Annotated in this window: 51 protein-coding genes and 4 pseudogenes (2 of these 55 cut by a window edge); 32 read left to right on the forward strand and 23 right to left on the reverse strand. The window is 47.5% G+C overall.

The genetic code is table 11. The features are described 5' to 3' along the window. Positions 1 to 806 carry the 5' portion of a transporter substrate-binding domain-containing protein gene (locus HUN05_03290; protein ID WDP84301.1) on the reverse strand. 16 nt of this gene lie to the left of the window's left edge, so only the first 806 of its 822 coding nucleotides appear in the window; the start codon lies at positions 804 to 806; its stop codon lies off the left edge, out of view. Between the two features lie 478 nt (positions 807 to 1,284). Here HUN05_03290 and HUN05_03295 point away from each other — a divergent pair, with 478 nt between their 5' ends. Continuing rightward, entirely contained in the window at positions 1,285 to 1,995 is a 711-nt protein-coding gene (locus HUN05_03295; protein WDP84302.1) for an IS6 family transposase, read from the forward strand. 59 nt (positions 1,996 to 2,054) lie between these two features. After that, positions 2,055 to 2,393: pseudogene (locus tag HUN05_03300) on the forward strand (TRAP transporter large permease subunit). Between the two features lie 4 nt (positions 2,394 to 2,397). Here the strand turns inward: HUN05_03300 and HUN05_03305 are convergent. The 7 genes and pseudogenes from HUN05_03305 to HUN05_03335 form a co-directional block, all read right to left on the reverse strand. Beyond that, positions 2,398 to 2,817 (reverse strand): hypothetical protein, encoded by a 420-nt coding sequence (locus HUN05_03305; GenBank protein ID WDP84303.1) that lies wholly within the window; start codon positions 2,815 to 2,817, stop codon positions 2,398 to 2,400. Between the two features lie 52 nt (positions 2,818 to 2,869). Further along, on the reverse strand, positions 2,870 to 5,776 hold the full coding sequence (glnE, locus tag HUN05_03310; protein WDP84304.1) for a bifunctional [glutamate--ammonia ligase]-adenylyl-L-tyrosine phosphorylase/[glutamate--ammonia-ligase] adenylyltransferase: 2,907 nt from the start codon (positions 5,774 to 5,776) through the stop codon (positions 2,870 to 2,872). Positions 5,777 to 5,855: 79 nt separating this feature from the next. Next, on the reverse strand, positions 5,856 to 6,068 hold the full coding sequence (locus HUN05_03315; GenBank protein ID WDP84305.1) for a hypothetical protein: 213 nt from the start codon (positions 6,066 to 6,068) through the stop codon (positions 5,856 to 5,858). 54 nt (positions 6,069 to 6,122) lie between these two features. Continuing rightward, positions 6,123 to 6,776 carry a DUF3089 domain-containing protein gene (locus tag HUN05_03320; GenBank protein ID WDP84306.1) on the reverse strand — a complete coding sequence of 218 codons (654 nt, stop codon included), beginning with the start codon at positions 6,774 to 6,776 and terminating at the stop codon, positions 6,123 to 6,125. Positions 6,777 to 7,182: 406 nt separating this feature from the next. Beyond that, positions 7,183 to 7,575 (reverse strand): annotated as a pseudogene (locus HUN05_03325) (transposase). Between the two features lie 14 nt (positions 7,576 to 7,589). Then, complete coding sequence (locus HUN05_03330) at positions 7,590 to 8,759, reverse strand: IS4 family transposase (GenBank protein WDP87902.1); 1,170 nt, start codon at positions 8,757 to 8,759, stop codon at positions 7,590 to 7,592. Between the two features lie 97 nt (positions 8,760 to 8,856). Further along, the gene (locus HUN05_03335) at positions 8,857 to 9,714 is read right to left on the reverse strand and encodes an IS256 family transposase (protein WDP84307.1); all 858 of its coding nucleotides are present in this window, start codon (positions 9,712 to 9,714) and stop codon (positions 8,857 to 8,859) included. Positions 9,715 to 9,926: 212 nt separating this feature from the next. Between HUN05_03335 and carA the strand changes: the two genes are divergently transcribed. The 9 genes and pseudogenes from carA to HUN05_03380 all read left to right on the forward strand — a co-directional run bounded on the left by carA (position 9,927) and on the right by HUN05_03380 (position 22,322). Continuing rightward, a complete protein-coding gene (gene carA, locus HUN05_03340) occupies positions 9,927 to 11,063 on the forward strand; it encodes a glutamine-hydrolyzing carbamoyl-phosphate synthase small subunit (protein ID WDP84308.1) in 1,137 nt (378 codons plus the stop codon). Next, the gene (gene carB, locus HUN05_03345) at positions 11,050 to 14,277 is read left to right on the forward strand and encodes a carbamoyl-phosphate synthase large subunit (protein ID WDP84309.1); all 3,228 of its coding nucleotides are present in this window, start codon (positions 11,050 to 11,052) and stop codon (positions 14,275 to 14,277) included. The genes carA and carB overlap by 14 nt, the downstream gene beginning before the upstream one ends. Next, on the forward strand, positions 14,277 to 15,707 hold the full coding sequence (locus HUN05_03350; GenBank protein WDP84310.1) for an amidophosphoribosyltransferase: 1,431 nt from the start codon (positions 14,277 to 14,279) through the stop codon (positions 15,705 to 15,707). Before carB ends, HUN05_03350 begins: the two co-directional genes overlap by 1 nt. Position 15,708: 1 nt before the next feature. Next, positions 15,709 to 16,725: a radical SAM protein gene (locus tag HUN05_03355; protein ID WDP84311.1), complete on the forward strand. Its 1,017-nt coding sequence runs from the start codon at positions 15,709 to 15,711 to the stop codon at positions 16,723 to 16,725. 35 nt (positions 16,726 to 16,760) lie between these two features. Then, complete coding sequence (locus tag HUN05_03360) at positions 16,761 to 18,872, forward strand: acetate--CoA ligase family protein (protein ID WDP84312.1); 2,112 nt, start codon at positions 16,761 to 16,763, stop codon at positions 18,870 to 18,872. Positions 18,873 to 19,042: 170 nt separating this feature from the next. Further along, positions 19,043 to 19,420, forward strand: a complete 378-nt coding sequence (locus HUN05_03365; GenBank protein ID WDP84313.1) for a response regulator — start codon at positions 19,043 to 19,045, stop codon at positions 19,418 to 19,420. Between the two features lie 35 nt (positions 19,421 to 19,455). Further along, positions 19,456 to 20,666, forward strand: a pseudogene (locus HUN05_03370) (IS256 family transposase). A gap of 270 nt (positions 20,667 to 20,936) precedes the next feature. Next, positions 20,937 to 21,353 (forward strand): transposase, encoded by a 417-nt coding sequence (locus tag HUN05_03375; protein WDP84314.1) that lies wholly within the window; start codon positions 20,937 to 20,939, stop codon positions 21,351 to 21,353. Between the two features lie 60 nt (positions 21,354 to 21,413). Further along, on the forward strand, positions 21,414 to 22,322 hold the full coding sequence (locus HUN05_03380) for a response regulator (GenBank protein ID WDP84315.1): 909 nt from the start codon (positions 21,414 to 21,416) through the stop codon (positions 22,320 to 22,322). 3 nt (positions 22,323 to 22,325) lie between these two features. Here the strand turns inward: HUN05_03380 and HUN05_03385 are convergent, their stop codons facing one another. Then, positions 22,326 to 23,036 carry an IS6 family transposase gene (locus HUN05_03385; protein WDP84316.1) on the reverse strand — a complete coding sequence of 237 codons (711 nt, stop codon included), beginning with the start codon at positions 23,034 to 23,036 and terminating at the stop codon, positions 22,326 to 22,328. Positions 23,037 to 23,245: 209 nt separating this feature from the next. Here HUN05_03385 and HUN05_03390 point away from each other — a divergent pair, with 209 nt between their 5' ends. The 8 genes from HUN05_03390 (at position 23,246) to HUN05_03425 (ending at position 34,875) form a co-directional block, all read left to right on the forward strand. Further along, positions 23,246 to 24,451: an ISL3 family transposase gene (locus HUN05_03390; protein WDP84317.1), complete on the forward strand. Its 1,206-nt coding sequence runs from the start codon at positions 23,246 to 23,248 to the stop codon at positions 24,449 to 24,451. Positions 24,452 to 25,903: 1,452 nt separating this feature from the next. Further along, positions 25,904 to 26,095 carry a hypothetical protein gene (locus tag HUN05_03395; GenBank protein WDP84318.1) on the forward strand — a complete coding sequence of 64 codons (192 nt, stop codon included), beginning with the start codon at positions 25,904 to 25,906 and terminating at the stop codon, positions 26,093 to 26,095. Between the two features lie 20 nt (positions 26,096 to 26,115). Then, a complete protein-coding gene (locus HUN05_03400) occupies positions 26,116 to 26,676 on the forward strand; it encodes an IS6 family transposase (GenBank protein WDP84319.1) in 561 nt (186 codons plus the stop codon). Positions 26,677 to 26,761: 85 nt separating this feature from the next. Next, positions 26,762 to 27,976, forward strand: a complete 1,215-nt coding sequence (locus HUN05_03405) for an ISL3 family transposase (GenBank protein WDP84320.1) — start codon at positions 26,762 to 26,764, stop codon at positions 27,974 to 27,976. Between the two features lie 6 nt (positions 27,977 to 27,982). Next, entirely contained in the window at positions 27,983 to 28,183 is a 201-nt protein-coding gene (locus HUN05_03410; GenBank protein WDP87903.1) for a DDE-type integrase/transposase/recombinase, read from the forward strand. 281 nt (positions 28,184 to 28,464) lie between these two features. After that, the gene (locus HUN05_03415) at positions 28,465 to 32,661 is read left to right on the forward strand and encodes a pyruvate, phosphate dikinase (protein ID WDP84321.1); all 4,197 of its coding nucleotides are present in this window, start codon (positions 28,465 to 28,467) and stop codon (positions 32,659 to 32,661) included. A gap of 173 nt (positions 32,662 to 32,834) precedes the next feature. Then, on the forward strand, positions 32,835 to 34,085 hold the full coding sequence (locus HUN05_03420) for a glyceraldehyde-3-phosphate dehydrogenase (GenBank protein WDP84322.1): 1,251 nt from the start codon (positions 32,835 to 32,837) through the stop codon (positions 34,083 to 34,085). After that, positions 34,066 to 34,875, forward strand: a complete 810-nt coding sequence (locus HUN05_03425; protein WDP84323.1) for a DUF3108 domain-containing protein — start codon at positions 34,066 to 34,068, stop codon at positions 34,873 to 34,875. Before HUN05_03420 ends, HUN05_03425 begins: the two co-directional genes overlap by 20 nt. A 143-nt stretch (positions 34,876 to 35,018) precedes the next feature. Here HUN05_03425 and HUN05_03430 read toward each other — a convergent pair whose 3' ends face one another. The 4 genes from HUN05_03430 to HUN05_03445 all read right to left on the reverse strand — a co-directional run bounded on the left by HUN05_03430 (position 35,019) and on the right by HUN05_03445 (position 36,728). Then, on the reverse strand, positions 35,019 to 35,204 hold the full coding sequence (locus tag HUN05_03430; GenBank protein ID WDP84324.1) for a hypothetical protein: 186 nt from the start codon (positions 35,202 to 35,204) through the stop codon (positions 35,019 to 35,021). Between the two features lie 352 nt (positions 35,205 to 35,556). Next, the gene (locus HUN05_03435; GenBank protein WDP87904.1) at positions 35,557 to 36,249 is read right to left on the reverse strand and encodes a M20/M25/M40 family metallo-hydrolase; all 693 of its coding nucleotides are present in this window, start codon (positions 36,247 to 36,249) and stop codon (positions 35,557 to 35,559) included. Between the two features lie 54 nt (positions 36,250 to 36,303). Continuing rightward, positions 36,304 to 36,477, reverse strand: a complete 174-nt coding sequence (locus HUN05_03440; GenBank protein ID WDP87905.1) for a M20/M25/M40 family metallo-hydrolase — start codon at positions 36,475 to 36,477, stop codon at positions 36,304 to 36,306. Next, positions 36,474 to 36,728, reverse strand: a complete 255-nt coding sequence (locus tag HUN05_03445) for a hypothetical protein (GenBank protein ID WDP84325.1) — start codon at positions 36,726 to 36,728, stop codon at positions 36,474 to 36,476. Before HUN05_03445 ends, HUN05_03440 begins: the two co-directional genes overlap by 4 nt. Before the next feature lie 37 nt (positions 36,729 to 36,765). On the opposite strand from HUN05_03445, the pseudogene HUN05_03450 reads away from it, so the two are divergent. The 7 genes and pseudogenes from HUN05_03450 (at position 36,766) to HUN05_03480 (ending at position 41,904) form a co-directional block, all read left to right on the forward strand. Then, positions 36,766 to 36,966 (forward strand): annotated as a pseudogene (locus HUN05_03450) (IS6 family transposase). A 140-nt stretch (positions 36,967 to 37,106) separates the two neighbouring features. After that, complete coding sequence (locus HUN05_03455; protein WDP84326.1) at positions 37,107 to 38,318, forward strand: IS256 family transposase; 1,212 nt, start codon at positions 37,107 to 37,109, stop codon at positions 38,316 to 38,318. A 146-nt stretch (positions 38,319 to 38,464) separates the two neighbouring features. Beyond that, positions 38,465 to 38,773, forward strand: coding sequence for a PAS domain S-box protein (locus tag HUN05_03460; protein WDP84327.1), 309 nt, complete (start codon positions 38,465 to 38,467; stop codon positions 38,771 to 38,773). Continuing rightward, positions 38,745 to 39,596: a GGDEF domain-containing protein gene (locus HUN05_03465; protein WDP84328.1), complete on the forward strand. Its 852-nt coding sequence runs from the start codon at positions 38,745 to 38,747 to the stop codon at positions 39,594 to 39,596. Before HUN05_03460 ends, HUN05_03465 begins: the two co-directional genes overlap by 29 nt. Further along, positions 39,556 to 40,290 (forward strand): EAL domain-containing protein, encoded by a 735-nt coding sequence (locus tag HUN05_03470; GenBank protein WDP84329.1) that lies wholly within the window; start codon positions 39,556 to 39,558, stop codon positions 40,288 to 40,290. The genes HUN05_03465 and HUN05_03470 overlap by 41 nt, the downstream gene beginning before the upstream one ends. A gap of 214 nt (positions 40,291 to 40,504) precedes the next feature. Further along, positions 40,505 to 40,687 carry a hypothetical protein gene (locus tag HUN05_03475; protein ID WDP84330.1) on the forward strand — a complete coding sequence of 61 codons (183 nt, stop codon included), beginning with the start codon at positions 40,505 to 40,507 and terminating at the stop codon, positions 40,685 to 40,687. Positions 40,688 to 40,743: 56 nt separating this feature from the next. Then, positions 40,744 to 41,904, forward strand: coding sequence for a hypothetical protein (locus HUN05_03480; protein ID WDP84331.1), 1,161 nt, complete (start codon positions 40,744 to 40,746; stop codon positions 41,902 to 41,904). Here HUN05_03480 and HUN05_03485 read toward each other — a convergent pair. Next, the gene (locus HUN05_03485; GenBank protein ID WDP84332.1) at positions 41,835 to 42,554 is read right to left on the reverse strand and encodes an Hpt domain-containing protein; all 720 of its coding nucleotides are present in this window, start codon (positions 42,552 to 42,554) and stop codon (positions 41,835 to 41,837) included. The two genes, HUN05_03480 and HUN05_03485, sit on opposite strands and share 70 nt — an antisense overlap. A gap of 60 nt (positions 42,555 to 42,614) precedes the next feature. Here HUN05_03485 and HUN05_03490 point away from each other — a divergent pair, with 60 nt between their 5' ends. Together HUN05_03490 and HUN05_03495 are read left to right on the forward strand one after the other, a co-directional pair. Continuing rightward, the gene (locus HUN05_03490; GenBank protein WDP84333.1) at positions 42,615 to 43,325 is read left to right on the forward strand and encodes an IS6 family transposase; all 711 of its coding nucleotides are present in this window, start codon (positions 42,615 to 42,617) and stop codon (positions 43,323 to 43,325) included. 75 nt (positions 43,326 to 43,400) lie between these two features. Then, entirely contained in the window at positions 43,401 to 43,583 is a 183-nt protein-coding gene (locus tag HUN05_03495) for a 4Fe-4S binding protein (GenBank protein WDP84334.1), read from the forward strand. Between the two features lie 266 nt (positions 43,584 to 43,849). Here HUN05_03495 and HUN05_03500 read toward each other — a convergent pair whose 3' ends face one another. The 9 genes from HUN05_03500 to HUN05_03540 all read right to left on the reverse strand — a co-directional run bounded on the left by HUN05_03500 (position 43,850) and on the right by HUN05_03540 (position 53,317). Further along, on the reverse strand, positions 43,850 to 44,365 hold the full coding sequence (locus HUN05_03500) for a hypothetical protein (GenBank protein ID WDP84335.1): 516 nt from the start codon (positions 44,363 to 44,365) through the stop codon (positions 43,850 to 43,852). Between the two features lie 41 nt (positions 44,366 to 44,406). Next, positions 44,407 to 45,543 (reverse strand): hypothetical protein, encoded by a 1,137-nt coding sequence (locus tag HUN05_03505; GenBank protein ID WDP84336.1) that lies wholly within the window; start codon positions 45,541 to 45,543, stop codon positions 44,407 to 44,409. Positions 45,544 to 45,630: 87 nt separating this feature from the next. Further along, the gene (locus tag HUN05_03510) at positions 45,631 to 47,214 is read right to left on the reverse strand and encodes a sigma 54-interacting transcriptional regulator (GenBank protein ID WDP84337.1); all 1,584 of its coding nucleotides are present in this window, start codon (positions 47,212 to 47,214) and stop codon (positions 45,631 to 45,633) included. Further along, the gene (locus HUN05_03515) at positions 47,144 to 48,292 is read right to left on the reverse strand and encodes a hypothetical protein (GenBank protein WDP84338.1); all 1,149 of its coding nucleotides are present in this window, start codon (positions 48,290 to 48,292) and stop codon (positions 47,144 to 47,146) included. The genes HUN05_03510 and HUN05_03515 overlap by 71 nt, the downstream gene beginning before the upstream one ends. 60 nt (positions 48,293 to 48,352) lie before the next feature. Then, a complete protein-coding gene (locus HUN05_03520) occupies positions 48,353 to 49,462 on the reverse strand; it encodes an acyl-CoA dehydrogenase family protein (GenBank protein WDP84339.1) in 1,110 nt (369 codons plus the stop codon). 238 nt (positions 49,463 to 49,700) lie between these two features. Beyond that, positions 49,701 to 50,120, reverse strand: a complete 420-nt coding sequence (locus HUN05_03525) for an SCP2 sterol-binding domain-containing protein (protein ID WDP84340.1) — start codon at positions 50,118 to 50,120, stop codon at positions 49,701 to 49,703. Positions 50,121 to 50,136: 16 nt separating this feature from the next. Further along, the gene (locus tag HUN05_03530) at positions 50,137 to 51,111 is read right to left on the reverse strand and encodes an iron-containing alcohol dehydrogenase (protein WDP84341.1); all 975 of its coding nucleotides are present in this window, start codon (positions 51,109 to 51,111) and stop codon (positions 50,137 to 50,139) included. Next, positions 51,108 to 52,709 (reverse strand): GMC family oxidoreductase, encoded by a 1,602-nt coding sequence (locus tag HUN05_03535; protein ID WDP87906.1) that lies wholly within the window; start codon positions 52,707 to 52,709, stop codon positions 51,108 to 51,110. Before HUN05_03535 ends, HUN05_03530 begins: the two co-directional genes overlap by 4 nt. A 155-nt stretch (positions 52,710 to 52,864) precedes the next feature. Further along, a complete protein-coding gene (locus tag HUN05_03540) occupies positions 52,865 to 53,317 on the reverse strand; it encodes a MarR family transcriptional regulator (GenBank protein ID WDP84342.1) in 453 nt (150 codons plus the stop codon). A 255-nt stretch (positions 53,318 to 53,572) separates the two neighbouring features. Between HUN05_03540 and HUN05_03545 the strand changes: the two genes are divergently transcribed. The 4 genes in view from HUN05_03545 to HUN05_03560 are tightly spaced (at most 14 nt apart) and all read left to right on the forward strand, a layout consistent with a single transcriptional unit that may run on beyond the window. Then, on the forward strand, positions 53,573 to 54,190 hold the full coding sequence (locus HUN05_03545; GenBank protein ID WDP84343.1) for a precorrin-8X methylmutase: 618 nt from the start codon (positions 53,573 to 53,575) through the stop codon (positions 54,188 to 54,190). A gap of 14 nt (positions 54,191 to 54,204) precedes the next feature. Next, positions 54,205 to 55,674, forward strand: a complete 1,470-nt coding sequence (locus tag HUN05_03550) for a cobyrinate a,c-diamide synthase (GenBank protein WDP87907.1) — start codon at positions 54,205 to 54,207, stop codon at positions 55,672 to 55,674. 2 nt (positions 55,675 to 55,676) lie between these two features. After that, complete coding sequence (locus HUN05_03555) at positions 55,677 to 56,810, forward strand: cobalt-precorrin-5B (C(1))-methyltransferase (protein ID WDP84344.1); 1,134 nt, start codon at positions 55,677 to 55,679, stop codon at positions 56,808 to 56,810. Beyond that, positions 56,807 to 57,671, forward strand: partial view of a GGDEF domain-containing protein gene (locus HUN05_03560; GenBank protein ID WDP84345.1) — the 5' portion only. It continues 227 nt past the right edge of the window; only the first 865 of its 1,092 coding nucleotides appear in the window; its start codon is at positions 56,807 to 56,809; the stop codon falls past the right edge of the window. Before HUN05_03555 ends, HUN05_03560 begins: the two co-directional genes overlap by 4 nt.

Raw genomic sequence — 57,671 nt, forward strand, 5'->3', positions numbered from 1 at the left:
TCATACCACCATTTGGGGTCAATCAGGTTAAAAGCCTGGGTTGTGAATGGGTTGTCGATGCTGACAATGGCCCGTTGGGACAAGCGACATCTGTTTAACCCCTGCTGAGTGAATGGGTGGTGGAAAATAAATTGTTGGAAACTGCCATCGGCCCAGGCAGCTTCCAGTCCCCTGGCGATATCTTCGTGGAGAGCGGCATTTCCTTTTTTGACATAGAAAAAGCGGCCTAGGGGATAGACAAGGGTCAGACTTTTTTCCACCATGAGTTTGGGCAAATCCTTGCCGTATTGTTCCAGGAATCCGTAGACTTCACTGACTCCTAAAGGGATAAAATCAAACCGGCCTGCGTGGACCATGCGGAACAAATTATCGATTTTGGGTGATGCAATGACTTTGATGCCGGACTGTTCAAGTATCTTAATGTCCACCCATTTAATGCCCTGTCCAGCTACCTTGACCTGAAGCTGATCCAGGTGTGATATCTGCGAAAATTCTTTTTCCTGATCCTGGTGGATGATAAAGACCCGCCACCCCAAAAGTCCCCTGTCGATAGGGATATAAACAGCCCAGGCCTTTTCTTCCAGGGCTCTTCCGGCACAGCCGTCCACCACCGAAAAAAGACCTTTTTTCAGATAGTTAAAGGCCCTTTCCTGGTTCACGGGATCATGTCGGAATATCAGTTTATAGGGTTTCCCGGTTTTTTTCAGGACCAGCTTCATCAACTGGTAGCCGTATCCCTTTTCTCCGGTGCCGTCAATGTTCGGAAAGACAATGGTCATGTTCGCATCACATATAACCGGTGCCATGAGAAGCATGATCACGTACAACAAATTTTTTATGGGAACAGGGGTATATTTTTTCATCCCTTTAAATGTAAGTAAAAACCAGAACAATTACAAGAAAAAACCGGAAAGCTTATCTGCCAGGGCGTTGGGCAGGAATTCTTGAACAGGCTCAGGGATCTCGCACCTGTCCCAGCCTGTCCAGGTGAACCTCCCAAAGAAGCGGTATCATCGGCTTTATTGGGCTTGTTGAATTATGGGTTCAAGGGGATTTCCCTGGTCTAAGAAACGTTTAAATTCCTTTGAAATCCTTTCATCTTTTGCAACATTTTTTCAAAAAGTATGCGCCAATCTTTTTAACCTTTCAAGTTCGTCCCGGCTTAAATTTGCATCCGGGATATCTGATGCATCAAAAAGGAAGGATTGGACGGTTTTGTTGCAAAAAATTATTAATGTCTGATACAAGTCCGTTTTGGCACTAATTTGTTTGCAGAGAGATAGTATGAAAAATGAAAACCCTTTCAAGTGGCGTCATTATGAAAAAGAAATCATCCTGTTGAATGTTCGCTGGTATCTGAGATATCAACTGAGTTACAGGAATCTGGAAGAGATGATGCAAGAACGGGGCTTGTCTGTGGATCACAGTACCATTTACCGATGGGTTCAGCGCTATGCTCCTGAAATGGAAAAGCGAAGCAGGAAGTATCTGCGGCAATCAAATGATTCTTACCGTATTGATGAAACATATATCAAGGTGCGGGGGAAAATGAAGTATCTTTACCGAGCGGTCGATTCCCGTGGAAATACCATCGATTTTCTTCTTCGCAGCAGACGTAATATGGAATCTGCCAAACGATTTTTTAAAAAGATGCTGCGAGCTTCCAATAGCTCCAGACCTCGGGTTCTGAGTGTTGACGGAAATCCTGCATATCCTCCGGCAGTAAAGGCTTTGAAAGAAAAAAAGCTTCTGAATAAGGACTGTATCCTAAGACAGAATAAATATCTGAACAATATTATTGAGCAAGACCACCGGTTTATCAAAAAGCTTGTCAGAGCTGGTATGGGGTTCAAGACATTTCATTCTGCCTGGCGGACGCTAAAAGGCTATGAAATTATGAACATGATCAGAAAAGGACAAGTTAAAAATATTAGGAAGGGAGAAATTTTAAAGCAGAAAGAATTCGTCGAAAATCTGTTTTCTTATGCTGCGTAAATTTTACGCCTGAACGATCTCTTTGTCCTGGAAATATTTTTTGCAACAGAACCGTTTCCAGTAAACTTATCTTTCTCATTCTCCTCAACATCTTTTTGCTGATTCTCGGAGCCATGCTGGACATATTTTCCGCCATCATCATCATGGTGCCCCTGATGCTCCCTGTGGCCCTGGAATACGGGGTAGATCCCGTCCATCTGGGCATCATCTTTCTGGCCAATATGCAGATCGGTTATTTTACCCCGCCCGTGGGTATGAACCTGTTCATTGCAGGATATCGGTTCAACAAACCCATTGTGGAAATTTACAGGGCCACCATCCCCTTTATGCTGGTCCTGCTCTTGTCCATTCTCATTATCACCTATTGGCCGGCCTTGAGTCTGTTTTTAATTTCCTGACCCATCATTGGTCAGATTTGGACATCTGCTCACCCATCTGCTGCATGGCGGCCTGGACCTTGGGGTCCATCATATAGGCGGTTATTTTCATCATGGCCTGGGGAATTTTTTCCGATGCCTCTTTTAATCGATCCATCTCTTCTTCCATCCCTTTGGGCATTTTGCCCTGCTGATATTCTGGAAATTTTTCCTGGAACTCCCGAAGCTGGGGAATCAATTTTTTCATGCCCTGGGTGTAATCCTCAATGGTCTCGATCACCTCGTCTGCGTTTTTGGCATCCAAAAGCCCGTTTACGTAGTCTTCTGTCACACTGGCCTGGGTTTTAATAATCGATTTTGCCTGGCTGCTACCGTCTGAACCGCACCCACACACAAGCACTGCGCTCAAGCACACGGCTGCCATAATCTGATAAATCTGTTTCATCTGGTCTTTCTCCTCTTATGATTATAATTTTGCTTTTTTAACCTCTGGTTCTCTATTCATCACGCCCCAGGTAATCATCGTAAATCCCGGCCACAGCATCGGCCTTTTCAATGAGTATGGCCTCTGCCACGGTCTGGGGTTTTTCCTGAAGGGTGAGCCTGTGCATGGACTGGCGCATGGCCACATATGTTTCCTGAAGGATCTGGCTCTCCTCTCCGGAAATCAGCCCTTCCACGCTCAGTCCCTCCATAAGGCGGATATTATCCGTCCACACCAATACATCGGGGAACCTGGCACCATGGCAAAGCACCAAAAACTGAACCAGAAACTCAATGTCCACAATGCCGCCCCGGACCTGTTTCAAATCAAAACGGCCGGGTTCAGGAACAAGGCGCTGTTTTCTCATTTTTTCCCGCATTTCACGGACTTCAGTTTTAAGAATTTCAGGATCTCGGTCCTTTGAAAGCACTTTTTCACGAATCCTGTCAAACCGTTCAAACAGGGCGGGATCCCCTGCCACGCATCTTGCCCGGATCAGGGCCTGGTGCTCCCAGGTCCATGCCTGATTTTCCAGGTAGTCTTCAAAGGATTCCATATGGGAGACAATCATGCCGGAATCCCCCCCCGGCCTTAGCCGCATATCCGCCCCGTAAAGGGTGCCGGCAGAGGTATGCATGGTCAGGGCGTGGATAATGCGCTGGCCCAGGTTGGAATAAAACCGGACAGTATCAATGGACCTTTCCCCCCCCAGGGTCTGCCCGGGATCTGCCTGATATAAAAAAACCAGATCCAGATCAGACTTGTATCCCATTTCAAGGCCCCCGACTTTTCCATAGGCTGCAATGGCAAATCCGCACCCTTTAATTTCCGAACCTGAAAGCCCCTGCGGCTGGCCGTATTTTGAGGTCACAATCTCCCAAGACGATTCCAAAACCTGGGTTAAAATGGTTTCCGCAATATAGGTGAGATGATCACTGACCTTCATCAAGGGATAGTTCCCGCTCACATCCGCGGCCGCCACCCTCAGGGTATTGACCTGGCGAAAAATATTGAGTTCTTCGAGCAAAAATTCCAGATCCCCCCTGGGGGTTCTGGCCATGCGGGTTTCCATCTCCTTTTCCAGGGCCGTCCGTTTGGGCGGTGCATATAGGGTGGCCGGGTGCATGAGTTCATCCAAAAGCACGGGATGCTGGCTTAGAAACGAAATGATCCAGGGACTTTTCCTGGCCAGGACAATGAGGGTGGACAACGCTCCCTTGTTTTCAATGAGCAAAGAAAGATAGCAGGTCCTCCGTTCAATGGTGATAATCAAATCAATGAGTTTGTTGAGCACCGTTTCCGCCTCAGAGGTCCGGCCGGCTTCTTTGACCAGCCGGGGCACCAGCCGGGCCAGTTTTTTCCGGCCGACAGGGGTGAGGCGCTGGGTATTGGGGTGGTCGGCCAGGATCCTGAGCATGGACAGGACCTGGTCAGGATCACGAAACCCCGACACCGCAATGGTTTCCGTTATGAACTGGGGATCATTGAGGTTGGTCCATATCTGTTCAAGATCATGGGTCTTACTCTCCTTGTCCTCCTGGTCGCCTCCCACCAGCAACTGGGAAAAATGACCGTGGACATTATCCAGCACCTTGGACAATACCTGGAAAAAATCAGCATGGGATTCAAACCCCATTGAAAGGGCTAAAATCTCTCTTTGCAAAGGATCCTGTGGAATATCGTGGACCTGGCGGTCCTGGTATTCCTGGAGCCTGTTTTCCACCTTCCGAAGAAAACAATAGGCGTGTTTAAGTTGTTCACAGGTTTTTTCATTGATACATGAAAAATCCAGGAGAAGGTCAAGCACCCTTAGAATGGGCCGGACCTGAAGATCCGGCTCCACCCCTCCCCGGATCAGCTGAAACAGCTGGCCGAAAAACTCAACTTCCCTGATCCCCCCGGCCCCGAGCTTGATGTTGTCTTTCAGCTTTGCGCTTTTAACCTGAAGGGAAATCCGCTGCTTCATCTCCCTGAAAGAATCAAAGGATCCATAATCAAAATACCGTCGGTAAATAAAGGGTTTGAGAATGTTCAACAATTCATTGCCGCTCTCAATGTCCCCTGCCACCGGCCTTGCCTTGATCATGGCGTACCGCTCCCACTCCCGTCCCTGGGACTGGTAATACTGCTCAAAGGCAGCTGAATTCATAACCAGAGGGCCGTTCTCTCCAAAGGGACGAAGTCTTGTATCCACCCGGTAAAAATGGGTGCCGCTGCCCATGGCAAAAAGCTTTAAAAATTCCCGACAGAGCTTGGTAAAAAACTCATCATTGGAAATGGATGATTCCCCTGTGGTATACCCCTGTTCAGGATAGGCAAAAATCAGATCAATATCCGAAGAAAAGTTAAGCTCCCCGGCCCCGAGTTTTCCCATCCCCAGGACAATGAGCTGCTGGAAGTTGCCGTTGGCATCGGTGGGCGTTCCCCATCGGTCGCAAAAGAGCGGGTAAAGGCGGTTAATCCCATAAGAGAGACAGGCGCAGGCAAGGTGTGACAGTTCAGCCATGGTCTCTTCAAGGGAGGCGATTCCCGCAAGGTCCCGCCAGGCAATCCTCACGGCTTCATATGTTTTAAACCGGATCAGCCCCTCTTTAACAGATCCCAAGTCTGCATCCTTAGGAATGAGTGGGTCCAGTTTTGTTTCAAATGTATGTGAAGAATAGCTGCGGATCAAATCCCGGCTTTGCCCCATCTGTTCCAAAAATTGGGGATGGGTGGAAACCTGGGAGGCAATGAACTCACTATAAAGCATCACCTTTAAAAAATCATCTGACCCTAAAATCGCCTCATCCACCCGGGATTCGCTCTTTTCCAGGCGGTCATAAAACCGTGCAAGCCGTTGGGTTAGAACTGCGGCAATATCCAAAGAAAGCCCCGGAAAAACAGCCTCTATTTTCAAAGATACGGACTTTGGAATCATGATAAAAACCCCGGTATTAGGATCAATGGTTTCACACCTCACGAACAGGTGATATTATTACCCCGCTGTCATGGTAAAATCAATTCTTAAACCAGGCACCGCACCTTGATGCCACATTTTTTTTTAAATTTTCATAGAAAAAATCATAGTCATATCCATGGTAAACCCCCGGCCCCATCTTATGGTTCAGCAGGGGATAAATCTCAGGTTCCGGTATGACCAGCCCGGATTGTGCCATATCAATTTTTGCGCCGGTAAACTGAAATATTTTTTTAATAGACCCGTCAGGCATCTGAATCACCGCACCCAGGTTCTCTTTGGCCGAGACAAAGGCGGGGGTGTCTGACTAGGTCAGGGGATTGACAACCAATGCCCCTTTGACAATCACAGGAGATTTTGCCTTGTCTCCAATGGTATTCCAGGAAATAATGCACCCGGTCTGATCCGGTTTAACGGCCAAAGGCATGTCCAGAGCATCAAGATCCGTCCGGGTAACAGACCAGCCGATAATATAGGCGGCAATCACATTTTCCAAGGGAATCGCCCCCTCTTTCATGGCCCAGAGGGTGAGGTTGGACCCCTGACTGTGGCCGGCCAGAATACGCCCCTGGTTATAATATTTCAGATAATACGCAAATGCAGCCTTGTAATCTTTGAGCCCGAGTTTAAGATAAGCATCCCTTTCCTGTTCCGGCTTTTCAAGCACCGCCATGGATGCCTGGCGGTAATATGGAGCAAAGATATTGCAGTGATCGGCAAAAAACCCTGACTGATGTGAGGCAACGGCTTTTGAAGCTGCGCTGACCTCTTTGTTTGCAAGGGACACATTATAGCCGTCTGTTGTATCAAAATAGGTGGTGGGATGCATAAAAAACAGATCCACGGGCTTGTCCATAATCTGGGGCAAAGAAATCCATGCACTTTGCCCGGCATAATCAGGGGAATCGTTTTTAGGGGGCGTGCCTGCAAAAGCAGAACAGGAAAAAATCAGAAAACCCATTAGGCCGTATGCCAAATACCTGCAAACAAAAAATCTCATCATCTCTCCTTAAACATTTACCTGGGAACTGCAAAAGCGATACACAGATATATTCTTTGTTAGGAATAACCCGATTAATTTTATGCAGTGCCGGGGGGATGAACAGTTAAAATCTTGGGAACCGATTCTATGACTTAAATCTGCGGGGCGCAAGCCTTTATTCAAAGAATACGGCCCGGATACGGGTAAATTTGTGGGGAATGTTCAGAATTCTGTGTCACGGTTTCGGTTCCCGGATCTGCCTCAGCGCCAGCGGAAGTAAAAGTCAGGTCCGAGAATGGGCCTTCAATCAGCCACGTCGGAGGAGTTGACTTTTGCTGGAGTGGAGTTCCTGGAACCATCTTTTCCATCTGTAAATAAATCCCTATCAAATTCCCAGCTCTTTATCCAGCCGGCCTTCAAAGAAAATGGCCAACTGGGAAATTGTCAGTGACCAATTTTGAATCGGCATTGTCCATTTTTTACTGGCGTTCTGGATCCCCATGTAAAGCAGCTTTAACAGGCTGTCCTGGTTCGGGAATGATCCCTTTGTTTTGGTCAGTTTTCGAAACTGTCGATGCACAGCCTCAATGGTATTTGTGGTGTATATTATCCGTCGAATCTCTTCTGGATATTTAAAGAAATGACTGAGGCGTTCCCAGTTGTTCCGCCAGGATTTTATCACAATCGGGTATTTGTCATTCCATTTATTTTCCAAGATATCCAGTTCTTCTTCGGCCAGATCCTTATTGACCGCTTTATAAACACGTTTTAGATCTGCCCAGTGATGTCCGGTTAGGTTTTTGCTTGCTCAATAATTTTTTGATCTTTGACAATATTGTCCCTGTTTGAACTATGAGAGCCCTGCTCCTCGCAGCCAAACAGGTCATTTAGAATGGCGGTTCGCAGCTGCCGAACTCTTTTGATCGTGACCTTTTCATTAAACTGTTTTTGGCAATGGATTGCCAGTAACAGGTAAGTGATAAGGCCGCCAAGAATCTGAACCATAAGGCCGTATTCACTGCGGGCAATGAGATGATATACCTTCAGATGTTCTTTCCACCATTTGAAAAAATCCTCAATGGTCCACCGGAGTTTATAAATTGTTGCTATTTGTTCCGCTGTTAAATCATGCCTGTCAGTTGCCACATAGTATTTGACGCCAGCAATTTTATAGCCAACAACCCGAACAGGCCTTTTCGTCTGGTTTTGATTCGGAGTACCAAGTTTAACCAGTGCATCATAAAAAATGTAGCTGTCGGAAGGGGTCTCGTGGTTATCAATAATTGTTCTTGTTGTCCTGGTTTTTATACGGCAGACAAAATGTTTGCCTTGCTCCTGAAGCAGGTCAAATTCTTTATGGGATTGATATCCACGATCCATAACACCTGTTTGCCCCTTGGAAAGTATTTTGGGAACAAAAGTGCGTTCAGCGCCGTTGCCTTCAGTCAAAAAGATTTTGTTTGGGATTCCGTGATTAATGTCAAATCCGCAATGTACTTTGGCTTTTTTACTTCCTTTTCTGTAGTTCGCCCAGTGCATTGAAAGGACTGCATTTATGAGACTACCGTCAATGGAAACCAACTCTCCTAACTCGGCGTGTTCACCCGGATGACACTCAAGAGCCTGTTTATAAAGATCCTCAAAGATAAATTGCAGTTGTTCGAGTCCCCTGTGATTGATGGCTTCACAGAAACTACTACGGCTGATACCACCGTCTGGCGCAATATTTTCTTTAGCAAAAACATTCTCCTTGAGATCCTGAATTAAATGTCGGGCAGACTTGTGCTCCTGAAGATGGAAATAAACCAAAGCATTTATCTGGTCTTCGAATGTCATTTTTAAAGGGCGGTCTCCTCGAGATTGTAATTCCGGTGCTTTTGAAAGTGACTTTATCAGAGGGCACCTGAAATTGTCAAAGTTCAGGGACCGTAGTTGTTTTTTAGGGACTGAGATGTGCGTCATTTGAGCTCCTTGAGTTAAATTTTCAAGGAGCTCAAAAATTTTTACGCACATTTGTCAACACAAAACAGACTGTTTTTTCAATGATTTTAGATGCTTTTTATATGCAACAACCTAACCGGACACTACTGAGATCTGCCATAAATTCCTTTTTATTTTTGGAACCAACGTATTTCAATGAATTTCGGATCTGGTGGACTACGCAGACTTGAACTTCTGTGTCCGGGAATATGGTCTCAATGGCCTCGGGAAAACCTTTTAGACCATCAACACAGGCAATCAGGATATCTTTTACCCCTCGGTTTGAAAGGTCTGTTAACACCTGCAGCCAGAAGTTCGCACCCTCATTCTCGGATATGTACAGCCCAAGAACCTCTTTGCGGCCCTCGATATTCACCCCAAGAATTGTGTAAACGGCTTTGCTGCCGACCTTTCCGTTTTCTCGTACTTTATAATGTATGGCATCAAGCCATACGATTGGGTACACATTTTCCAACGGCCTGGCCTGCCATTCTTTGACGGTATGGATGATTTTATCGGTAATGGTGCTCAGAGTGGCATTTGAAATCTCAAGTCCATAGATTTCCTGTAAATGGGAAGCCATATCATTATAACTCATGCCCAGGCCGTAAAGGGCTATTATCTTTCTTTCAATTTCATCGCTGAGCGTTGTCTGATGTTTTTTGACGATCTGTGGAGAGAAGGTTCCGGCCCTGTCACGCGGGGTTTCCAGCTCAAATTTACCATCCAGGGATTTAATGGTCTTTTTGCTTTTTCCATTACGGCGGTTGGCAGAAACTTCCTGCCCGAGATGGGACTCCAACTCTCCTTCAAGAGCAGCTTCAGCAAGATTTTTGATTAATGATGTAAGGACGCCGCCCTTACCTGTGAAGGGTTTACCTTCCTGGATGCCTTTAAGGGCTTTTTGAAAATCAAATTCGGTGTTTTCTTCGGTCATGTCAGTTCTCCTTATTTAGCTGAGTATATCAGCTTTCATTCAACTGACACAGAATTTTGAACGCCCTCAATTTGTGAGGGTATCCTGCTGGATTAACGGGATTTGAGCATCCATCAGGACTTGCCAATTGGGCTCTGTTTATGGTATCTAAATAGGTTCGTTTTGTATGAATGGGTATTTTAAGCCAATAACGCACGGACAGGTAAATCCATATGAAAGCACTATTAGCCTTGGAAGACGGCAGAACATTTCCCTGCAGGAGTTTTACAGGACAGGGGGAGGCCGCAGGAGAAGCAGTCTTTAATACAAGCATGACCGGATACCAGGAGATTTTGACAGATCCGTCCTATTTCGGTCAGATGGTCACCATGACCTATCCTTTGATTGGAAATTACGGGGTCTGCCCCGAAGACATCGAGTCAGACAGGGTTCAGGTGGCCGCGTTTATCGTCAAGGAATACCAGGAGTTTCCCAGCAATTTCCGATCCAAGGGCAGCCTGGCCGATTATTTGATCAAAAGCCATGTATTGGGCATCGAAGACCTGGACACCAGGGCTTTAACCCGACATATCCGAAAATCAGGGGCCATGCGGGCCGTAATTTCCACCTCAGACCTGGATCCTGATTCCCTGGTGGCCAAGGCAAAACAAATTGCCCCCATGGAAGGCAGTGACCTTGTGGGCCATGTGACCACCAAAAAGCCCTACTTTTGGAAGTACAATCAGCCGAAATATGTGGAGAACATAGATGATCCTTTGATCTGGCGGTACAAGGGAAAAAAGCATTCTGTGGTGGCCCTGGATTTCGGCATTAAATACAATATTATCCGCTGCCTTGAAGCGGCCGGATGCGAGGTCCTGGTGGTACCGGCCGCCACCCCAGCCGACACCATCTCAGCCCTCAAACCCGAGGGTATATTTTTGTCCAACGGCCCGGGAGACCCAGAACCCCTGACCTATGCCGTTGAAACCATAAAAGCCCTGCTGGGCCAGGCGCCTATTTTTGGCATCTGCCTGGGCATGCAATTGCTCGGCCTTGCCATGGGCGGTAAAACAATGAAGATCAAATTCGGCCACAGGGGTGGTAACCAGCCCGTTAAAAACATGGATACCGGAAAGGTGGAAATCACCTCCCAGAATCATGGATTTGCCGTGGATCTCAACAGCCTGGACAAAAAAAATTCATTGCTCACCCATATCAATTTGAATGAAGATTCCCTTGAAGGCCTGAAAAACGATTCCATTCAAGCCTTTGCCGTCCAATATCACCCGGAAGCATCCCCCGGCCCCCATGATGCTGCCTATCTTTTTACCCAGTTTGCAAAAGTGATGGAAAATGCCAAAGCGTAATGACATAAAAAAGATCCTGATCATTGGAGCAGGTCCGATCATCATATCCCAGGCCTGCGAGTTTGACTATTCCGGCACCCAGGCCTGCAAAGCCCTGAAGGAAGAAGGGTTTGAAGTGGTTCTCATCAATTCAAATCCCGCCACCATCATGACGGATCCTGAAACGGCGGACCGGGTCTATATCGAGCCTGTGACCCCGGAAACCCTGTGCAAGATCATTGAAAAGGAACGGCCAGACGCCATTTTGCCCACCCTGGGCGGCCAGACCGCATTGAACACCACCATTGATGCCGCCAAAACAGGGATATTTGAAAAGTACAATATCGAACTGATCGGGGCCTCCATTGACGCCATTAACAAGGCCGAAGACCGGGAACTGTTCCGGGATACCATGAACAAAATCGGATTGAGGATTCCCAAGTCCAGATTTGCCACCAATATGATAGAGGTAGAAGAGGTCTCCAAGCGCATCGGCTTTCCCATCATTGTCCGGCCAAGCTTTACCTTGGGCGGCACCGGCGGCGGGGTGGCCTATAATTCAGAAGAACTGGCCAATCTTTGTAAGGCAGGGCTTGATGCCTCCCTCAATACCCAGGTCATGCTGGAAGAATCCGTCCTTGGCTGGAAAGAGTACGAGCTTGAGGTGATGCGGGACCATGCCGACAACGTGGTCATCATCTGTTCCATTGAAAATATCGATGCCATGGGGGTTCACACGGGAGATTCAGTCACCGTGGCCCCGGCCCAGACCTTGTCGGACAAGGAATACCAGAAACTGCGGGACGCATCCATCGCCATTATCCGGGAAATCGGGGTGGACACGGGCGGCTCCAACGTCCAGTTTGCCGTGAACCCTGAAAACGGGGATATCATTATTGTTGAAATGAATCCCAGGGTGTCCAGATCCTCGGCCCTGGCCTCCAAGGCCACGGGTTTTCCCATTGCCAAAATCGCAGCCAAGCTGGCCGTAGGCTATACTCTGGATGAAATCCCCAATGATATCACCGGGGAAACCATGGCCTGCTTTGAGCCCTCCATTGATTATTGTGTGCTTAAAATTCCCAGATGGACCTTTGAAAAATTTCCCGAAACCGATGATATCCTGACCACGGCCATGAAATCCGTGGGGGAAACCATGGCCATTGGGCGGACCTTTAAAGAGGCCTTTCAAAAAGGATTGCGGTCCCTGGAAATCGGAAGGGAAGGATTCGGAGCTGACGGCAAGGATCCTGAACCCGGGTCTGTGACCGGCAATGATCTGGAATATAAATTGTCCACACCCAATTCCCAGCGGCTGTTTTATATCAAATATGCCCTGGAAAACGGGATGCCCATCACCATGCTCCATGAACTGACCGCCATTGATCCCTGGTTCTTGTTTCAGATGAAACAGATCGTGGACCTGGAAAAACAACTCAAGCTGGCCGGTCAGAATCTGCCCAAAGATCTTTTTGAAAAGGCCAAAAAATACGGTTTTTCAGACAAGCAGCTGGCCTATCTTTCAGGGGGATTCACCGACAAACAGATTGAACAGAAAAGAAAAGATTTGGGTCTCGTGCCGGTATACAAACTGGTGGACACCTGTGCGGCAGAGTTCAGGGCCACAACCCCCTATTATTATTCCACCTATGAAACCGAATGCGAGGCCCGGGTGGAAGACAAAAAAAAGGTAATCATCCTGGGCGGCGGGCCCAACCGCATCGGCCAGGGTATTGAATTTGACTATTGCTGTGTCCATGCCTCCTTTGCCCTGAGAGAAGAGGGGGTGGAATCCATCATGGTCAACTCCAACCCGGAAACCGTATCCACGGACTATGATACCTCGGACAAACTCTACTTTGAACCCTTGACCAGGGAAGATGTCCTCCACATCGTGGAAAAGGAAAACCCCTTTGGGGTGATTGTCCAATTCGGGGGACAAACCCCCTTAAACCTGGCCACAGACCTTCAAAAGGCAGGGGTCCCCATCATTGGGACCAGCCCTGAAAGCATTGACCGGGCAGAAGACAGGGATCTTTTCCAGGCCATGCTCAACAAGCTTGGACTTCTCCAGCCTGAAAACGGGATTGCCTATTCCTATGAAGAGGCGGTTTCCGTGGCCCGGGATATCGGATATCCAATCATGGTCAGACCCTCGTTTGTTCTGGGCGGCCGTGCCATGAAGATTGTCTATGATGAAAAAGACCTTAAAGAATACTTTGATCTGGCGGTCCAGGCCTCTCCGGACAAACCCGTACTCATTGATAAATTCTTAGAAGAGGCCTTTGAGCTGGACGTGGATGCCATTTCAGACGGTGAAGAGACCATCATCGGCGGAATGATGGAGCATATTGAAGAGGCGGGCATTCATTCGGGAGATTCTGCCTGCGTTTTGCCCCCATACTCCATTTCCAAGGAGCACATCCATGAGATGGCAGATGCAGCCCGTGCCATTGCCAAAGAGCTCAATGTCCGGGGATTGATGAACATCCAGTTCGGGATCATGAACGACAAGGTGTATATCATTGAGGTCAACCCGAGAGCATCCAGGACCATCCCCTTTGTGTCCAAAGCCATTGGCGTACCCTTGGCCAAACTGGCCACCAAGGTCATGCTGGGCAAAAGCCTCAGGGAACTGGGATTTACCAAAGAGGTCACCCCCGCTTACTATTGTGTCAAAGAAGCGGTCATGCCCTTTGACCGGTTTGCCAATGTAGATCCTGTTCTGGGACCTGAAATGAAATCCACAGGAGAGGTGATGGGCATAGACAAGGATCTTGGCGCGGCCGTGGCCAAGGCCCAGTTTGCCGCAGGCCAGAGACTGCCCAAAGAGGGTACGGTATTCATCTCTGTCCAGGACAAGGACAAGGCAGCAGCCCTGCCCGTGGCTAAAAATTTCCACGACATGGGATTCACCATCATGGCCACCCGTGGAACCGCCCAGTTTTTAGAAGAAAACAAGGTGCCCACCAAACGGGTGAAAAAAGTCTCTTCAGGACGTCCCCATGTGGTGGATGCCGTAAAGAACAATGAAATCCAGCTCATACTCAATACCGGTGCCTCAAGCCAGACCCAGCGGGACGGGTACCAGATCCGGCGGGCTGCCATTAAATATAAAATACCCTATGCAACAACCACTGACGGTACCCGGGCCATCTGCTCGGCCATCCAGGCCATGAAGCGTGAAGCATTGTCCGTCAAACCGATCCAGCATTACCACCAGGAAAATTTATAATGAACAAAAAAATATTAACGCCCAGTGAACGTCCCAAGGACGAATGCGGGGTATTCGGCCTGTACAAGCATCCCGAAGCTGCAAAAATCACTTACTTTGGACTCTATGCCCTACAGCACAGGGGCCAGGAAAGTGCCGGTATCTCTGTCAACCGGGGGATCAACGATAAAATTTTCTCCCATAAAGGCATGGGCCTGGTGCCGGATATCTTTAACATGGAGGATCTGGAAAGAATCGAAGGGGGATCTGCCATAGGCCATGTGCGTTACTCTACCACAGGGGATTCCTGCATTACCAATGCCCAGCCCTTTGTGGTCAATCATCGGCATCGGTCCTATGCTCTGGCCCACAACGGCAACCTGGTCAACGCCCATATACTGAGAGAAGAACTCGAAGAACAGGGGTCTATCTTCCAGACCACCATGGATTCCGAAGTCTTTCTCCATTTGTTCATCAAAAACCTGGTAAAGGGCGACATTGAAAACGCCGTGCTCAATGCCGTGGCCAAGATCCAGGGGGCCTATTCCATGATCCTTCTCACCTGCAAGGGAGAGGTGATCGGAATAAAGGACCCCAACGGGTTCAGACCCTTGGCCCTGGGCAAGCTCAACGGCCATTATGTCCTGGCCTCTGAAACCTGCGCCTTTGACCTGGTTCAGGCAGAATTTATCCGGGAACTTGATCCCGGAGAAATTGTGATCATCAATGAAGACGGAATAAAATCCATTAAGCACCCAGAGGCGGCCGAAAAAAAATCCTTGTGCATCTTTGAATATATTTATTTTGCACGGCCTGATTCCACCATTGACGGGAAAAACGTCTATGAAATGCGCAAGGCCCACGGCAGGCGGCTTGCCCAGGAATCACATGTGGACGCGGATCTTGTCATGCCCTTTCCCGATTCAGGCAACTATGCCGCCATCGGCTATGCCGAAGAATCAGGCATTCCCTTTGAAATGGGGATGATCAGAAACCATTACGTGGGCCGCAGCTTTATCCAGCCCACCCAGTCCATGCGGGACTTTGCCGTCCGGGTCAAGCTCAACCCGGTAAGAGAACTCATCCGAGGCAAAGAGATCATCATCATAGAAGATTCCATTATCCGGGGCACCACGGCCAAAACAAGGGTCAAAGCGTTGCGGGAACTTGGGGCCAAAAAAATTCACATGCGCATCTCCTGTCCCCCCCATAAATTCCCCTGTTATTACGGAATTGACTTTTCTTCCAAGGGCGAATTGATTGCGGCCCAGAAACCTTTGGACGAACTCACAGAATACTTAGGACTGGATTCTCTTCACTATCTGTCCATCGAAGGAATGCTCGAGGCTTCCGGGGTAAAAAATCCCGAGGCCAATTTCTGCAAAGCCTGCTTTGACGGCAGTTATCCTGTACCCTTTGATCCCAATTTTACCAAACAATGCATGGGGTAAAATGCAAAAAAATACTGTTGCCTTCTCAAAAGAGAGCTCAAACCTCTTTTTCCACATCCTGACCAAATGCAACCTGCGCTGCTCACACTGCTATATCAACCGTGAGCAGCACGGGGACCTTACCCTCTCACTTTCCACCATCCGATCGTGGTTTGAAATCTTTGCCCCCAAAGCCCAGCAGACCAATCTTGTGCTTTTAGGCGGAGAGCCCACGCTTCACCCGGACCTGGCCCAAATCATAAAACTGGCCGGACAGATGGCGTTCAAATCCATTACCATTGATACCAACGGATTTCTCTTTCACGATATCCTGAACAAGATCACCCCCCAGGACCTTGATTTTATCAGCTTTTCTTTGGACGGGGCCACAAGCGCCACCAATGATGCCATCAGGGGTCAAGGGTGCTGGGATGCTGTGATGGCAGGGATTAAACGGGCAACAGACCTCGGGTTTGCCTGCTCCATGATCTATACGGTCTCTGAAAAAAATATCCACGAGCTTAATCTGATGCCCGATCTTGTAAAAGACATGGGTATTTCCCGGTTTTTCATCCAGGTTATCGGACTGAGGGGAGAATCCACAGGACCGAATACCCGGGATCAAGTCTCCAAAGAGACTTGGCAGACCACAATCCCCAAGGTGGCAAAACAAATTGCCGCACATAAAATCATTGTCACCTATCCCAAGGTCTTCCTTGACCTGGACCAGCCCTTTGAGTGTGCGGGCAATGTGGCTGATAATTATTTTGTATTTCCCAACGGAAGGGTATATCAATGCCCCATCTGTGAAGATTTTCCCCTTCACTCCCATTCCATTGAAAACAATCAACTTGTGCCCAGGCCAAAGATCAATGAAACAGACCTGTTTGCCCTGGATATTCCAGAAGGCTGTGTCATGAACAAGATGATCCAGCCGGGCAACCTGGCCTATGACCCAAAGGGAAATCCCTGCCACAAGATTGAATGCTGCATGCTCAAGGAAGAAATCGTCCCCTGGCCCCATAAAATCATGCCTTAATTCCCCTCATAAAATTGCTGCAAAGGATATTTTCAATGGACAGACATCAGTTAGACTTTCAAGAGAGTGCCGCCCTTTTGGGCCGCTATGATATCATTTCTTTGGGCAGACAGGTTTACTCTGTTTTGGAGGCAGCAACGGCCGCCAGCGACATGGGCTATCCTGCCGCAGTCAAACCTGTGTCCAAAAAAATCATTCACAAGTCAGATTCAGGTACCGTGTTTTTGAACCTTAAAACCCCTGAAGCCCTTGAATCCGCATGCCGGATCATTGAGGAAAAAATGGGCGGGTTCTCCCAAAAAGAAAAAGAGGGCATTTTGGTCCAAACGATGGCGGACAAGGGGTTTGAACTCCTTGTGGGAGCCAAACAGGATCCGGGATTCGGTCCCATTACCATGATCGGGATCGGGGGTATCTTTGTGGAATTATACGCAGATGCAGCCATGGGAATCGGGGTGTTGTCAAAAAATGATGTTGAACGAATGTTGACCAACACCCGTGCAGGCAAGGTGCTCGACGGATTCAGGGGCCAGAACTATGACAAAAAAGCCATTGTGGAACTGGCCATCAAGGTATCAAGACTCATGGCTGAAAATCCCCAAATCAGTGAGCTGGACCTGAATCCGGTCATTGTTTATGAAAAGGGGTATGCCATTGTGGATGCCCGCCTGATCATGGATCCTGAAAATACAGCCGTACTTTCAGAAGATGTCAGGCCCTGGAAACAAGAGAGCGTGGATGCCATTTTCAATGCCAGGTCCGTTGCTGTGATCGGGGCATCCAGACCCGGCACCCAGGGCGGGGTGATCCTTAAAAACTGCATGGGGATAAAAAAACTATACCCGGTCCACCCCAAACTCAAAACCATCCACGGCCTGACCTGCTATCCCTCGTTGGCAGATCTGCCCGAAGTCCCTGATGTCTGCGTCTTTGCCGTAAGTTCGGAAAGAACCGTCAGTATTTTTGAAGATTTCTGCAAGCTTGGGGGAAAGGGCGCCATTATCTTCAGCGACGGATTTGCCGAAATGGGACGGGCCGACCTTGAAGAACGACTGATTGAGTTGAGCGAACAATACCAGGTCGGGTTCATCGGCCCCAACTGCATGGGGGTGATTGATAATTTTTCAGGACTCAATACCAATTATATCCCTGTTCAGCGCTCGGTCCCCCCGACGCCCTCCAATTGCGTGGGGGTGATCTCCCAGAGCGGGGGCATTGGCCTTGAACTTCTTGAAATGTTCGGGGCGGACAACCAGAACCTGGGCAAGTGGGTCTCCATTGGAAATGCCGCCAGCATGGGGGTGCCTGAAGTCCTTGCCCACATGGGAAAGGATCCCAACATCAAAATCATTGCCATCTATCTTGAAGGGGTAGCAGACGGGCTTAAACTCATGAAAGTGGGAAAAAAAGTGGCCCAAAAAAAACCGGTGCTGATTATCAAGGGCGGCATGGGCGGCGGGGCCCAGGCCGCACTTTCCCATACCGCATCCCTGGCAGGAAGCCATGATGCCTTTAAAGCCTGCTGCGAACAGGCAGGGTTTTATCTGGTGGAAGAACTCACAGAGGACCCGAAAATTATAGTCAATGTGCTTTCCATCCTCACCAGCCAGCCAAAGACAAGAAGCTCACGAATTGCCGTGGTCAGTGTGGGCGGGGGGGCCGGCATTTTAATCGCAGACCAGGTCACAGAAGAGGGCATGACCCTTGCTGAGTTTGCCCCTGAAACTAAACAACGGATGCAGGCCCTGATTGAAAAAGACCTGAAACCAGAACAGCAGATCATCAAGGATAAAATTCTGAAAAATGTGGGAAACAACCCCATTGACCTTTTCGGCAACTGCAGGGATGACAGGCTCCTGGAATCCATCCGTATCGCGGACCAGGACCCCAACACAGATGTGATTATTGCCGCCATCTATCTCCAGGTGCCCCTGCTTTCCGAATACCTGCCCGAACGGCTGGTGGAGCTCAAGCAGGAGCTGACAAAGCCTTTGATCATATCTCCCAGGGGATTTTCCTCCTATGTGGCCAGGTGCAGAACCTATATGGCCGGCAAAAAGCTGCACACCTATACCGTACCCATGATGAAACCCTTGCGTATTGCTTTGGATATTTGGAAAAAATACCAAACCTCCTTTGTTGAGTAAACAGATTCGAATAAAGAAAAAAGGCAGGCATTCCTGTCTTTTTTCTTTCCAGGGAGAACGAACAAATCCCCATAACCCATTGACAAACCAGGCGCTTTCTGAAACTGTCTAAATCCATACTAATGCTGATGTCTGTTTTTTCTGCATATTTGTGTTGTGGAGGATGACCTATGATTGAAGCCAGCAAAAGAAAAATCCTGATTGTTGATGATGTGCCGACCAACATCACTGTTTTGACCGAAATTCTGATGGATGATTACAAAATGGTCTGTGCCACCAACGGCTCAGATGCATTAAAGCTGGCAGCCTCATCAGCGCCGGATCTTATTCTACTGGACATCATGATGCCGGAAATGGACGGATATGAAGTCTGTCGCCGACTGAAAAAAGAAGAAAAGACCGGACCCATTCCTGTGATCTTTTTAACGGCCAAAAATCAGGAAACCGATGAAATCAAGGGACTTGAAGCAGGGGCAGTGGATTATATTGCAAAACCCTTCAATGCCCGGATTCTCGAGGGCGTTCAAAATTCTGTGTCAGTTGAATGAAAGCTGATATACTCAGCTAAATAAGGAGAACTGACATGACCGAAGAAAACACCGAATTTGATTTTCAAAAAGCCCTTAAAGGCATCCAGGAAGGTAAACCCTTCACAGGTAAGGGCGGCGTCCTTACATCATTAATCAAAAATCTTGCTGAAGCTGCTCTTGAAGGAGAGTTGGAGTCCCATCTCGGGCAGGAAGTTTCTGCCAACCGCCGTAATGGAAAAAGCAAAAAGACCATTAAATCCCTGGATGGTAAATTTGAGCTAAAAACCCCGCGTGACAGGGCCGGAACCTTCTCTCCACAGATCGTCAAAAACATCAGACAACGCTCAGCGATGAAATTGAAAGAAAGATAATAGCCCTTTACGGCCTGGGCATGAGTTATAATGATATGGCTTCCCATTTACAGGAAATCTATGGACTTGAGATTTCAAATGCCACTCTGAGCACCATTACCGATAAAATCATCCATACCGTCAAAGAATGGCAGGCCAGGCCGTTGGAAAATGTGTACCCAATCGTATGGCTTGATGCCATACATTATAAAGTACGAGAAAACGGAAAGGTCAGCAGCAAAGCCGTTTACACAATTCTTGGGGTGAATATCGAGGGCCGCAAAGAGGTTCTTGGGCTGTACATATCCGAGAATGAGGGTGCGAACTTCTGGCTGCAGGTGTTAACAGACCTTTCAAACCGAGGGGTAAAAGATATCCTGATTGCCTGTGTTGATGGTCTAAAAGGTTTTCCCGAGGCCATTGAGACCATATTCCCGGACACAGAAGTTCAACTCTGCGTAGTCCACCAGATCCGAAATTCATTGAAATACGTTGGTTCCAAAAATAAAAAGAAATTTATGGCAGATCTAAAACGTGTTTATAAAGCGGTCAATAAGGATCTGGCCGAAGAAGAACTGGATATCTTGGAAAATAAATGGAATGACAAATACCCGATTGTGATAAAATCCTGGCGGAACAACTGGGAACGCCTCAGTCATTTCTTTAAATATCCAGAAGAGATCCGACGGATAATATACACCACAAATACCATTGAGGCTGTGCATCGACAGTTTCGAAAACTGACCAAAACAAAGGGATCGTTTCCTAACCAGGACAGCCTGTTAAAGCTGCTTTACATGGGGATCCAGAACGCCAGTAAGAAATGGACAATGCCGGTTCAAAACTGGTCACTGACAATTTCCCAGTTGGCAATTTTCTTTGAAGGCCGGCTGGATAAAGAGCTGGGAATTTGATAGGGATTTATTTACAGATGGAAAAGATGGTTCCAGGAACTCCGCTCCAGCAAAAGCCAACTCCTCCGACGTGGCAGATTGAAGGCCCATTCTCGGACCTGGCTTTTACTTCCGCTGGTGCCGAGACAGATCCGGGAACCGAAACCGTGACACAGAATTCTGAACATTCCCGAAAAAACAGCATTGGCCAAAAAGCTAATTGAAAAGTCCTGTGAAAACCAGAAGATATTACCCGGTCAGCTTGGGCTACATGCAGATCGGGGAGCCAGTATGAAATCCAAAGGGGTTGCCCAGCTTCTTGTCGATTTAGGGGTAACCAAAACCCACAGTCGACCACATGTCAGCAATGATAACCCATACTCTGAAGCCCAGTTTAAAACATTGAAATATTGTCCACAATTTCCCAAAACTTTTGGTGCTATTCAGGATGCAAGAACCTTCTGCCAGGATTTTTTTGGATACTACAACAAAGAGCATTACCATTCTGGTATTGGCCTGGTAACCCCAGAACAATTTCATTATGGCATTGCTAAAGATATTTATGAATCTCGCTGCCGAACATTGGAGGATGCATTTATTCAAAACCCAAAACGATTTAAGGGAAAAATACCGAGGCCACCGGCTTTACCAGAAGAAGCCTGGATTAACAAACCGGAACAAAAAGAGAAGGATATTATTGGAGCTTAATTTTAGGCATAGAGTGTCTCATTGTCATTGACACATTCCGTCTGTCAGAAAATCGTTTCCATGATGGAGGGCTCGATTCAGGTTGAAAGCACCCCGGACAAGGGAAGTCTTTTCAGCTTTACGATCTTTCTGGAAAAAGAGAATGCCCCTTTAAACAGCCGTATAAAGTTTCCGTATGAACTTCAGAGTATGAAAATTTTAGTGGTTGAAAACAATCCTTGTGTTCAGCATGTTCTCCAAGAGATGCTCTCTTCGTTTGGGTTCAGCCCCTGTGTGGTCAGCACCGGAAAACAAGCCATTGAACGCTTTGATCATTCACCTGAAAAATCTCTTTTTGACCTTTTGATTGCCAACACCAGTCTGCCGGATATGAGCGGGGAGCTTTTATCCCAGGAAATCAGGGTCAGGGCAGCGTCTGAAAATTTGCCGGTGATTATTATGGATACCTACAATGTCCGCAAGAAAAGCGCCTTGTTAAAGCATAATAAAAGCTATTATTTTCTCCAGAAGCCTGTGATTGCCTCATATCTTTTTGATGCGATCATGGAGGCCTTTGGCAGGCAGAATGATTTTTCTTCCCAATCATGCCCTGAAACCCTTTTTGGATACACCTCCCCTGCAATTGTACTCCTTGCAGAAGATAATCCCATTAATCAGATGGTGGCCGTTGAAATTCTCACCCTTGCCAGAATGACGGTTCATAAGGCTGGAAACGGTATCGAGGCCATTGAGAAAATTAAAAACCAGGACTTTGATGTGGTGTTAATGGATGTGCAGATGCCGGAGATGGACGGGTTGGAAGCCACCAGCCGAATCCGTACTGAGTTGGGAAAAAAAGAGCTGCCCATTATTGCCATGACAGCCCATGCCATGCGAGGGGACCGCGAAAAATGTATTGCTGCGGGCATGAATGATTATGGTTCTGTTGCAAAAAAATATTTCCAGGACAAAGAGATCGTTCAGGCGTAAAATTTACGCAGCATAAGAAAACAGATTTTCGACGAATTCTTTCTGCTTTAAAATTTCTCCCTTCCTAATATTTTTAACTTGTCCTTTTCTGATCATGTTCATAATTTCATAGCCTTTTAGCGTCCGCCAGGCAGAATGAAATGTCTTGAACCCCATACCAGCTCTGACAAGCTTTTTGATAAACCGGTGGTCTTGCTCAATAATATTGTTCAGATATTTATTCTGTCTTAGGATACAGTCCTTATTCAGAAGCTTTTTTTCTTTCAAAGCCTTTACTGCCGGAGGATATGCAGGATTTCCGTCAACACTCAGAACCCGAGGTCTGGAGCTATTGGAAGCTCGCAGCATCTTTTTAAAAAATCGTTTGGCAGATTCCATATTACGTCTGCTGCGAAGAAGAAAATCGATGGTATTTCCACGGGAATCGACCGCTCGGTAAAGATACTTCATTTTCCCCCGCACCTTGATATATGTTTCATCAATACGGTAAGAATCATTTGATTGCCGCAGATACTTCCTGCTTCGCTTTTCCATTTCAGGAGCATAGCGCTGAACCCATCGGTAAATGGTACTGTGATCCACAGACAAGCCCCGTTCTTGCATCATCTCTTCCAGATTCCTGTAACTCAGTTGATATCTCAGATACCAGCGAACATTCAACAGGATGATTTCTTTTTCATAATGACGCCACTTGAAAGGGTTTTCATTTTTCATACTATCTCTCTGCAAACAAATTAGTGCCAAAACGGACTTGTATCAGACATTAATAATTTTTGGTTCATCAGAAAATCGCGTACCTGGACTGAGAAACATCACTGGGAAGGCAATAACACAGTAAGGATTTTTATGCTTGAAATGATGGTGTGAACATGATCATGTTCTAATTTTTTTGTGTTATTCGCACAAAATCGGAGAATGAATTAATGTCCACAAGCTTCATATACCATGCCTTTGGCCTTCGTGACTACTTTTATAAAACAACACGTTTCATCGGTGGAATAATCACTTTTGAACTCATACCAAAACCGGAGGCGGTAAAATGCCCGGAATGTAATTCCAGGTCCGTCACCAGGAAAGGGATTGTGACAAGAGATCTCAGAAAAATACCGGTAGGTTCAAAACCCGTGATTCTCAGGACGGCTATCCAGAGAATTTGGTGTTCGTTCTGTCAATTTGTCCGGCAAATCAAACTATCCTTTGCCCAGGAGGGGAAAAGCTATACCCGGGCTTTTGAACGGTATGTCTTGGAGTTGTCTCAGTTCATGACAATCAAAGATATTGCCATCCATTTAAGGATCAGCTGGGATACGATAAAGCAGATCCAGAAAGAAGACCTGCTGAGGCGTTATCGAAAAATCCCCCTTGAGAAAGTCCGGCAGATTGCCATAGATGAAATTTCCATAGGGAAAGGGCATAAATACTTGACCATCGTGATGGATCTGGAATCCGGTAGAATTCTGCACGTGGGAGAAGGAAAAGGTGGTGAAGCTTTGAAATCTTTTTGGACAAAAGTGAAAATATCGAAAGCAAAAATCAAAGCCGTCAGCATCGATATGTCCCCGGCATACTTGAGTGCTGTTATTGAAAATCTTTCTGGTTCAGCAATTGTCTTTGACAGATTTCATGTTGTTAAATTGTTCAATGAGAAACTGTCGGATTTCAGGCGAAAGCTCTACAACCTTCTTGCCAATACCGGGCAACAAAAACTTCTGAAGGGAGTCCGGTGGCTTTTGTTAAAAAATCCCGAAAACCTCAGTGATGACAAGAAGGAGGCCCAACGGTTAGAAGAAGCATTGAAAATAAATCAGCCGCTATTGGTAGTCTACTACATGAAAGAGGAACTCAGGCAAATATGGAATCAAAAGAAAAAAGAAACAGCTGAAAAGATAGTCAGCAATTGGATCAATCTGGCCAAAATTTCAATGTTGATGAAATTTGCCAAGACCTTGGCTGTGCACAGGCAAAGAATCCTTTCATACTATGATTACAGGATATCTACAGGTCCTTTAGAAGGGACAAATAACAAGATAAAAACCATGAAACGGAAAGCTTATGGATACAGGGATTCGGAGTTTTTCAGGTTGAAACTTTTGGACCTTCACAATAAAAGGTACGCATTAATCGGATGAACCTAATTTTTTGCAACAGAACCGATGCAAGTATGTTTGATTCTGATTAATTCTAAAAAGGAAATTTAACAGGGCATAAAATTGACTATTGCAATTTTTGACAGGGAGTGATTAATCTCCAATTAAGTTGGCCAAAAGGGTTTTCCACAAATACCCTTATAATATCGGATATCATGGAAAGTTTAGATTCAGAATAGTCACATGGAACACTTTTCCCATTTTGGAGCTGATAATACTTGATAACATGGAAAATTTACCAGCAACGCTTGGAATTCTAACAAATGTACTCTGGATTTGGATCTTGGTTATTAACCAAAAACGAGGCTACAAAATTCATTTATGGTATGTTGATCTTAGGAATCTAAAGAATTTTAAGGAGATCATCGAGCAGGAAAAATCGCCTCAAAATAAGCAAAGATATCAGTCTATCTTATTTGGACTATATATCAGCTTTTTGGGATGTTTTTTCTCGTTATTTTTTCTTTAAAAATTGGTTTCCTTTTATACTTCTATAAATAAAAAAGACATAACCTGACCGGATAAAGCTGATTTTGGGTAAATAAAGAATTTTCGAGATATAGCTGATTCCTGCCAGTGTTTTTAAAAAGAATTTGAAAAAAACTCCCTGAACCCGGCCGTAACGGTGAAAACTTCCAGCTAAACTTGCGCGGATCGTCCTGATCCGCTACAGAGCGGGCGTACAACCGAATTTGTCGTCCTGACATCCGGTTTGTACTCACGCCGCTGGCAAGCCCTTCCCGCCACAGCCTGGAGACCCCGGTTTACGAACATCGTTTATCAAAATTTAAAATCTGCTGATTGCCATTTCTCAAAACCCCTTGTTTTATCTAAGGTCCTAAAATTTCTTTGGAGAATTTACAGCTTTTAAAGTTTACCAGGAAAATCAGGCGGGGGTACGGGTGGGATGCTGAACCGGCGTGAGCCCTGAATGATTGCAGGACCGCAAATCATCAGGACGACCGGCAATGCTTTAGGTGAAGTACCCACCCGTGCCCCCGCCGGGTTAGGGCACAGACCTTCTTTAAACCAAATACCAGGAAAGGGTAATTCCGGATAGCTTTGATTCTTTGGACTCAAAAATATCCTAAGCAGCAATCTTATATGGGATAATTTTATACAAGATATCTGGTGTATCCTTGATATCCCCTGACAGCAGGGGAAAAGTGAATTTTGAGTACAATATTGAAGTAAATATAAACCCCATAATGTGTCTACAATCAAACGCCCCGCTCTCCTTTTGAGTGAGGCATTTATTTCTTTTATTAAGGTGACCACAAATCAGTTTTCCACCCGGGCGCTTGCCATCGACAAACCCTGCATAATATAAAAATTATTAATATATCATAAAAATAAACAGTAGTGTCCGGTTAGGTTGTTGCATATAAAAAGCATCTAAAATCATTGAAAAAACAGTCTGTTTTGTGTTGACAAATGTGCGTAAAAATTTTTGTGCGCCTTGAAAATTTAACTCAAGGAGCTCAAATGACGCACATCTCAGTCCCTAAAAAACAACTACGGTCCCTGAACTTTGACAATTTCAGGTGCCCTCTGATAAAGTCACTTTCAAAAGGGTTCTGTTGCAAAAAATTATTAATGTCTGATACAAGTCCGTTTTGGCACTAATTTGTTTGCAGAGAGATAGTATGAAAAATGAAAACCCTTTCAAGTGGCGTCATTATGAAAAAGAAATCATCCTGTTGAATGTTCGCTGGTATCTGAGATATCAACTGAGTTACAGGAATCTGGAAGAGATGATGCAAGAACGGGGCTTGTCTGTGGATCACAGTACCATTTACCGATGGGTTCAGCGCTATGCTCCTGAAATGGAAAAGCGAAGCAGGAAGTATCTGCGGCAATCAAATGATTCTTACCGTATTGATGAAACATATATCAAGGTGCGGGGGAAAATGAAGTATCTTTACCGAGCGGTCGATTCCCGTGGAAATACCATCGATTTTCTTCTTCGCAGCAGACGTAATATGGAATCTGCCAAACGATTTTTTAAAAAGATGCTGCGAGCTTCCAATAGCTCCAGACCTCGGGTTCTGAGTGTTGACGGAAATCCTGCATATCCTCCGGCAGTAAAGGCTTTGAAAGAAAAAAAGCTTCTGAATAAGGACTGTATCCTAAGACAGAATAAAGGTTCATCAGAAAATCGCGTACCTGGACTGAGAAACATCACTGGGAAGGCAATAACACAGTAAGGATTTTTATGCTTGAAATGATGGTGTGAACATGATCATGTTCCAATTTTTTTGTGTTATTCGCACAAAATCGGAGAATGAATTAATGTCCACAAGCTTCATATACCATGTCTTTGGCCTTCGTGACTACTTTTATAAAACAACGCGTTTCATCGGTGGAATACTCATTTTTGAACTCATACCAAAACCGAAGGCGGTAAAATGCCCGGAATGTAATTCCAGGTCCGTCACCAGGAAAGGGATTGTGACAAGAGATCTCAGAACAATACCGGTAGGTTCAAAACCCGTGATTCTCAGGACGGCTATCCAGAGAATTTGGTGTCCGTTCTGTCAATTTGTCCGGCAAATCAAACTATCCTTTGCCCAGGAGGGGAAAAGCTATACCCGGGCTTTTGAACGGTATGTCTTGGAGTTGTCTCAGTTCATGACAATCAAAGATATTGCCATCCATTTAAGGATCAGCTGGGATACGATAAAGCAGATCCAGAAAGAAGGCCTGCTGAGGCGTTATCGAAATATCCCCCTTGAGAAAGTCCGGCAGATTGCCATAGATGAAATCTCCATAGGGAAAGGGCATAAATACTTGACCATCGTGATGGATCTGGAATCCGGTAGAATTCTGCACGTGGGAGAAGGAAAAGGTGGTGAAGCTTTGAAATCTTTTTGGACAAAAGTGAAAATATCGAAAGCAAAAATCAAAGCCGTCAGCATCGATATGTCCCCGGCATACTTGAGTGCTGTTATTGAAAATCTTTCTGGTTCAGCAATTGTCTTTGACAGATTTCATGTTGTTAAATTGTTCAATGAGAAACTGTCGGATTTCAGGCGAAAGCTCTACAACCTTCTTGCCAATACCGGGCAACAAAAACTTCTGAAGGGAGTCCGGTGGCTTTTGTTAAAAAATCCCGAAAACCTCAGTGATGACAAGAAGGAGGCCCAACGGTTAGAAGAAGCATTGAAAATAAATCAGCCGCTATTGGCAGTCTACTACATGAAAGAGGAACTCAGGCAAATATGGAATCAAAAGAAAAAAGAAACAGCTGAAAAGATAGTCAGCAATTGGATCAATCTGGCCAATATTTCCAAAATTCCAATGTTGATGAAATTTGCCAAGACCTTGGCTGTGCACAGGCAAAGAATTCTTTCATACTATGATTACAGGATATCTACAGGTCCTTTAGAAGGGACAAATAACAAGATAAAAACCATGAAACGGAAAGCTTATGGATACAGGGATTCGGAGTTTTTCAGGTTGAAACTTTTGGACCTTCACAATAAAAGGTACGCATTAATCGGATGAACCAATATTATTAAGCAAGACCACCGGTTTATCAAAAAGCTTGTCAGAGCTGGTATGGGGTTCAAGACATTTCATTCTGCCTGGCGGACGCTAAAAGGCTATGAAATTATGAACATGATCAGAAAAGGACAAGTTAAAAATATCAGGAAGGGAGAAATTTTAAAGCAGAAAGAATTCGTCGAAAATCTGTTTTCTTATGCTGCGTAAATTTTACGCCTGAACGATCTCTTTGTCCTGGAAGTATTTTTTGCAACAGAACCGTTTAGAGTCTATATATAGTTAAGTTATGGAAAGGCTCTCCCATTGAAGGAGAGCCCTTCTGGGTCCGTGTCAGAACTCAAAGCAAAAACATAGCATAAAAAATTTGAAAAAGACAAGAAAACATGGGCGCAAATTTGATATAATCAATAGTTACAAAACAGAGGCAACATGATAAACTGGCCCCCAAAAATGAATCCCAGTTAAACTACGGCCAAAGAGAGGAAAACGTGAAGTCAAAAGCCCTTGAAGTGAATCTTTCAGACACCTGGGCAGAGGTGACCATTGATGCTCAGTATCAACTGCTTTTGGATTTTTTTCAAGGATATGTGGGCATTGTAAACCGGCTGGAAACCTTTTTAAAGGAGTTGAGCCACCCCTATCGGAACTGGGGGTTTATTGTGGGGGAATCAAGGCATTTTTCCCTTCATTATTTTCATCTTTACAAATCCCAGGAGCACGGCGCCAAAGCGCTGGAGATGTTCTGCGATATTTTGATCTCAGCCTTTGAATCCGTTTCCGATCCTGAGATCAAGGCCAATGCCGCAGACAATATCATGCTGGTCATGCATCATATTGCCAAGGAGGGCAAAGAGGGGGGCGCTGATTTTATCCCCATGGTGGTCAAAGAGCTTGACGCCATCCGTTGCTATGATGGGCCTGATTTTTTTTATTTTGTATCTTCCTATTACCAGCCGGACCGACTGGCCAGGATGGTTGTTGAAATTCCTAATCCGGCCAGGGCCCTGGTAGAGGCCCAGAACCGGGTATTAATCCGGTTTTTTGAGGCCTCTTTTGCCTTTTGGCTGACCCAGGATGACCCGGCCGTATGGATGAAAGAGAACAATGACGAGTGGCGGCTGAGCCGGGAAATGGTGGACTTGCTTGCCGGGATTTCCCATGACCGGGTAAAACATTGGCAGGAGCGGCTCCAGGAGATTAAATCCTGGGACATGGACCAGGTTGACACCACCACCGCCCTTGTGGGTCTTGTGGGGAACAGGACCTTTGTCAAGCGATTCCGGGAAATGCCCAGGCAGATCCTTGCCCTGTCCAAGGGCAGGACCTATGGAAAATATTTTAAGCTGACCTTTTTATTTTATATCATCCATGCCCCCGGGCTTTCCATGATTCACAGGGAGGCTCTGGGCGACATCCACAGGACCCTGATCCGGCTCATCGGTGAGCGGGACTATAAAAAGGACATCCCCATCGTGGACCAGACCTTTGCCCTGCTCAAAGAGCACAAGGGAAGATATCCGGGCACGGTTCTCGAGTGTATTCATAAAATCGGGGATGCGGTTTACAATACGGATGAAATCGAACTCATCAACCATTTTATTGACCGGTCCGTGGACCACGGATTTCAGTTTCCCATGATCCAGGGCACAGGGGATGACTGGCAGATCAAGGGCAATATGGCCCATGTGAAAAATATCCGGGTCTTTTTAAACCTGGTGGGCAAGCATCCGAAAAAGTCAAAACGCCTGCTCTCCGCCTTGATTACCTCCCTGGCCGTGGGCGGGGTCTTTATCAGGGATACGGATCTGTTTCCCAGGGATATCACCAAGTTTCTCAACGCCGACATTGGGCCGGTGTATAATCTGGTCAAGCAGCTGTCAAGACTGCTGCCGGCTTTTTTCAATGAAATCGGTGCCGAAGGGGAACTTCGGGATATTTCCACCCAATTGGATGAAATCTGTTTCAGGCGGGACCGGCTGATTCATTTTTTAAGAAAGCAATGCCATGTGGAAAGCTCTTCCAGAATTGTTGAATTCATCCAGGAGGTGATGATGTTCTGGCAAACCCTGGACAAACCCCCCCTGGCGCCCTACGTGCCCCCGTCCATCTATGAAGAGATCGAAAGTTCGGGTCGGTTCATAGACGGTCCCCACAAGATTTTTCAGGCCCTCAAGTACAATAAGCTTGCCCGGCCCCAGGAGTTTCTTCTGGCAAACCAGGAGACGCTGGACACCCTGGTGGACGAGGTCGACGGGGTTCAGGACCTGGACCGGACCCGGGCAAAACTCATGCTCAAGTTTTTCCGTCTTCTCAATGAAAAATACGGGACAGACCACCTGGAAATCAAGGCGTATCTTACGGCCCACAGGGCAGAAGGACTGCCCGACCCAAAAGATGTGATTGTCTCTCTTTCTGAGCCCCATCTGGAAACCAGGATCGAAAGCCTGCTGGCCTATATGAGTGAATTGCGGGATATTATCCTGTCGGACAAACAATTTCCCGTGAACGAGGCCATTTATCACAAGCGTCATTTTGCCGTTGATATCCCCTCCATGTACGGGTCTTACTCCGAGGCCAAGTTTGATGCTCTGGGACTGACCCTGAGGATTGAAAGCGTGGTCAATGTATTGTTTGAAGACTTGATTTCCGGCATTGATTTAAGGCTGATCACCAAGCCCACCTTTGTCAGGATTTTCGGGATTTTGAAACTCTTTCGCCAGGCCCTGGCCCTGGACGGCATTGTTTCCAACAAACTGGATACCCAGATGGAGTTTTTAAAATACTCCATCAATATCACCACCTGTTCCTTTACCCAGTATCTGGATATTTTCAAGGGCTTTACCCGGGCGGTGGCAGATGCGGTCAATGACCATTTCAACAACCTTCACTCTAGAAACCTTGCCCATATTGACACCCGGATCGGCAGGGATAAGATTTTGGAAAAATATCTGCCCAAGGGGTATGGTCTGGACACGGAATTTAATATTAAAATGGCCAAAAAGCTGGACCAGCGGGTGGCGGATATTTTTTTCAGGGACAGGATTGCCACCTCCATGGGGCTTCAGCAGCTGGATGTTTTTTTAAACCGGATTCTCAGCACCTTGTTCCGCCAGTCCGAGCGGCTGTCCCAGGATGAACTTTCCGCCCTGCTCAACTATGACCCCAAGGCGGCGGTCTCCACCATTGATGCACGGGAACTGTTCAGCCACAATATTATTTACCTGGGCAACAAGGGGTTGAACCTGATCAAGCTCAAACATCTGGGCATTGATATCCCCAACGGGTTTATCATCACCACAGAGGTGTTCAAATGCCTGGACCTTATTGATTCTTACATTCCTGCATCTGTGAATTTCAAACAGCTGGTCTCCCATATGCTGGCCCAGCTGGAAGCGGCCACCGGCGCAAAATTCGGGGATCCTGAAAATCCCTTGCTTCTCTCTGTGAGGTCCGGGTCTTCCATTTCCCAGCCCGGCATGCTGGATTCCTTTTTAAACGTGGGCATCAATGAACAGATTGCCTCAAGCCTGGCCCAAAAGTCAGGAAATCCCTGGTTTGCCTGGGATTCCTATCGACGGTTTCTCCAGGCCTACGGCATGGTTTTCGGCATTCAAAGGGACCGGTTTGACCAGGTTATTAAAAAATCCAAAGAAAGGGCCGGCATCACATTCAAGCGGTATTTTACAGGAGAGCAGATGAAAGCGGTGGCCCTGGCCTATAAACAGCTGCTGGTGGATGACGGGGTCGAGCTGGTCCAGTCCCCCATGGAACAGCTTTTTCTGGCCATTCACAAGGTGTTTGCCTCCTGGAATTCAAAACGGGCCAAGGATTATCGGAAGATCATGGGAATTTCAGATGACTGGGGCACGGCAGTCACGGTCCAGTCCATGGTTTTTGGAAACCGGTCCAGGGAATCGGGCTCCGGGGTGGTTTTTACCCACAGCCCCAAACTGCCCGGGGACACCATCCGTCTCTGGGGGGATTTTACCATTGGCAACCAGGGGGAAGATGTGGTATCGGGTCTGGTGAAAACCCTGCCCATTTCCGAACTCCAGCGGGAGATTGAAAACAGGGATACAAAAATCAGTTTAGAGATACGGTTTCCCAAGATTTTTAACCAGCTCAAATCCATTGTACAGCAATTGATTTACGAGGGGGGATGGAATCCCCAGGAGATTGAGTTTACCTTTGAGGGGTCTGAGGCCGAGGATTTATCCATTCTCCAGGCCAGGGACCTTTCCTTGAGGGATACCAAAAAAATTGAGCGGTTTGAGGCGGACAACGACACCCTTGAATCTGCATTTTTAGGCCAGGGCATTGGCGTGTCCGGCGGGGCCATGAGCGGAAGAATCGTTTTTACCCTGGAGGAGATCGACGGATTCAGGCGCCAGGACCCGGAAGCCCGGCTGATTCTGGTCAGAAATGATACCGTGCCCGATGATATTCTGGAAATTGATGCGGCAGACGGGATTTTAACGGCCAAAGGGGGGCTGACCTCCCATGCGGCTGTGGTGGCCTATAACCTGGGGAAAACCTGTGTGGTCGGGTGTGAAAATCTGATCTGCAATGAAGAGGAAAGGACCTGCGAACTTTCCGGGGTGACCATGAACACCGGTGATTTTATCAGTATCAACGGGCACAAAGGCGCGGTTTATCAAGGACAGATGACGGTCAATACGATTTAATCCTCCAGATGACGCCTTGACATATGGGCGCTGCCGGTGTTTAACGGCTCTAGCGCCTTGTAAGAAAGTTCACCCCAATTTTGCAAATGTCATGAAGGGTCAGCCCTCCGGGGGATGCAAGGTTGGGGTCAGACAATATTAATATATTAAAGCCATATGAAGGAAAAGGGAAAATGAATACCAATGCAGCAAAGATTCTGGGTATAAACGGATTGGGACGGATCGGGAAACTATCTTTGTGGCACCATGCAGGCAGACAATTTTTTGATCAGATCGTCATTAATGTGGGAAGGGATGTGGGATCTTCAATGGATGATATTGTCCATTATATTGAGCGGGATTCCACCTACGGCAGACTCGAAGCCTTTCTCCACGGTTCCCAGGCTGCGCCTGTGATCACAGATGTGGATGCTGCTGCCTCGACCCTGAAGGTGAACGGGGTGGGGGTGAAAATTTTGAACCGGCACAGGAACCCCAAGGATATTGAATGGGCCAGCCATAATGTGGATATTGTGGTGGATACCACGGGCCAGTTTCTGGATCCCAACCTGCCGGCAGACGATCCCAAAGGATCCATCCGGGGCCATCTTGAGGCCGGTGCCCGCAAGGTTGTTGCCTCGGCACCCTTTAAGTTCAAACAAGGCGCGGTCATGCCCGATGATGTTGTGACCACGGTCATGGGCATCAATGACAAGGATTATGACCCCATGCGCCATGTCCTGATCTCCAATGCCTCGTGTACCACCACCTGTCTTTCCCACATGGTTAAACCCTTGCTGGATGCCTTTGGAGTGGAACGGGTATTGTCGGCCTCTATGGCCACCATCCATGCCGCCACAGGATCCCAGCAGGTCCTGGACCGCCTGCCCAAAACAGGGGCCAAGGATTTGAGGAAAAACAGGTCCATATTGAATAATATTATCCTGACCACCACAGGGGCGGCCAAGGCCCTTCAGCTGGTGATCCCGGAAATGGGCACCATCGGCTTTATTGCCGAGTCCGTGAGGATCCCGACGTCCACGGGCTCTTTGATCATCCTGGTTTTGAATTTCCAGGAAGAACTCAACAAAAAGCCCATCCGCAGGGACATGATCAATGAGATCTATAAAGAGACGGCCGCCCAGAACGACAACGGGTATCTGGTCTTTACAGATAAGCAGAACGTCTCTTCTGATATTATCGGCACCCCAAGGGCGGCAGCAGTGATCGAGGGGCATGAAACCCATACAAGGACCGGAGCCATTTCCATCAACCTGGAGCATGTCAGGGGCATTGACAAGGCTGCCCTGGAAAGCATCAAGGACCATGTGGGCTCTATCCAGGTCACCCAGTCCGTGATCTACGGATGGTATGACAATGAAATGGCCTCCTATGTGAACATGATGGGCGACCGGACGGTATCTATTGCTGAGTCCATGGAATAAATACCTGGGTTTTTTCTGCCGGCCGGCAGCAGCTCTCATGCTGGCCGGCAGCCTTGTGTTCCCGGGAAACGCCATGGCAGAGGGTCTGCCGTTTTCTCCGGGAGAAGAAATCCATTATGATGTAAAATGGCAGATGTACAAGGCAGGGGAGGCCGTGGTCAAGGTTTTGCCCTTTGAGGAAAAAAAGGGAGGCCCTGCCTGGCATTTTGAACTTTCTGCCACGACCAACCGGTTTTTGGATACCTTTTTCAAGGTCAGGGACCATATCCAGGGATTTGTAGCACGAGATTTTTCAGGGTCTGTGGGATATGGGTATTCAGGCCGGGGCAAGAAGAAAAAAGAGATCCAGGTCACTTTTTTCCCAAAGACCTCCACAGCCGCCTATTCCAATTTTGAAGAAAAAAGGGAGCCCATCAAGATTCCCCGGGGCTGCTTTGACCCCATGTCCAGTTATTTCAAGATGCGGACCTTTGATCTGGTCGAAGGTCAGACCCTTTCTTTTCCCATTACAGACGGTAAAAAAACCTTTCTTCAGAAAGGGGATATTCTGGGAAAAGAGAAACTGAAACTCAAGTCCGGCACCTATGACACCCTGGTCATCGAGCCCTATGTTAACCATTTTTCCGGGGTGTTTGAAGAGAGCAAGGATCCCACAGTCCGGGTCTGGATTACGGATGATGAACGCCATATTCCCGTGAGGATCAAGGTCCAGGTGGTGGTGGGCAGTATTTACCTTGACTTGAGATCCTATGTTCCGGGTCAAAAATTTCGGGCCCAAAAAGAAAAGTAATCAAGCTTAAATTTGACCTATAAAATGGTAAACCCTGCCTCTTTCCATCCTGAAATCCCCTTGTCAAGCACCTGGGCATTGGTATACCCCTGTTCTTCATACTGAGCGGCAAGACCTGCCGCGGACCTGTCTTGGGGTCAGCCTCAGTAGAAAATAATACCTGTGCTTTTGGGAAGATCTGGCTTCATCCTTAAAAATTCACTCATGGGAATGGCCCCTTTAAGATGGGCCTGGCTGTAAAATTTGTCATCATCATAGATACAGACCAAAAGGGAGAGATTGTTTTTCATCCTCTTTCTGGCATCTGGTGCGGATATTCGGCTTGTCATGATTTATCCTCCTGTATGGGTGACAGATAGGCATAAGATAGACATGAATTGGGGATCTGGCAAATAGAACCTAACCCGCATACCCAAAAAATAAGACAAAAGACAGCTTCACCTGAATTCCCCCCCCAATCTTGCACAAAAACTTGAGATAAAACCAGCTGAATTCAAACAAAAGTCTCTGGAAACAAGGTATATAGCGGTTCTCAAATTAATTTTCCGAGTGGGTTCAAAAGCTCCTATAAAATTATACCTTTCCGTATAGTTCAAACGGAACGTATTTATGAAAACCGCTATAGACAAGGAGTTTGGAACAAATGTTTAGGGCGGTATCATTATTATCCAGCCCCGGGGGTCAGGATATTTCACACCAATTTACAATAAAATCCCCAATAACGGCTGAGGTTTGCACCAATTCTTTGATGGGCACGGATTCATCATCTGTATGGGCCTGGTAAATACTGCCCGGTCCGAACATCAATGTCGGTGTTGTGGACTGGATATTCATCAACTGCTGCATATCGGCCGGGCTGACCAGTCCGGTATGTTTGGGTTTTGTCCCGATAATTTTTTCATAGGATTTTTCCAGGCAACGGCTGAAGGGATGGTCTTGGGAAAGTGCTGCCGGACGGTTTCTTCCCTCCATTTTTATCCAGGTGAATTCAGGCGGATGTTCGGCCAGCCAGGAGTCTTTATTGGTCTCAGTCAATATTGTCTTTTCAAAGTCCTGTATCATTTTTTCAGGATCCTCTCCGGGCATTACCGTGGATCTTACCATGACGCAGGCCGACGACGGGATTTTTCCCACAAGCCCCCCGTCGGTCCGGTCAATGCTGACCATATGCGCGGCTGTATATGTTTCGGGCTCATCAACAAACAAAGGGTCCAGGGGAATGGTTTTTCTTTTTGTCTTCCAGGCGTCCAGCCCCGTTTGGATATACAAGGCTTTTTCAACGGCATTCACCCCGTTCCAAGGGGTTGTGGAATGAGCGCTTTTTCCTGTTAAATTGATAAATCCATAGATCCCCCCGGTAACGCCGACAGCCATTGTAAGGCTTGTGGGTTCGGGAATAATGCATGCATCTGCCTTAATACCCTCGGCCTAGAGCGCCAGGGTGCCGTTACCCGGACCCTCTTCTTCAATGACGCCGGTGATCAGGAGATCCCCTTTTAACCGGATTCCCAGATCCAAAATCGTTTTTACGGCAAAAAGAGCGGAGGCAGCTCCGCCTTTCATATCACAAGCCCCTCTTCCGTATATAGAATCTCCTTTTATGGTTCCCTTCCAGGATCAACACCCCAGTCATCAGCCGAGGCATCCACAACGTCGAGATGGAAATTTATCATCAGGCTTTTACCATTGCCGGTCCCCTTGAGTGTCCCTAAGATATTCGGCCGGTCTTTGTAGGGAAAATGCCAGCGGAAAAATGCATCTTTATGGGATTTTTCCATGGCATCCGGATCAATTTCAAAGGACTGAACTTTGAAATGGGTTCTGTTGCAAAAAATTATTAATGTCTGATACAAGTCCGTTTTGGCACTAATTTGTTTGCAGAGAGATAGTATGAAAAATGAAAACCCTTTCAAGTGGCGTCATTATGAAAAAGAAATCATCCTGTTGAATGTTCGCTGGTATCTGAGATATCAACTGAGTTACAGGAATCTGGAAGAGATGATGCAAGAACGGGGCTTGTCTGTGGATCACAGTACCATTTACCGATGGGTTCAGCGCTATGCTCCTGAAATGGAAAAGCGAAGCAGGAAGGGGCGCATTCCCATTTTCCCGGTTATACCGCTGGCACTGGATTGTGCATGTTTGCCATCTGCTTCAGGCAGTGAGGGCGTTCAAAATTCTGTGTCAGTTGAATCAAAGCTGATATACTCAGCTAAATAAGGAGAACTGACATGACCGAAGAAAACACCGAATTTGATTTTCAAAAAGCCCTTAAAGGCATCCAGGAAGGTAAACCCTTCACAGGTAAGGGCGGCGTCCTTACATCATTAATCAAAAATCTTGCTGAAGCTGCTCTTGAAGGAGAGTTGGAGTCCCATCTCGGGCAGGAAGTTTCTGCCAACCGCCGTAATGGAAAAAGCAAAAAGACCATTAAATCCCTGGATGGTAAATTTGAGCTGGAAACCCCGCGTGACAGGGCCGGAACCTTCTCTCCACAGATCGTCAAAAAACATCAGACAACGCTCAGCGATGAAATTGAAAGAAAGATAATAGCCCTTTACGGCCTGGGCATGAGTTATAATGATATGGCTTCCCATTTACAGGAAATCTATGGACTTGAGATTTCAAATGCCACTCTGAGCACCATTACCGATAAAATCATCCATACCGTCAAAGAATGGCAGGCCAGGCCGTTGGAAAATGTGTACCCAATCGTATGGCTTGATGCCATACATTATAAAGTACGAGAAAACGGAAAGGTCGGCAGCAAAGCCGTTTACACAATTCTTGGGGTGAATATCGAGGGCCGCAAAGAGGTTCTTGGGCTGTACATATCCGAGAATGAGGGTGCGAACTTCTGGCTGCAGGTGTTAACAGACCTTTCAAACCGAGGGGTAAAAGATATCCTGATTGCCTGTGTTGATGGTCTAAAAGGTTTTCCCGAGGCCATTGAGACCATATTCCCGGACACAGAAGTTCAACTCTGCGTAGTCCACCAGATCCGAAATTCATTGAAATACGTTGGTTCCAAAAATAAAAAGGAATTTATGGCAGATCTAAAACGTGTTTATAAAGCGGTCAATAAGGATCTGGCCGAAGAAGAACTGGATATCTTGGAAAATAAATGGAATGACAAATACCCGATTGTGATAAAATCCTGGCGGAACAACTGGGAACGCCTCAGTCATTTCTTTAAATATCCAGAAGAGATCCGACGGATAATATACACCACAAATACCATTGAGGCTGTGCATCGACAGTTTCGAAAACTGACCAAAACAAAGGGATCGTTTCCTAACCAGGACAGCCTGTTAAAGCTGCTTTACATGGGGATCCAGAACGCCAGTAAGAAATGGACAATGCCGGTTCAAAACTGGTCACTGACAATTTCCCAGTTGGCAATTTTCTTTGAAGGCCGGCTGGATAAAGAGCTGGGAATTTGATAGGGATTTATTTACAGATGGAAAAGATGGTTCCAGGAACTCCGCTCCAGCAAAAGCCAACTCCTCCGACGTGGCAGATTGAAGGCCCATTCTCGGACCTGGCTTTTACTTCCGCTGGTGCCGAGACAGATCCGGGAACCGAAACCGTGACACAGAATTCTGAACATTCCTGGATTCTCAAGCATAAAATCAGGATCCACCTTGAACTCAAACTTCACAGGGACAACCTTGAAGAAATCGTAAGGGAGAGGACCATTGAAATTTCAAAATCCCATCACAAACTCCACCAGGAGATCAGCGAAAGAATTTGTGTTCAAAAAGCACTGATTGAGCAGCGGGCATATTTTCATCAGCTGTTTGAAAACTCTCCCCATGCAATCATGATCGTTGAGACCGACGGAAAAATTGTTGAGGTAAACAATAAGTTTGAAACCATATTCGGCTATCAGGCTTAAAGGGAAATACAATAAACACCTCATTGTACCCGAAGAACTGATTGCAGAAGATCAAACCTTTCATCAAAATATCCTTGCCGGAAAAACAATTCAGAAAGAGACCTTTAGAAAAACCCAAAAAGGGGCCCTGATACCGGTCTCTTTTCTTGGCTATCCTGCGATGGTCAAAAACAAAATAGAGGGCATGTTCGTATTGTACGAGGATATTTCCTCAAGAAAAAAATATGAGGCCCAAATGCTTCACCAGGCCTTCCATGACTCTTTGACAGGTCTTCCCAACAGGGCCCTGTTCATGGAAAGACTGAACCGTGCCCTTGAACGCTCCAAAAGAAGAAAAGAGTACAAGTTTGCCGTTCTGGTCATTGACCTGGACAATTTCAAATTTGTAAACGAAAGCATCGGGCACCTGGCAGGAGATGAATTTTTAAATCAGTTTTCAGACCAGGTCGGACAGTGCATAAGGTCTACGGATACGATTGCGCGCATGGGCGGAGATGAGTTTGCCGTTCTGCTTGAAGAATTTCAGGCCCCCAAAGAAATCTTTAAAATTGTCCGGCGGATCTCCAAAATCAGTCAGTCCCGCTTTTTTATCGAAAGAAACGAAATCCGGATCAGCTCCTGCATCGGTGTTGTCTTTGATACAACCACGTACACAAATGCTGAGGATATCCTGCGGGATGCAGACATTGCCATGTACCGGGCCAAGGAAACCGGCAAACCACGATTCAGAGCGTTTAAAAAAAAGATGCGCAAACTGACCCTTGAATCCATCACCATGCAAAATGAACTGCGCTACGCCCATTGTCTCTGCAAAAACCAATGAACTGACCGGGTTTGAGGCCCTTATCCGATGGCAGCACCCGGAAAAAGGAATGATCGGCCCCAACCTGTTTATCCCCCTTGCCAAAGAAACCGACCTGATTCTTCCCATGGGAAAATTCATCATAAAACAGGCCTGCCGTCAATTAAAGCAATGGCATGATTTAACTGACGGTGCTGACCGCTTGACCATGAACATCAATATCTCTGCCAAACAGTTTATGGACGGGGAATTAACCAATATCATCATGAAAGAAATCAAGGAAAACAGCCTGCCCCCGGAATCCATCAAACTTGAAATCACGGAAAGTCTTTTGATTCAAAAGGCAAAAACAATGGTGGCCAAGCTCTCCTTTTTAAAAAAATCCGGGATCAATGTGGTGCTGGATGATTTCGGTACGGGGTATTCTTCCCTTTCATACATCAAAGATTTCCAAATTGACGGGATCAAAATTGATCGTTCCTTTGTCAATGACGTTGACCACGACGGCGGCAGCGCAGAGATTGTTAAAACCATACTTGCTTTGTGCAAAAATCTCGGACTTGGCGTGGTTGCCGAAGGGGTTGAACGAAAGAGTCAGCTGGATATTTTACAAGGGCTTGAATGTGAAAAAATTCAGGGATTTTATTTTTCAAAACCTTTGGATGGCAAGGCCGCTGGGAAATTAATCAAAAACGGATTTAAAGTTTCTTTATAAATGTATCAACAACTTTCCGCGCGTCATCAAACCGATACATCCCGATCTGCTGACCCAGATCAGTAAACGCAGCAGATGCATCTGCATCCAGAACAAACGGGTCAAGGTATTGTGGGCGCATTCCCATTTTCCCGGTTTTAAAAAGGCCTGTCTTTTAGAGCAAAAAGAATGATATCCTCTGTTACGCTGAAATGAACATAAATGGATTGTGCTAATGAAGAAAGCTGAAGATCGTAATACTGTTGATGAAGTCCTTGCATGCCTCAAAGAACTGGAAGAAGATCCAAATCGCTTGGTTCGTAACGCTAACGAATTAGAACAGATGGAGCAGGAAATCCTTGAGTATACAAATCGGATAAGCGCCTTTTTTTTAAAAAAAAGATCCAGGCCTCAGTAGATTCCTCTGAACAGGTCGACCAAGAAAAAGAATTGATGTCCAATTGGCCGGGACGGATGAAAAGCGAAGGGCTTGAGACCGTTTGGATTCAGCTTTGTACAGATAGTTCGGTTGATATTCATGTTCGATACTATCGAAGGTCCTGTGACCGCCGAAAAGGAAAAAGATATAAAGGTGCATACGCTGGCTTAATCCTTCTTGGAATCCATGATCGCTGCTCGCCTGCTTTGGCTTCTATGGTGAGTTCTTGGTCAGCCTTATTAAGTTCTTTTGAAGAAGTCCGTCAAGTGCTTTGTGACCGTGGGATGACGTTGGGTATAAAGGTCATCCGTAAACTGACCTATCGGTACGCAGAGCGGGCTCGAGCCGAACAACAAGCGGGCCGAATCCCATTAAATGATAGAGATTTACTTGAAGGGCGGCGAGTCGTTATCAGCACTGATGGTGGCCGCACTCGGCTCAGAGAGAAGAAAAGGGGACCAAAAACCCAAAAGGATAGAACCCGATTTCGTGGGGCATGGCGAGAACCCAAGCTTTTGATCATTTATGTAGTGGACGCCCATGGAAAACAAGAAAAAAGCTTTTCACCATTTATTGATGGCTGTTTCAATGGACCGGATGGTGTATTCCACTTGTTAAAGGGTTATTTGAACTCCCTTCATATTCAGAACTCAGACAAAATACTGTTTGTTGCAGATGGGGCACATTGGATTTGGAATCGAATCCCCGGACTGCTAAAAGCATTGGGTTTGGCTCCTGAGCGTGTGTATGAACTTCTCGATTTCTACCATGCAGTTGAGCATCTGGGTACAGTAGCAGGCTTAAGGAAGACCTGGTCATCCAAGGAACGCAAACGCTGGGTATCGAAGCAGCGAGGTCTTCTGCTGAAGGGAAAGGCGATTGAGGTGGTACAGGCCGTCCAGAAGCTTTGTAGAGGCAGAAACAGTAAGGCTATCAAGACGGAACGGGATTATTTTGTGCGCAATGAACTGAGGCTTAATTTCTCAACTGTAAAAGCGTTGAACTTACCTATTGGCAGCGGTGCTATTGAAAGTTCGATTCGGAGAGTCGTGAATTTACGTCTTAAAGGTCCATGCATCTTTTGGTATCGGGAGAATGCAGAAAAAATGATTATGCTGCGATCATTTTATAAAGCAGGGCGTTGGAACTGCCTGAAGCAGATGGCAAACATGCACAATCCAGTGCCAGCGGTATAACCGGGAAAATGGGAATGCGCCCGGTATTGTTTGAGTTGATCATATCCTGATTTTGACCCCGCAGGATCGTACTCTTTAAGATCCAGATCCAAATGTTTAAGCAAATCCCTGACCTTGTCAGGATCTATTTGCCGGCCTGGGACAGACGGCCTTTCAGGCACAATGGGATTCGCATTTGCCTGTTTTAACGCCTTTTGGGTGCTAAAAAAGTGCTTTTCAACCTCAAGAACCCAGGTGGCCACATCTGTTTCAAGACCATTGTCAAGGGCCTTTTCAAGGGATTGAGCCGCCTTTAAAAGCTTTTGGATGCCCACATTTCCGGCAGCCCCTTTAAGGGAATGATTTTCTGCCCTTGCCTGGACCAGATCCTTTTTTTCCACACATGCCTTTAATCGACAAACCACAGGCTCAAGATCGATGAAAAACTGCGAAAGAATTACAAGGAACCGATCATGGGTGCACCCCAGACGCCTCATGCTTCCTTTAAGGTCAACCCCCGGAATGAGAAGGCTCTTAGAATCCGTATTCAGGTGAGGCAATACTTTTTCAGGCTCGGCCGGGCATTCCTGGCCGGGAATATACTTGTTAAGCACCTTGTATAATTTTAAGCGGTCAATGGGTTTTGAAATATAATCATGGTTCTGTTGCAAAAAATTATTAATGTCTGATACAAGTCCGTTTTGGCACTAATTTGTTTGCAGAGAGATAGTATGAAAAATGAAAACCCTTTCAAGTGGCGTCATTATGAAAAAGAAATCATCCTGTTGAATGTTCGCTGGTATCTGAGATATCAACTGAGTTACAGGAATCTGGAAGAGATGATGCAAGAACGGGGCTTGTCTGTGGATCACAGTACCATTTACCGATGGGTTCAGCGCTATGCTCCTGAAATGGAAAAGCGAAGCAGGAAGTATCTGCGGCAATCAAATGATTCTTACCGTATTGATGAAACATATATCAAGGTGCGGGGGAAAATGAAGTATCTTTACCGAGCGGTCGATTCCCGTGGAAATACCATCGATTTTCTTCTTCGCAGCAGACGTAATATGGAATCTGCCAAACGATTTTTTAAAAAGATGCTGCGAGCTTCCAATAGCTCCAGACCTCGGGTTCTGAGTGTTGACGGAAATCCTGCATATCCTCCGGCAGTAAAGGCTTTGAAAGAAAAAAAGCTTCTGAATAAGGACTGTATCCTAAGACAGAATAAATATCTGAACAATATTATTAAGCAAGACCACCGGTTTATCAAAAAGCTTGTCAGAGCTGGTATGGGGTTCAAGACATTTCATTCTGCCTGGCGGACGCTAAAAGGCTATGAAATTATGAACATGATCAGAAAAGGACAAGTTAAAAATATCAGGAAGGGAGAAATTTTAAAGCAGAAAGAATTCGTCGAAAATCTGTTTTCTTATGCTGCGTAAATTTTACGCCTGAACGATCTCTTTGTCCTGGAAATATTTTTTTGCAACAGAACCGAATCATGTCCTGCCCGGGCCATGGATGCTGAAACCGGTATTGCTGATCCGGAAAAGTGTATTGCCTGTCTGGCCTGTGTCGCAATCTGTCCCGAGCAGGCATTGTCTATCAACGATACAACGGACTCGTGGCAGTTTAAGCTTGATCTGGATGAAACAACCGAAAAAGAACTCAACCGCCAACAGGGGAAGATTTATTTGTAACCTTTTTTTGCCCAGGTATATTTTAAACGTAGAACGTCAACGAATTATTGAAATTGTGCACCCTTTGTATACTCAAGAAATTTATTAAAATACTTTTATGAGCCCCTTGCAGAGAAAAGAGTTCTGAAAGAGGTTTTATCATTGTTTTTTGCATTTGGCAGGGCATAAAATTTTATGGTTTTATTTTTTAAAGAAAGTTTTTGGGATTGGGATGTGAAGTATCCATCGGACAGGGGATGAACCTTGATTCAACTTAAGGTTAGTGTTCATTCCCTGTTTTTGGCAATGGGCAGTTGAAACCGATACTCCGGCTGATTTGTGATGGGAGAGGCATCCCATTGGGCCCGGGTTCTGACATGAAACACCGGGATAATATTTTTTCCAAAATACTCTTTTTTAAATTGGGCAAAGGGCATTTTAATCTCAACCTTTTGATTTTCAATCTCCCTTGTCAAACTTTTATAAACGGCAAAAAAGACAAGGTTTTTTTGGGGGGTATTCTTTTGCTTGAGCAGGGTTATTTTTTTTGTTTTGCCTGACACACCTTCGGTTTTCAGGGTCACTGCGGGATAATAGGTTAGCCCCTGCATGCATTTTCTGGAAAACTGGAATTTAAGGGTTATCCCGTCTTTGGTGAGCCTGTGGGAAAGGTGGGTGATGCGGTCTGAATTCCTGCAGGGATTATTTTTGATCTTTTCAAGGTCCGGAATTCCCCAGCGCGAGGCTTCTGCCCTGGACAGCCCCTTTTTTAAAGGGGTGTGGCTTGTTGATGCCTGGATCATATTTTTAATATTATAGTCCAGGCAGGTGCCGTAAAGGGCCGCTAAAAACGGGGTGGAATACGAGGTGCCATGATTATTTTTTTTTCTGCCAATTTCAGCTGGCCAGGCCCCAGAATATGGGGAATCACATCACCGTCCACGGTCTGTCCGTGGCTTGAAAAGTAAGACGGGGCGGGCTGGTTTTTGTCCCGGCCGTAGGATCCCACAGAGATTAAAAACGGGGATTCAAATTTGGACAGGGCTGCGGTTCGTTCAAACCCGTTAAAAAAGCCTTTTTCCAGGTTGGTCTGGTTTACATAGAGGCTGAATTTAAGATTTTCCGGGTTCACAACTTTTTGGGCAATGAGTTTAATGTCGGCCAGCTGCTTTTCCCTGGGCAGATAGGTCAGCCGGATTCTCGGGATTTTACTGTCCAGGGAATCTGCCTGGGTAATGAGTCTTCCGGTTTTGTCCACGAGCTGGACAATGAGGTCTGATTTTTTTTTGGGAAATTCGTTCCAGAACAATTCCAGGGTCAGTTCATGCTGCTCAAACAGGATGATCCGGTTGCGGTCTGCTCTGGTTTTTGCCCTGGGTAAAAATTCAAGCACCTTGTCCCTGTTCAGGTCCTGGTAAGGGAAAAAATGCACCTTGGACCGGTCATTTCCCACGGCCTGGAACAGGGTGATTTCATAGTGGTTGAGCATCTTTATAAGCTTATGCTTGTTGGTTTTAAAATCGGTTTCAGGCTGGCCGAAATAGACACTTGATCCCTGGCTGAAACTGCCCATAAAGACCTTGTTTTTGACCATGGTGTTAAGGGCGAGGGCCAGGTCCTTGTCGGTATGGCCCTTGTCAAGAAGATAAAGATGGGCATGGGGCAGGATCTTTCTGGCCACACGATAGGCATAATACCCGTGGTTTCCGGGAATTTTTTTGCCGCTCCGGGTCACTGAGATATAATGGGTATATTTTTTTTCTTCAGGATGGGTGTCCAGCCATGGGTCAAGGCCTTCAAAGCCCGTATCAATAATGGCAAATTTTATTTTTATGCCTTTTGTATTTAAATCATCTTGGGTCCGCTGGAGAGAAAACCCCAGGCTTGTTTTGGCCTGGTCAATGGTCATGGCCAGGGGCCGCCGCTTGATGGGGGCGGCCGGCTTCAGGGGGGTCCAGGCCAATGCCGGCAGGGCAGACATAGCACTTATAATCCAGGGGATTATCAAACATAAGAGGTGTGTTTTTTTCCGGAAGTTCATTTATGACAAGGCCTCGCTGATCAAGGCTTATCTCCGGACCGGGCTGCGTTCAATGGAAATCCCCAGTTTTTTGATCCTGAAACGCAGGGTGGAGGGGTGGAGGCCTAAAATTTTTGCAGCCCCGTCCTTTCCGTTAATTTTACCCCGGGTCTGTTTGAGTACGGCCAGGATATGGGCCCGTTCTACATCTGCCATGGAGCCAAGGGCTTTATCGGATGTCGGGGCCTCGCCGTTAAGCTCTGCCTTGAGATCCTTGTTCGTGGCCGTGATCAGCCTGAAGTTGGACTGGATGGTCTTTTGGGAGCCCACCCGCTCGAATTCATGGTTTTGAAGGACCCTGAGCATCCTGACCTGGATATAGGGGGAGATATCCCCGATCTCATCCAAAAACAGGGTGCCCTTGTCTGCCAGCTCAAACCGGCCGATCCGCTGTTTGGTGGCCCCGGTAAAGGCGCCTTTTTCATGGCCGAACAATTCGCTTGCGATCAGGCTTTCAGGGAGAGCGGCGCAGTTGACCCGGATAAAGGGCCCGTCGCTGCGCAGGCTGTTCTGGTGAAGGGCCCTTGCCACAAGTTCCTTGCCCACCCCGGTTTTCCCTGTGATCAGCACGGTGGTGTCGGTTTTTGCCACGGATTCAATGAGTGAAAATACCTGTTGGATGGCAGGGCTTTTGCCCACGATTTCCCCCATGGCCAGGTTTTCTTTGAACTGCTCCTCGTAATATCTTTTTTCCTCCCTTTCTTTCTGGTAAAGGGATTCAAGGGTCTGGTACACCCTGGCATTGTCAATGGCAATGGCGGCCTGGGCTGCAAAATAGTTTAACACCTCAAGGTCGGTTTTCTTGAACACGCTTTTAAAGAGCCGGTTATCATGATAGAGCACGCCGATAAGGCGGTTATTCATCCGCATGGGCACACAGATCAAAGATTGGATCCGTTCCCTTTTTGATCCCCGGACCTTCGGGTTTACCTGGGGATCGAAAATGCCGCCCTCCTCTGAAAGCGCTGTTTTTTCAACAATCTTCATGGATGCGGCAAACCCTTTGGACATGATCTGGTCCTGGGTCAGGTTTTTGGCGGCCTCGAGAATAAGTTCTCCTGAGTTTTCCTGGGCCAGAAAAATAGCACCCCGCTCTGCTGCCGTGATCCTGTTGACCGCAGATATGATTTTGTTGAGTAGATCATGGGAATCTCTCATGTTGGCGATTTCCCGGCCCAGGTTTAAAATTTCCCTGAGCAGAAAGTCCTGGTCAGAGGATTCTTTGACCAGAAAGGAAAAATCATCCGGAATGAGCTGCTTGTCTATGGCAAACAAGGATTTAACCAGGGGGGCAGCTGTTTCAATGGCCTGTTTTTCTCTGTTTTTGCGCTGCAGGAACCTGGCCATGGAAATTCCGGCCCGTGCCAGGCAGATCTGGTGGCCCGAGTGCCGGATCTGGTCCATGGCCTTTTGAAATGTCCGGATCACCTTTGATTCCGGTTTGTTTTGGGCCTCCATGGTCAGGGCGCGGTAGTAAAATCCCATGCCCTGCATGAAGATATTATGGCTTTTTTGGTTTTTTTCCAGGATCTTGTCCAGGCAGATCCCGTCTACCCAGGGATAAGAGGCCATAGACCCTGGGTCTGGAGCTTTGGCTGGCCCGGGCCTCTTCCAGGGTCTGCTCATAGTAGACAATGGCATCCTCAAACCGGTTGAGGTTTCCCAGCAAAGAGCCCATGGTCAAAGAGGCATAGGAGGCCGTGCCCAGGTCCCCAAGGGTGGTGGTGTGCTGGTGGACCGCATCAATCATGCCGATGCCCTGGCTGATGTTGCCGCTCAGGCCCGAGGCATGGCCTGCAATGAGCTTGGCAAAACAGTCAAACCGGGTTTCAGGCGGGGTCTCAATGGCAGGGATATAGGCTTCATAGCCTGCAAATGCACGGGTGAAGAGCCCTTGCCAATAGAGCAGAAACATGTCAAATAATTTTAAGGACCGGATCAGGGCAGGATCTTCAGAGTTTTTGATCATCTGTCTGCCCTTTTCAATCTGGGTTTGGGCGGTATCGTATTTTCCGAAAAATAACTCCTGGTAGGCCAGGTTCAGGCGGAGCAGGGGAAGAACGGTTTTATCGTCCAGGGTTTTGGCCTTTGAAAGGGCTTGTTTTAATGTGGTTTTGGCCCGCTGGTAGCTCTGGGAGGCCGTCCATATCTTGGCGTATTTCAAGGTGATATGGATGAACAGCTCATCTGCCTGTTTTCCTTTGAGCAGGGATACGTCCTCCAACGCCTTGTCATAAAAAATTTGGGCTCTGTCAAACCGCCAGGCTTTTCTCTGATTGTCCCCCTCTTCCACGAGCAGGCCGCACCCCTGGATCTGGTTTTTGATCTTGAGCAGGTGGGTGGTGAGCCTGGAGTTTTTTTCAGGCATATCCGGCAGTTCTTTGGACAGGATTTCCAGGGCCCTGGCATGGAGAATTCCTGATTGAGAGCCGGAGAGACCGGAAAGGAACTGGGATTGTTTTTCAGGGTCATTGAATTTGAAAATGCCGGTATTGCTGTTTTTAATCCAATGGTTTTCACAGCCGAACTCAAGGGCAGACAACACCTTGAGAGCTTTTTCCCCGGTCAGTTCAATGACCCAGTCAATGGAAAACTCATCTTCAAAAACTGAGGATTGGGCCAGGATCTCAAGTGCTCTGTCTTTTCCCATTGTTTATCCTTTCCAAGACACCCTGGCCACAGGAAATGGTCCGCCTCTTTGCCGGGTGCCTTAATATCCTTCGAGTTTGGCGATAATATCCTTCATGACTTCATCTGCCCCGCCGCCCACGGAGATGAGTTTTGAATCCCTGAAAAACCGGGATATGGGCATCTCGTTCATAAAACCGGATCCCCCGAAATACTGGAGGCAGCCGTCTGCCACCTTCTGCACCACCTGGGCCGCTAAAAGCTTGCCCATGGAGACCTCTTTTGAGGCGTCCATTCCTGCGGTCTTCAGCCGGACAATATGGTAGGTCAGCTGCTTGAGGGCGAGGATTTCAGCCTTCCACTGGGCCAGGTTGTGGCGGATGACCTGCTGTTTGATCAGGGGTTTGCCGAATACCTTCCGGGAGCGCAGATAGTCCACGGTTTCCTTGAGGATCATCTCAGAGGTGCCGTATGCCAGGGGCAGGGCGGAAAACCGTTCATGCTGGAACTGCATCATCTGCTGGATAAAGCCTTCACCTTCGGTGCCGATGAGGTTTTGGGCCGGGATTTTCATATTGTCGAAAAACAGCTCAGCCGTATCAGAGCTGCGCATGCCCATCTTGTCCAGCTTTTTGCTTACGGAAAAGCCGTCTAAATCTGTTGGAACCACAAAGAGGCTGAAGCTGTGGTACCCGGGCTCATCGCTTGTCCGGGCCAGCAGGGTTAAAAAATCGGCCTGGGTGCCGTTGGTGATATAGGTCTTGGACCCGTTGAGGATATAGTGATCCCCCTGTTTTTGGGCAAAGGTTTTCAAGGCTGCCACATCAGAACCGGCATCCGGCTCTGTAACGGCAATGGCAGAGACCATCTCTCCTTTAAGGGCGGGTGTTAGATAGGTCTTTTTAAGGTATTCGCTGCCAAAGTCATAAATGGCCGGGGTGGCCCTGATTTTGGCGATCTCTTCGAGAAAAACAAGTTCATACCAATAGTCCAGCCCTTCTCCCCCGTATTGGGTATCATACCGGATGCCCAAAAAGCCCAGTTCCCCCATTTTTTTGAAAACATCATGAAGCGGGGTTTTGCCCTCTTCTTCCCATTGGTCAATGTTGGGGTTGATCTCTTGTTTGATAAAATCCGCCACTGCTTTTCTGACCAGCTCATGGTCTTTGGTGAAATAGAGGTCTTTTGCCATTTTAGGTGTCCTTTTTAAAGGTTAGATCCATTAAGGGCCTGAATGTCCGGCACCCTTGTTTTTTTCTACCCTTGAATGAGCAATTTCCATTCCACATTTTTAGAAAACCCTGGACGATGATGTTTTTGTTCCTGGATTGGCGCCAGATCATTGTCCCGGCCCGGGTATTCCCCTGGCGCTCCGGTTGCCCCAGACAAGTCCGGTCTCAATATATTGATAAAAAACCATATGCTCTCGTTTATATCTCCAGCTTGTCCTGGAATCCAAGCTCTGTCAAGGCGGATTCATAAAGTTTGGCCACTTTTCTGGATTTGGGGGCCAGTCTTAACAAGCCCATGGCCGAGCCTTTGATTTTAATTCTTCCCCGGGTAATGGCCATGGCTGCATTGATTTTATTGGCCCAGGAAAGATGGCCCTGGTCTGCGGAGAGAATCAGGGTCAGATTGGGTTTGTCACCGGGTCTGCCCGGGCCATAGGAAAACTGGTTGTTCCGGCAGTCCGACCAGAATGAGCACTCCTCCCCGTTTTGGGTGTAATCGTACCAGATCAGCTGGTTGATTTTTTTGATGCCGGTCAATAGTTTTTCATCCTGTTCAATTTTTTCCATGAGTTTTAAAAAGGCCGTGATGGCCTGGGCGGGTGAGTCCCAATATTTCATGATTGACTCCTTGCGTTTAGGAAAATTTGGAGGATATCCTCTTCATCCATTTCCCTGGGGTTGTAGGACAACTGGGAATCACAGGCGGCTTTTTCAACCAAAGATTCCAAAAGCTCTTTTTGGTCCGGGACATGATAGGTCTCAAGTGTGGGGGTGAGATGAATTTTTTTTTCAGCTGGATCACCGCCTCAACCGAAGCCTGGCCAGCCTCCTGAAGGGTTAGATTTTGGGTGTTTACGCCCAGGGCCTTGGCAATTATGGCATAGCGTTCTGGGGCGGCCTCAAGGTTAAAGGCCATGACCCAGGGCAACAGGATGGCATTGGCAATGCCGTGGGGGATTTTGTACTCTCCGCCCAGGGCATGGGTCAGGGCATCCATGCCTGTGGCGGCGGTCATCTCTTGGGGCAGCCCCAGGATGAGTTCAGGATCCAGCATGGCAATATCGGCATTAAAGGGATGGGCCACCCCTATTTTTTTCCCGGCATCAGAATCCAGGACCACCAGTCCGTTGGTCACCTCGCTGCCGGTGCCCGCGGTGGTGGGAAAGACAACTTGGGGAGGCAAAGAGGCTGGATTCTCGTAAAGGGCGGCCTGTTCTGCCAAAGGACGAAAATCTTTTATGCCTTCTCCGATCATGATGTTAATGGCCTGGGCCGTGTCCATGACAGAGCCCCCGCCCACCACCACCATGGCGTCTGCCCGGCATGTTTTGTAAAAGGGCGCCCCTTTGTTGATGATGTCGATTCTTGCATCCTGAAGAATCTCATCAAAGATGCCCGCCGGTTCAAACCCGTCTGCCCGGGCCGCATCAATCACCATTTGGGTGACACCGGCTTCCCGCACGCCGCGGTCCGTGATAAACAAGGGCCTTTGGGCCCCAAGAGTTTGTAATTCAAATCCCAGTTCCTCTCTGACCCCTGGGGCGTAGAGGATTTTTGGGCGGTTGCTCCACATGAAAAAAGGGTTAAATTCAGGGTTTAGATCGTTCATCTTAGTCCTTTTTTGATATTTGTGTTTTTAGGCGGAACCAGGCCCATGGCCCTTTCAGCCATGGCTGTGATGGTCAGGCTCGGGTTGACCCCGATATTGGCGGATATGGCAGATCCGTCCATGATGTAGAGTCCCGGATGACCAAATACCTGGTGAGAGGTGTCAATCACCCCGTTCCGGGCAGAGGATCCCATGTGGCATCCCCCCAGGACATGGGCGGTAAAGGATAAATTGCCCAGGCTTTCCATGGCGATATTCAGGGGAATCCCGCAGGTCAGGCCGGCCAGGGTGGTGGCGGCCTTGTTGGCCACACGCAGATTGGTCGGGGCCTGTTTCCCTTTGATCGGTACGGTTTTAAGCGAATGTTTTAAAAACAGGGCGCTGGGACAGGGTTTGTATTTGAATGAAATCTGATTGTCCAGATCCTGCATCACCGTGAGCACGGTCATCCGTTTGTGCCAGTTTTTTGCAGACCAGTTTTCCACCAGTATTTTTGGACGGGCAAGCATTTTGCCAAGGGTTTTCACGGCACGGATTCTGGGATTGTCATGGTCAACCATGGGGCCGAAATACCATTTTTGAAAGGAAAATCCCCTGGGAAACCGGTTCTGGGTGATATGGGTGTGTGCATCCGGATAAAAATCAGAAGAGATGGCGGTTCCCTTTGACAGGTCAATATCAGGATTTTGGGAGAGGACACCCACAATGGCTTCCGAATTGGTCCGGACCACCTTGCCCATCTGGCGTGAGATCAAAGGAAGCGTCTTTGTGAGATCACGGCACCTGAAGAGAAGTGCCAAAGAGCCGAGCACGCCCGCGGCCACAATGACCTTTGATGCCCTGATGTCGGGATATCGGGTCAAGGGCTTGAGCGGATGGGTCATGGAAAGCGTATACCCCCCGTCACGGGTGGGCATAATATTGACCACCTTTCTTTGGTCAAGGATGCGCACCCCTTTTTTCCGGGCCAGGAAAAGATAGTTTTTATCCAGACTGTTTTTAGACCCATGGCTGCACCCGGCAAGGCATTCCCCGCACATGCGGCAGCCGGTCCGCTCAGGCCCCCGGCCTTTAAAATAAGGATCATTGACCGTGATACCCGGCCGGTCAAAATAAATGCCCATGGGGGTGGGGCCAAAGCTTTTTTCGACTCCCATTTTCCGAGCAGTCTTTTTAAGATATCGGTCCATGGTGTCAAAGCCGGGATTTGGGGTGACTCCGAGCATTTGGGAAGCGGTTTCGTAAAACGGGGCCATCTCCTTTTCCCAGTCAATGCCCAGGCTGGACCAGAGGGGATCTTTGTAAAACCGGGCCTTGGGCTTTAAGAGTACCGAGGCATAGACCAGGCTGCCGCCGCCCACCCCGACCCTGCCGACCACACCCAGATGTTTGAATATGGCCTGGGAAAAATAACCGTCCATTCCCAGACCCGGCATCCATAGCAGTTTTTTATAATCCCGGGCACCCGCCTTGATCCGGTCAGGCCCGACATGGCCACCCTGTTCCACCACAGCCACCCGGTATCCTTTTTCGGCCAGCCTCAAGGCCGAGACATTGCCGCCGAACCCGCTGCCGATAATTACATAGTCAAACTGCATCTGCACCACCTTTTTAGAATCGATTAACCCCCTGGATTTATCGCAAAATTCCCGAACCTGTCTTGGTGTCAAGGCTTGCCCAACACTGGGGTAAACTTTGGTGCTTTTTGTTGCTTTTGCCCAAAATTTTGGGCCGGACCGGGATCTCCGGCCGATTATTTAGGTATATGGAGCAGGCCGTCCATTAATCGGGCTGTGGTCAGAACCGCCTTTATCTGTTCATGGGTCAAGGTTGAAAGATTTTTAAGAATAATATCAGAGGAATGGTCTTCAACAGCCTTGACCAGATTTTCTCCCCTGGCATCTAAGGAGACCTGGACAATGCGCTTGTCTTTTGCGGTTTTTTTCCGGGAAACCATGCCCCTTGCGGCCAGACGGTCCACTACCCGGGTGGCCGTGCTCACGGGCACCTGCATTTCCCTGGAAATGTCGCCCATGGTGGACGGGGACTGCCGGCGTAGAAACTGGAGCAGAAAAATGGCATCATAGTTGAGTTCAAAACATTTGACCTTGTCCTGCTCAAACTTGTAGATGGCGCGGAAGCAGTTGAAAAGAAGGTCCTTGATTTCATCTTCGGACAGGTTTAATGGCCGCTTGTCTAAGGTCATGAATAAATTACTAATTCATTTATTTGCACAATGCAAATAAAATGGGGTAATCTCATGAACTCAGACACTTATGGCAAGTTGTGAGAAAATCCGATCCAGGCCAACACAAGGCCTGTCAATACAAAAATATATGATTTGTTTTCATTTAATAATCTAGCATTCTGGAAAGAGACTTCGATTGCCAAAGGTCAATGAAAAATGATATTAAATCAGGATCAGCCAACGATTATCCTTAAAAAGGAATGAGAACCATCAATGAAACCCCAGGAAATTGAAGACTTAAGTTTTAAGATCATAGAAGATGAAGCAGGCGACCACGGGTTCAGCCCGGAGCGATGGCCTGTGGTGAGACGGATGATCCATACCTCGGCGGATTTTGAGTATATCCATACCATCCGGTTTAATCAAAATGCCGTGGCAAAAGGAATTAAAGCCATTCGATCCGGGTGCAAAATTGTAACAGACACCAATATGGCAAGGGTGGGGATCCGGAAAAAAGAAATAGACTCCTTTGGGGGCAGTGTGAGCTGCTTGATCGGGGAGAGGGCGGTGGCCGAGATGGCCGAAGATAAGGGGACCACCCGGGCTTTGGCTGCCGTGGACATGGCCTGTGAAACCCTGGGACAGGGCATTTATGTGGTGGGAAACGCGCCCACGGCCCTGCTGCGCCTGATTGAACTCATCCAAGACAAAAAGGCCGCCCCGGCCCTGGTGATCGGATTTCCCGTGGGCTTTGTCAATGCGTCTGAATCCAAGGAGGCCCTCATGGCCCTGGATATTCCCTATATCACTAACCAGGGGAGAAAAGGGGGATCCAATATTGCGGCCAGTGTGGTGAATGCCCTGGCCATAGCCGCTTACGCCCAAGGCTGAAAAGGGGGGATACCATCAAAGGTTTTGTCATCGGTGCCACGGGCAGCGGCACGGGAAAAACAACTATCAGTCTGGCCCTCATGGCCTGGCTGGAAAAAAAAGGGATACGTGTGGCCCCCTTTAAGGTGGGCCCGGATTTTATCGATCCCGGCCTTCATTCAAAGGTGGCAGGATCTGTCAGCTTTAATTTGGATTCCTGGATGCTGTCCAGATCCTACAATCGCGATCTTTTTTATTCCAAGTCAAGGGATCGGGAGATTGCGGTTGTAGAGGGGGTGATGGGCTTGTTTGACGGGTATGATGTCCTGTCAGACACAGGCTCCACCGCCCAGATGGCCAAGTGGCTGGACCTGCCGGTTCTGCTGGTTGTCTCTGCAAAGGGCAAGGCCAGGAGTGCGGCAGCTATTGTAAAGGGATTTGAAGCCTTTGACCCGGATCTTAAATTTGCCGGGGTGGTTTTTGCCCAGGCCGGCAGCCAGCGCCACTATCAATATTTAAAGGATGCCGTTGAGCAAAACTGCACCACTCCCTGTCTGGGGTATTTGCCGCAAAATGAAAAAATTGTCATGCCCGAACGTCATCTGGGTCTGGTCACAGCCGATGAAATGCCCATTTCATCCAAGACCCTTTCTGCCCTGGTCTCCATGGTGGACGACCATTTGGACATGGACCGGCTGATCAATGGGCTTTTGGACCTGGAATTTCCGGAAATCGGACGGGCCGATACGCCAAGAATCAAGCAAGATCCATCAGCCACCCGGGTAAGGGCGGGTGAAACCCGTGTCCCGGGGTTAAAAGCTGTGCAGGGACCCGGCCGCGCCCGGATTGCCGTGGCCAGGGACAAGGCCTTTTGTTTTTATTACCCGGATAATCTGGAGATGCTTGAGGCGGCAGGGGCAGAACTGGTCTATTTTTCTCCTTTAACCGCCTCTTGTTTGCCCGAGGACATAGACGGGATCTATTTTGGCGGGGGATACCCTGAACTCAATGCCAAAGCCTTGGCCACAAAAACCCTGCTGCTGGATCAGATCCAAGAGGCCAGCCTTGGGGGAATGCCCATTTACGGGGAATGCGGGGGGTTTATGTTCCTGTGCCGGGATCTGATTTCGGCCCGGTCAGAAGCGCCTGCCCGGATGTGCGGGGTGTTTGAGTTTGATATCCAAATGTCAACGCGGCTCAGATCCCTGGGATACAGGGAAATTACCCTGACCCGGGATACCCTGATCGGTAAAAAAGGGGACAGGATGCGGGGCCATGAATTTCACTATTCTTCCATGGTTGAAACCCAACCCTGTGAAAATGTTTCTGACACGGTATACGAGGTGGCCTCCAGGGTTGGGCAAAAGGTCTCATTAAAGGGGTATCAGAAAAATATGACCCTGGGCTCTTATTTTCACCTGCATTTTGGGAGCAGCCCCGGGGCTGCCCCGAGATTTGTCGGTTGCTGTGAGGCTTTCCGGCAGGCCAGGTCTTCCAAGGGATAAGCATGGCAAAAAAAAGGCTGAAATCAGGATTCACCACAGGGGCTGCTGCTGCTGCCGCAGCCAAGGCAGCCCTGTTGTCGCTTTTTTCCCCTAAGCCCCCTGCCAGGGTTGAGATCTTATTTTTAACCGGAGAAAAAAAAATCATTCCGGTGCACCAGGTGATCCGGGCCTCCAAGACCTGCGCCACGGCCCTTATTATCAAGGATGCCGGAGATGATCCTGACATCACCCACAAGGCTCAGATCGGTGTCAATTTGACCCTGGCACCGGCAGATCTGCCTGAAATTCGGATTTGCGGCGGCAAAGGCGTGGGGGTGGTGACCAAGCCCGGTCTTGAGGTGGAGGTTGGAGAACCGGCCATTAATTCAGGCCCGAAACAGATGATTAAAGAATCGGTGAAATCCGCATTTGCCCAGCTTGGCCAGGGGTTTTGCCACAGGGTAAATGTGGAGGTTTTTGTTCCCAAAGGCGAGGCCCTGGCCAAAAAAACCTTGAACATGCGGCTGGGCATCCTCGGGGGAATCTCCATTTTAGGCACCACAGGCATTGTCAGGCCCCTGTCCCATGATGCCTATATTGCCACCATCCGGTCGGGGATCTCTGTTGCAAGGGCCAATGGCGCCTCTTGCCTGGTCTTTACCACGGGCCGTCGCAGTGAAAGATATGCCATGGATATTTTTTCCCAATACCCCTCCCAGGCCTTTATTCAGACCGGGGATTTTTTCAAGGCAGGCATTGATATGGTTGGGGCTGAAAATGAGTCCAGGGCCATGGCGCCGGGGCCCGGGTCAATTGAGAAGATCATTTATACCATATTTTTCGGCAAGGCCGTTAAAATGGCCCTGGGATTTGAGCACACCCATGCGGCCAAATCCGAACTCACCCTGAAAACCCTGGCAGATTGGGCCGGGCAGGAGACCCGGGATAAGGCTCTTGTTCAAAATATTGTTACAGCCAATACGGCCCGCCATGCCTTTTCTTTTGTGTATCCGGATTATCCCGGCCTTTTGGCCCGGGTGGGAGCCACGGCCAGGGACCATGCCCTTGGCTTTGCCCGGGACCAGATCGAGATCCGGATCATTATCCTGGATTTTGAAGGAAAGATTGTCTTTGACTCGGAAAGGAAGAGTTCATGAAAAAACATGCATCCAATGCCCGGCTGATCCTCAATGCCCTGGGAGAACTGACCGGTTTTTTAAAAGACCTTGATACAGAAGCGGACAATGAGGTTGCCACCAATCAATGCTTTAACCACCCCCTTGAAATCATCCGCCAGACCATGCACTTTGATGTTTCCGTGCTTTACAAGGTCTCCAATGTGATCAATGACAGACTCATCCTTGAAGTGGTCAAGGTGGTGGACCCCGACCATGCCAGAATGGACCTTCAGGAGGGGCGGAAACTCCGGCTTTTTCTTGATGCCAGGGACAAGCGCTATGTGAACGAGGTCAATGCCTATATCGGCCGGAGCACCTCCCATATTAATGTGGCAGGCATGGGGTGCGATATCATGGGATATGTCTTTTTCCCAAAGGATTTTGGCGGGGCCTATCTGGTGGGCGGGGACTTTGTGGGCAATGAATCCCGGGTGCTGGATTTTGAGATTTCTGCCATGGACGTGATGTGCAATATTTTGTCTACGCTTTTGCTTAAAACCCGGTTTAAGCAAAAGGCAGAGTATGATGATCTGACCTCTTTGTATAATTCGGGAAAGATAAAAGAGGAGGTCAACCGGGTGGTCAAGCGGTTCAGGCGGAAATCGGGCAGTGAAGCCGTCATTGCCATGGGGGATATTGATTTTTTTAAAACGGTCAATGACACCTACGGCCATATCCAGGGGGATATGGTGTTAAGGGAGGTGGGCCAGATTCTTTCCCAGTCCATGAGGCAGTATTTTGATGTGGCCGGACGGTACGGGGGGGAAGAATTTTTAATGGTCTTTGATGATACAGACCATGGCATGGCCATGGAGATTGTGGAGCGGATCAGAAAACGGA

It is taken from the genome of Desulfobacter sp. (assembly GCA_028768545.1).
Lineage (GTDB): Bacteria > Desulfobacterota > Desulfobacteria > Desulfobacterales > Desulfobacteraceae > Desulfobacter.

Coding starts and splice junctions, on each gene's coding strand:
- HUN05_03390 (WDP84317.1), top strand. CDS start 23,246: ATGTCCACAAGCTTCATATACCATGCCTTTGGCCTTCGTGACTACTTT.
- HUN05_03520 (WDP84339.1), bottom strand. CDS start 49,462: ATGGCAAAAGACCTCTATTTCACCAAAGACCATGAGCTGGTCAGAAAA.
- glnE (WDP84304.1), bottom strand. CDS start 5,776: ATGATTCCAAAGTCCGTATCTTTGAAAATAGAGGCTGTTTTTCCGGGG.
- HUN05_03405 (WDP84320.1), top strand. CDS start 26,762: ATGTCCACAAGCTTCATATACCATGTCTTTGGCCTTCGTGACTACTTT.
- HUN05_03350 (WDP84310.1), top strand. CDS start 14,277: ATGAACAAAAAAATATTAACGCCCAGTGAACGTCCCAAGGACGAATGC.
- HUN05_03360 (WDP84312.1), top strand. CDS start 16,761: ATGGACAGACATCAGTTAGACTTTCAAGAGAGTGCCGCCCTTTTGGGC.
- HUN05_03295 (WDP84302.1), top strand. CDS start 1,285: ATGAAAAATGAAAACCCTTTCAAGTGGCGTCATTATGAAAAAGAAATC.
- HUN05_03455 (WDP84326.1), top strand. CDS start 37,107: ATGACCGAAGAAAACACCGAATTTGATTTTCAAAAAGCCCTTAAAGGC.
- HUN05_03335 (WDP84307.1), bottom strand. CDS start 9,714: ATGACCGAAGAAAACACCGAATTTGATTTTCAAAAAGCCCTTAAAGGC.
- HUN05_03320 (WDP84306.1), bottom strand. CDS start 6,776: ATGGGTTTTCTGATTTTTTCCTGTTCTGCTTTTGCAGGCACGCCCCCT.
- HUN05_03530 (WDP84341.1), bottom strand. CDS start 51,111: ATGAACGATCTAAACCCTGAATTTAACCCTTTTTTCATGTGGAGCAAC.
- HUN05_03420 (WDP84322.1), top strand. CDS start 32,835: ATGAATACCAATGCAGCAAAGATTCTGGGTATAAACGGATTGGGACGG.
- HUN05_03495 (WDP84334.1), top strand. CDS start 43,401: ATGGATGCTGAAACCGGTATTGCTGATCCGGAAAAGTGTATTGCCTGT.
- HUN05_03525 (WDP84340.1), bottom strand. CDS start 50,120: ATGAAATATTGGGACTCACCCGCCCAGGCCATCACGGCCTTTTTAAAA.
- HUN05_03505 (WDP84336.1), bottom strand. CDS start 45,543: ATGTCTGCCCTGCCGGCATTGGCCTGGACCCCCCTGAAGCCGGCCGCC.
- HUN05_03535 (WDP87906.1), bottom strand. CDS start 52,709: ATGCAGTTTGACTATGTAATTATCGGCAGCGGGTTCGGCGGCAATGTC.
- HUN05_03305 (WDP84303.1), bottom strand. CDS start 2,817: ATGAAACAGATTTATCAGATTATGGCAGCCGTGTGCTTGAGCGCAGTG.
- HUN05_03435 (WDP87904.1), bottom strand. CDS start 36,249: ATGGCTGTCGGCGTTACCGGGGGGATCTATGGATTTATCAATTTAACA.
- carA (WDP84308.1), top strand. CDS start 9,927: ATGAAAGCACTATTAGCCTTGGAAGACGGCAGAACATTTCCCTGCAGG.
- carB (WDP84309.1), top strand. CDS start 11,050: ATGCCAAAGCGTAATGACATAAAAAAGATCCTGATCATTGGAGCAGGT.
- HUN05_03315 (WDP84305.1), bottom strand. CDS start 6,068: ATGCCTGACGGGTCTATTAAAAAAATATTTCAGTTTACCGGCGCAAAA.
- HUN05_03400 (WDP84319.1), top strand. CDS start 26,116: ATGAAAAATGAAAACCCTTTCAAGTGGCGTCATTATGAAAAAGAAATC.
- HUN05_03515 (WDP84338.1), bottom strand. CDS start 48,292: ATGGGAAAAGACAGAGCACTTGAGATCCTGGCCCAATCCTCAGTTTTT.
- HUN05_03430 (WDP84324.1), bottom strand. CDS start 35,204: ATGACAAGCCGAATATCCGCACCAGATGCCAGAAAGAGGATGAAAAAC.
- HUN05_03470 (WDP84329.1), top strand. CDS start 39,556: ATGAACTGCGCTACGCCCATTGTCTCTGCAAAAACCAATGAACTGACC.
- HUN05_03375 (WDP84314.1), top strand. CDS start 20,937: ATGAAATCCAAAGGGGTTGCCCAGCTTCTTGTCGATTTAGGGGTAACC.
- HUN05_03385 (WDP84316.1), bottom strand. CDS start 23,036: ATGAAAAATGAAAACCCTTTCAAGTGGCGTCATTATGAAAAAGAAATC.
- HUN05_03365 (WDP84313.1), top strand. CDS start 19,043: ATGATTGAAGCCAGCAAAAGAAAAATCCTGATTGTTGATGATGTGCCG.
- HUN05_03540 (WDP84342.1), bottom strand. CDS start 53,317: ATGACCTTAGACAAGCGGCCATTAAACCTGTCCGAAGATGAAATCAAG.
- HUN05_03555 (WDP84344.1), top strand. CDS start 55,677: ATGGCAAAAAAAAGGCTGAAATCAGGATTCACCACAGGGGCTGCTGCT.
- HUN05_03395 (WDP84318.1), top strand. CDS start 25,904: ATGTGCGTAAAAATTTTTGTGCGCCTTGAAAATTTAACTCAAGGAGCT.
- HUN05_03545 (WDP84343.1), top strand. CDS start 53,573: ATGAAACCCCAGGAAATTGAAGACTTAAGTTTTAAGATCATAGAAGAT.
- HUN05_03480 (WDP84331.1), top strand. CDS start 40,744: ATGAAAAGCGAAGGGCTTGAGACCGTTTGGATTCAGCTTTGTACAGAT.
- HUN05_03330 (WDP87902.1), bottom strand. CDS start 8,759: ATGACGCACATCTCAGTCCCTAAAAAACAACTACGGTCCCTGAACTTT.
- HUN05_03500 (WDP84335.1), bottom strand. CDS start 44,365: ATGATCCAGGCATCAACAAGCCACACCCCTTTAAAAAAGGGGCTGTCC.
- HUN05_03380 (WDP84315.1), top strand. CDS start 21,414: ATGATGGAGGGCTCGATTCAGGTTGAAAGCACCCCGGACAAGGGAAGT.
- HUN05_03355 (WDP84311.1), top strand. CDS start 15,709: ATGCAAAAAAATACTGTTGCCTTCTCAAAAGAGAGCTCAAACCTCTTT.
- HUN05_03510 (WDP84337.1), bottom strand. CDS start 47,214: ATGGCCTCTTATCCCTGGGTAGACGGGATCTGCCTGGACAAGATCCTG.
- HUN05_03490 (WDP84333.1), top strand. CDS start 42,615: ATGAAAAATGAAAACCCTTTCAAGTGGCGTCATTATGAAAAAGAAATC.
- HUN05_03475 (WDP84330.1), top strand. CDS start 40,505: ATGAAGAAAGCTGAAGATCGTAATACTGTTGATGAAGTCCTTGCATGC.